Below are 42329 nucleotides of genomic sequence, written 5' to 3'. Positions count from 1 at the left end.
CAAGAAACACTCCTCAGCTGTGGAGGAGCACGTGATGTTCAAGGGCCGCCATTTCGACCAGTCGGTGATCCTGCTGTGCGTGCGCTGGTACCTGGCCTACAATCTGAGCCTGCGCGATCTGGAAGAGATGATGGCCGAACGCGGCTTGAAGGTCGACCACTCCACCGTGCATCGCTGGGTCGCCCACTTCTCGCCGCAGCTGCTGGAGCGCTTCAACCGGCGCAAGCGTGCGGTCGGCAGCAAGTGGCATATGGACGAGACGTACATCAAGGTCCGCGGCCAATGGATGTATCTCTACCGCGCCATCGACAGCCTCGGCGACACGGTCGAGTTCTTCTTCAGCGAAAACCGTGACCTGGTGGCGGCCAAACGCTTNTCCTCCGCAAGGCGCTGACGCGCCATGGCCGGCCGGAGCGCATCGTCATCGACGGCAGCCAGACCAATTACGAGGCGATCCTTTCCTGCGACGCTGAAAGCCGGCTGCGGCAGCGATCGCGGCGACCGCTGAAGCCGATCCGCATCCGCAATAGCCGGTATCTCAACAATCGGATCGAACAGGATCACCGGCGTATCAAGCGCCGCATTCGAGCCATGCTCGGCTTCAAGTCGCAGGCGAGCGCCGTGGTTATCCTCTCCGGCATCGAGATGATCCACATGATGCGCANGNGTCGATCGCTGAGCAATTCGATATCCTCGCTGCCTGACGGACAGGCCGAAATGGCCGTTCACAACCCCATTTCCAGGTTTGCGACAGAACCGCGCGCTTACGGAGCGCTTTGACGACAGCTTGAGGAAGAGGCAACTGGCGAAGCAGAGCGATAGGCTATGAACGACGCCCTTCAAAGTTCAATCAGGTGCCGGGAGCGAGGTCCTCCACTCCATCAGGTCAAAGTTCGCCATGTGCCCGAAGGAGGCCTGGCTCACCGCAAGTGACATCGACCACGCCTGGCCGATGTTCGGGCGACCGCGGTCGCTGGTCACTGATTCCGCGAGTTCAAAGGACATGCCTTCTATGGCGCAATGCCGGCTCCGGCGGTGGCAGGGTTTGGGATCAATGGCATGATCAAAGATACCTGAAGCCGTCGGGCATTGCCGCACAAAACCACGGTTCATGGAATCGATGACAAATCCACTGCACCGCAAGACGTCGACCATCGAATTTTTGTTCCAAGTGCCGCCGATAGGTCAGTCAATTCGGTCCGTATCGCATCCGTGTCTCCTAGGCTCGGCGTCCCCCGACGAGCACGCGGCTTGTCCCGACCAAGATCAATCGGATAGATCAGTATTTTTGTCAAATCTTCCCCTGAGAAATCGCATACTGGTACAAACGATCGCCATACTCCCGGAATTTTTGTAAACCCCTTTGTTTCCATCGCAGTGCGTTTATCGAGAGCTTCTGCGGGCGACGAACCAACCGGCAGATCAAGAAAATCATAAAACTCCTGCGGAAATTCGTCGATGCTAAAATACTCGAACATGAAATTCCCGAGACTGTAGAATATCGGCTTCTGACGGTAGATTTCTATCCCTCTCAGCTCATGCGATCCATGACATACAACTACATGGGCTCCGGCCTCAATCATGGCGTGTGCAGCATCAACCAAAAACTCCGCTGGTCCGCATGGGTCATTCCACTGCAGCTCATGAGAATGCAGTGACACAACAACATAGTCCGCCTGTCGTCTGGCCTCGCACACCGATGCGATAATTCGATTCAAGTCTTCGGGATTGGGAGTCGTCCTTGGACCTGGCTTCGGTGAGGCCGTAAAATTGAGGGGACCAAACGGCAAGATTTCGGGTGCTGACTTTGTCCCGAAACCCTGGTTAGCAAACCATTCCCGTTCAAAATTCACCTTTGAGATTTCCGCGATTTCTCTAAGAGATTCCATCTGGTTCTGTTCAAGGCCGTATACCGTGTTGTAGCGAAGCGGGTTCACACCTGGCCTCCCGACGATTTCTGCTCCGGCAGGGCCAGCCCGATGTGATTCAAAGAATGTGGATGTGGCCGCAATCAGTGCAACTCGTCCATTGCTTGAATCAAGATATCGCGGCCGGCTCGCCTGCCTCAAGTCAGCCCCGACTCCAGCATGAACAACGCCCATTTCATTGAGCAATTCTGCCGTCTCTTCGAGGCCGCGGTAGGAATAGTCCATAGCGTGGTTGTTTGCCCAGGAAACAAGGTTGAACCCAAAATGCTGTATCATAGCTCGGATGGCCTTGCGGCTAGCCTTCATCCAAGTGCCCCCGCTTTCAGCAGATGCGAAGGCATTACGGCTAGCGGCAACAATCTCCAAATTTGTTAGCCGGGCGTCTGCGACTGCAATCACGGCCTGTAGGTTCGTCGGCGCCTCGGATTGCAAGCGGGCCCGAGTGACTATGGCATCACCCGTAGCTGCAAATTTCATCGATCTAGACATGAATGGTATCCAAACCTTGTCTTTAAACTCTTCGATAATGTATACGTCGCTACGAAACCAGCGACCATTACAGAAGTTTTCCGCTTTCGCCTCGATCAACCGGCCATCGCGTTTCTGCGACGCCATGCATACGCAAGGATCCCGGCAGCAGGATTCACTTACGAAAAGCGCCTTGGACGGACTGAATGCGTTCCGGTCAGGATAACGGGGCTGGACGAGTCCGGACGGCCCCTGCTGGAAATGCTCGGTCGCGAGTCGTCGGCAAGCCTGATGGCAATGTCCCTGGCCGACGCCATTGCAATGCTGCCGCCAGATGTTGTTTCGATCGAGGGTGGCCTGCTGCTGAGCTTGGAATCCCTGTCTTCGAACTGATGGGACCAGTCCGGCCTCAGTCTGCGCAGGCCGGCGATCCTCCGGATCGCTGGCAGCGCTATCTGCCGGAAGGTCACGAGCGCCGCGTTGGGATTGCCCGGAAGCCCCGCGAACAGCATCGGCCCGATCATTCCGATCTTGATGGGCTTTCCCGGCCGCATCGCGACCTTCAGCACGTCCAGCGAACCGCCGTGGCACCCAAGAGCGGACACCACGTGATCTTCTTCGCCCGCCGAGACACCGCCTGTCGTGACTAGGACGTCGCACCTGGGGGCCGCTTCCCCGAACGCTTCGGCCAGCGCGTCCCGCCGATCTGGAATGATCCCGTAGTCGACGATCTCCGCCTATGGCAAGCCCGATCATGGTCGGATCATGACGCGGTTGGAATTGTAGATCTGGCCATGCCCTAGCGGCTCGCCGGGCTCACGTAGCTCGGAACCGGTCGAGATCAGGCCGATGCGGACCTTCCGAAGTGCTTCGACTGCGTCCAGGCCCTGTCCCGCCAGAAGCGCCAGCCGCTGCGGCGACAGCCGGTCGCCAGCGCCCATAAGGAGGTTCCCGGCCCGGACATCCTCGCCGGCGTGGCGCACGTTTTCTCCCCGCCTGGGCAGTCTCGTGACGAGATACGGTCGCCCGCACGCTCGCAATGTTCCTGCATGACGACGGCGTCGAACCCGGAAGGCACGGGAGTGCCCGTGAAGATGCGGATTGCTTCATTGGAATGGAGTATTGTCCGCTATGGACCTCGCCTGCTGCGACCCGGCCGCCGACCGACAGCTCCCACGGACCTGCCCCGGTCAGGTGGGCGGTCCTGACCGCATAACCATCCATGGCGGAGTTGTCGAAGGGCGGAAGGTCGATCGCGGCGTTGAGTTCCCCGGCAAGGACGCGTCCGGTGGCGTCCATCAGCGGAACGCGCTCGGTCTCCGCCACGGTCCTGGCAATCGCGACTGCCTTGGCGGCGGCGATGTCGACGGGAATACCCTTTCTCTCCGTAGCTGCGGCGCAGTTTTCGTTCGTGAGTGGTACCGCGTTTTCCATGTCTGCTCTATTTGGGGGATGCTTTTCAGATAGGCAATGACGTTCTTGACGTCGTCAGGATTCTTCAGGCCGGGGTCGGCTAGGTATTCCGCCAGGTTCGTTCCGTCCCAGACGAGGCCGGCGCCCTCAGCCTTCATCGCCTGCGAATAGGAATACCCCGGCGCGGTCCGGTGGTCCGACCAATGCCGCCCTTCAACGTCGGACCGACCTTGTTCGCATCGGTTTCGACGTTGTGACACCGCTGCCGCCACAGGAGCGGTATGGCAGCCAGGGCTGCGGGAGCCAATCGGCCGGGGCAGACTATGACTGTCATACACCACATATTTGCAAATATATATTACAAATATGTTACTCGTATTACGTTTGGTATAATAATTTGTTGCATAAATGTAATTTAATTATACAGGAAAATAACTTCAATTTTTCTATTGATTTTCTTCGAACGGGCGTTCAGCCTCTGTTTAATGAAGGAGGCAATGATGATGCCTGTAGTGAGTGGGTATGTGGAAACGTTCGGGGCCTCAGGCTATAATTACATACGGCTGCCGCCCGTCCCGGCTGATTACGATGTTCCCACTGGCGCACAAAATCCGGCCGAACTTTTAGGCTTACTTGAGAACTCCATCGGTCGAGCAGTTCATATAACCGGACGGGTGGGTGTTTCACTTGGCGGCGGCATCGATTCCAGCTGCAATCACCGCCCCTTCTGCGCCGGTCTCGTCCCGGCTTACCGTTATCGACATTCACGGTTGGATACGGCCCCGGCGACCCGGAAATTGAACGCGGTCGCAGATTACTTTCACACCGACCATCATGAGGTGATCGTTCAGTCAAGCTGTAGCGGCGCAACGGCTTCCCGGGACGAAAGACATCGGTATCCTCGCTCAAAACGTCGAACGAAATTTCCCGAAACGGACCTTCCACTATGCGTGGAACGCCGCTCTTTTTGAAATCTGGAGCCAAATATTCTTGGACGAGGTCAGCGCAAGCGAGCGTCCGATGGCTCATCAAAGAGAAGGTTAGTTTGCTCGCGCGCTGAGTAGCATGATTTGAGGCAGCACGCGGCGATAGGTGCCATTCAGTTCGGCAAATCGAGGTGCCCCCTCTTGCAATACTGAAAATGAGGAAAGCGTCATGAATGATGATGGGCAAATAAAAGACGCTTATAGCGCGTATGGCGAAATATGGAGCGATATTTATGATGAGTATGCGGAGGCGCTCAATAAGTCCGTCGAGATCGATCGAGCGGTGAGTTTTCTTGCTCCATTCACAAAGGACGGCATCGCGTTAGAACTTGGCGTCGGAAATGGTCACATTGCTTTGCCGCTTTCCGAGACAGGAGCTTCTGTTCACGGTCTCGATAATTCGGAAAGGATGCTTGCCTCACTCCGCGCGAAAGGCGGTGGAGATGCAATCACATCACACCTTGGCGACATGGCGCAGTTCGATCTAGGTACGCAATTTGACCTCGTGTACTGCATCAATAACACCTTTTCACATATGGTGACTGTGGAACAACAACTCGGCTGCCTGGCGTCTGTCGCAAACTCTCTGCGGCCGAACGGACGGTTCGTCATACATTTAAACTACCCGTATACTGCTGATTTCTCTGGTGCTGGCATCTATGGTAACCAGCGGACCACGGTCATGCATGTCGATGAGCGGCGCGCCATGGTCCGATTTGCCAGACATGACCGCAATCAGCAGCTTTTTATCTCTCAAGACCTTTGGATTACACCGGCCGGAAGCCGGACGATGCCAGTCAAGATGCGATATTTTTATCCAACTGAGCTCGATCTACTCGCAAGAATTAGCGGACTCGAACTCCTCGAACGCCACGGAGATTGGCAGAAGCGTCCGTTTGACAATGCATCTTGGCGCTACATGTCCGTGTTCCGGAAAGGTGAGTAGATCGGCGCAATGATCCTCGGCTGGTGACCGGGCCGGCGCAGTGTGCGACTGACGAAATGAGCGCTCAGGCGGGCTTCGATCACCTGTTCCACACGCTCCAAATGGGCGGGCAACCGGCCACGGTTGTGCTGGCGAGGACGCGCGCAGGTACCCGACTTGCCCTTGATGATCGCCTCGGCCTTCCTCTTGGGCGCGTCCAGCACGCCTGAGCGATCTCAACGTCTCCAGCGAGCGGCAGATTGTATTGCTCGCGGCTCAGCTTCTCGCTTCTCGGACTTCACGCCGAACTTCTCGCGTCGCAGCCCGCTGACGATCATCTCCAGCCGGTGGCGCGCCTCCTCCGGCTGCGTCAGCGCTTCTCATCCTGATCCTGATCGCTATACGTCGGCATCAATCTCTTCAGCGGCTGGCGCTTGAAACCCCGAACAAGCCGGCAATCAGCCGCTTCTGCCTTGCCTTGCTCATTTCGATGACGGCGCCGATCGTATTATGCTGTTCGAGAGCGGTAGGGGCCGCGGCATGGCGCGCCTCACTCGGCTGAGAGTTGGTTGTAACTCGGTGGACCAGGCCAAGCGTTCAAGGTTACAATGCTGGAGATAAGGGTCGCCATCGACCACGGCCCTCCAGCAAGGTCAAAGCATAGCGCTCTACCCCATGCATACTGTCGGGTTTGTCGGGTCCACGACACAGGCTGTTTAGCCAATCTAATGCTTGCCTCGGGCTTAAGTGGCTGAAAAGAAGTCACAAAGGCTTATGTTCGGCTCGACCAGCCAATTTGGCACGATTGTTGAAGTTCTGCGCTTTAAGGCGGCGGGAGCCGTGACCTGCATTCATGTCGCGGTAAACCGCTCATGGCGAAGTATGGAGCAACGTCTGTCATGAATGTGCGGAAGCGCTTAATGAGTTCGTCGAGGGCGCGCCGGCAGTCGGGTTTCTGGCGCCATTTGCATAATAATGGTCAAACCACAATTTAGTAAGAATGCTCGTTCAGGTGTCCCCGGAGCACGACAAAAACTGCGCAGAACGGTCCATCGGACCATCAGTTATGCCGTGCTCTTGCTTTACCCCAATAAGGACCGCTCGCGCAAAGCAGTGGACGTTTACTGCCGGTCAGGTCATCGCGGTTGTTCCTGCGCCTTTCTGTAAAGAGAAGGTTACAGATGCGAGTCGAAGAAAGTGCTCAGCAATGAAGCGTTGGGAAGTGGTTCGCTCGGCGATCCTCAGTGATATCGATGCGGGTGCGTTCGAGGACGGGCGCTTGCCTGGCGATCTTGTTTTGGCAGAACGATTTGGCGTCAATCGTCACACGGTGCGCAATGCCATCAAGGTGCTGGAATCCGAGGGTGCTTTGCGCGTTCAACATGGTGTGGGAACATTTGTTGCCGATGATTTGGTTGCAGACAGATTCAACAGTGATCGCAGGTTCACTTATAAACTACTTGGTCAGAACAAATCCCTGAAGTCGGAAATACTTTCGATCAGCGAAACTTCTGTCGAAGCAGATATCGCAAAGCATTTGAACATCGCTCCAATGGCACTGGTCACTGAGCTCAGATCGGTCTCGTTCATGAACGACTCGCCCTTAACGACCGGAACGAGCTACTTCCCAATCGACCGAATTCCGGGTCTTGCCGCTGCGTTCGAGGCGGAAGACTCCGTCGCTGCAGCCTTAAAGCGCTGCGGGATTGCCAAATACAACAGAAGATGGACCCGGATAACCGCCCGGAGGCCCACCCCACAAGAAGCACAGCGGCTGCGAATATCTTCATCCAGCCCGGTACTCGTTGAAACCAGTGTCGATGTAATCCCGGATGGGTTACCGATTAAATGTTCTTCCAGCGCCATACGAAGCGACCGATATGAGTATCTTATTGAAGGCAACAAGGATGATCCCGATCGGAGTGATCTAACATAGGCCGCCAGCCGTGCTTCGGCCGAAACGAGCTGGGTATAAGCCTACCGACGGCGGGCAATCTCACTTGCCGATCATTATCTCTTATCGCTGCGGTCACCTTTGAAGAGGTAAGATCGGGATCGCTGCGCATCCCGCTCGTCGGTTTGCATCAAAAGCAATGGCCGACTTGGACTTGACGATATGGCAGTACCAGAACAACATCGCGAAAGTCGAGGCGATCGATCCTCTCGCCGTGCGCATTACCACAAGGGTTCCTGACCCGGCGACCGAGAAAAAGCTAGTTGCGTGGAGCGCCCAGATCGTCAGTCGTGCTGCCTTCAACGAGGCAGGCAGCTGGGACAATTGGTTCGCCGCGCCCATCGGGGCTGGTGCGTACAGGATTGCGTCCAACAAGAAGGACGTTGGTCTCGCTCTCGAATCCCACGACGAATACTGGGGAGGCCTGCCCCCCGTTCGCGCGCATCGAGTTTCGCGTGACCGCCAGCACAGCCTCGGCCTCAGGAGGCGAGATCATCTTGGAATCCGGGCGCGCAATCATATAGGACCAAAGGGGCGGCTTCGTCGGAAACGGCAGTATAGAGGACGTGATTTAACGCACCTGATGATACGATCTGCGATCCCGTCGAGGCTAGCAGGGTTCGTAACACTCCGGGTAAGGCGCGGGCTGGCATATGCCCAGATGCTCTCCGAGGAGATTAGCATTTTGCGCCGCAAGCTTTTGCACTATTTTGGATCGAAAGAAGAATGCGGGTCAGCGCTTCGCCACCGTCTTCGAGCGATCCGGAATTGTCGATATGCAGCACATCGCCACCTTGGACGCTTTGCTGCTCGTTTCGGATCAGACGCTGTTTGATGCTCATCAGATTTTCGCGTCCCCGTTCGACCAAGCGCTTCGCCAATACGTCCATAGGCGCGGTGACGTTGACCACGAGCAGTTGCGGGTAGCGCTCTCGCGCTTCGGACAGAATGGCCCGGGAGCCGTTGACGACGACGACATCGCCACGCTTCAGCCACTCGTCGATATCCGAGGGTATCCCATAGGATAGGCCGTTTGCCTGCCAATGCAGCGCAAAGGCGCCTTCGAGAACGCGCCGCTGGAATTCGTCATTGTCGACAGGTTCATGGTTCTCTCCGACCGCGATCTGCCGGCTGATGACACGGCGCACGAAATGAACGCGCAGATCCGATCGAAGCCGGCTTCGCGCGTAATCGATCAGCGTGTCCTTGCCAACGCCGCTTGGTCCGACGACAAGGATCAGCCTCCCCTGCCGCGACATCATCGAGCCCAGACCGCCGCTTTGAGCACCGCTCCGCCGTCGACTGTGAACTGCGAGCGGACAACGAAATCGCCCCCGTTGCGCTCCTGCACGAACAGTGACAGTCTATCGATGCGATAATCCTCGGAGAGATAATCCTCAAAGATCGCTTCCAGACGCTTTCTCGTTCGTGCTCGATCCTCTTCGGGAATGCGGTCGGTCAGCGTGATATGAAACTGGAAACGATCGAGCACATAGGGGTAACCCCATTGCACAAGATGGGCGGTCTCGATCTCATCGAGCGGACTTAGCAGCCGCCGTTGGAGTTCCGGCGTGTTCATCGGTGCCCGGAAGCAATCGAATTCATCAACGATCTGCGCAGCAAAACCGCGCAAGGCCGGGGTGGGACTGACGGGAACGAGCGCAAAGAAGCCACCGAGGAGATCGATTTTCAAAGCCCCAATCGGACAAGGGTACCGTGATGCGGCAAACCTACTGAGCGCCTCTTCCAGGTCCTCGACCGAAGTGCCTTCTCTCAGCCGGAACGGTGCCTTGAGCGTGGCATGAAAACCATATCGGCGCGGCTCCGAGGTCAGAAGGGCGTCCGCCTCCGGTCGGGCATCGTCGGCAGCATCAGCCCGGAAGGCATCGCGACCAAGCCATGAACTCGCCGCTACGGTGAGCGGATGTTCCCGAGCCGGTGTGTAATAGATGGCGTAGCGACTGCATGGCTCGGGCATCAGTCGCACGTCCCCGCCACGGCAGCAGCCGGCACAGCCATTGCGGTCGATTGATTGCCGATCTCAAACAGCCTATCGGCAACGGCTTCTTCAACTTCCTCGTCATGGAAGATGGCGACGATGGCGCCGCCGCGAGTGGCCTCTTTGATAAGATCAACGGCGGTCGCGTGGTTCTCAGCAGCGCCCGTCGGTCCACCCTGTTGTTTTCCTACATCATTGCGCATTGTGTTCGTCGTTTCAAATAGTAGGCTCGAGGTCTTCCCTATAATGATCAGTTCGGGCCGAGCAGGTCAGCCCGAACAAAACGTCGGGCACCGTCCATCGCCCATTGCGCCGCCTGCTACGCAGTCGAAAGCGATGCACCTGGTGCAGATACTCCAGGAATCTATTGGGCTTCGAAGAGGGAGGCGGCCGAAAAATCCTTCGGGAGTTTCAGCAATTCGCCGATAGTTGATGCGAATTGCGTCTCATCGGCGATCTCGCATGAGCCCTGCGGGACATGCTTCCCGGAAAATATGCAAATCCGATCGTCGAATGGCGCTCCCGCCCAAAAACCGTGCGTGGAGAGATGCTTCGACTTGCCGAGGAACTGGTCAGATGGCGTGCTCGATGGCGCCGCCTCAAAATCGTGACCAGGAGGAGCAGTAAACGTGCAAATGTTTGTCCGATCATCTTCAGAGACATGGATCGAATCGCAGGGCTCGACGCCAAATTCCGACAACCGCGCTGTAACCGACTGCACATCGGCCTTGCTTGACACCCGAACATGGAGGACCGCGCCTTCGGTCGCCCATGCCGCGTCTGGGATAACGCGATCGGGATAGATTGCCGTGTGCACGGGACCATGGCCGTGATCACTCGTGATTGCGATGGCATATTCAGACAATCGGCCTGCACGCGCTAGCTGCGAAGTGATTTGACCGACGAGCAGATCTGCGAAAGCTACCGAGAAATGCGCCTCCCGGCTCTCATAGCCGAATTCATGTTGATACGTGTCCGTCAGATTCACCTCGGTCAGAATCAGATCGGGCGCGTCGCTGGAGCAGGCAAGTGCGGTCGCGGCAGCAATCATCGACTGATCGCCCCACAGGAAATTTGTTATCCTATAAACGCCGTCTGGCTTACTCGCGGCAGTCGCCTCCAATCCGAGTGGAACGCCTGCCAGGCGAGACTGCGGATCCTTCACGTTGAGTAGACGCGCACCCTGGTCACCTTGCTTCGTGAAGCCGCAGCTTCGGAGCCAGCAAGGGGGTACATAGACCGATGTATGCTCTGGGTCTACGAGAGCATGGCCGATACAGGCGACGTCGAGGCCTGCCTCGTGCGCGCGCAGCGCGATCGTCCGAGTCTTAACGTCCTCGGCTTGCGGCGGTACGAACTCGCCGTTTACAAGAATTCGGTTGCCATAGATGCCGTGGCGCACTGTGCTGTCGCCTGTCAGGATCGAAGCACGCCCGGGCATCGACGTGGCCGGAAACGGCGAGCGCATCCTCTTTACAAGGAATCCGTTCTCAGCGAGCGCGGACAAGTTCGGATATCTGTTGCGATGATTGGCGAAATAGTCGGCGCTCACACCGTCGATCATCACCATAAAGACTTTTGCGCGTTGCATATTTTCTCACCTAGCTGGGGTTTAACTCTTCAGGTTCCGTTCAGGGTAGTTCCCGCTGTTTCATTTCAATCGGAAGCCACAATCTCGCTAGCGCTGCAGGAACCTTCCAAGCCTGACGCCGCCAAACTTCCGGTCGTATTGTGCTAGAAGACTTTTCGTCCCTCAGACCAAACCTCGCGCACGACAGGCGTGCCTTCACTAACAGTCACACGGACCAGATCGCCTCGGCGGCCGACTTCCACTGCGCCGCGATCGTTCATACCAAGCGCTGCGGCCGGATTTGCAGAGATGATTCGCACCGCAGTCGGCAGGTTGAGCCCGATGTGTTCCGCGGTCAGTAGGAATGCGGCTTGGAGGAGGCTGCTTGGGATATAGTCCGATGCCAGAATATCCAGCAGTCCTTCCCGGGCGAGTTCCCCTGCTGCGATGTTCCCGGAATGGGATCCGCCTCTCACGACGTTTGGGCCACCCATCAATATCGACAGGCCCGCCTTTCTCGCCGCCTTGGCCGCAGTCATGGTCGTCGGGAATTCGGAAATGGAAATTCCGAGGTCTATCGCCTCTTCTATGTGCGCATCGGTTTCGTCATCGTGACTGGCACATGCGATCGATCGCGCCGATGCACTCTCTGCGATATGAGTTCGATGCTTCGGCCCGAGTTCTTCAGATGCCGCTCGCCATTCATCAATTTGTTGCTCAAGGTTCTCAGATGACAGACCATAGTCCGCGTATTGGTCTTCACGGAACTTCTTCAAATCGGCCGCCTGCCTGTGGCCCGGAGCATGGTCCATGATCGATATCAGCTTTACCAGCGGGTCATCGACAAATTGGGAGAAGAGCGGAAGAACACCCTTGTCTGTTATTTCACAGCGCAAATGCAGGAAGTGGTCCGCTCTGAGGAGCTGTCGCTCCTTCGCGCTTTTGATGCCCGCAATATTCGGCTCGAGATACTTGTTCCGTTCGGGTTTTCGGATGGTTGAGCCGACACATAACGCATCGAAAACAGTCGTCACACCGCCCGCGACGACCAAAGCATCGTGAGCCATGAGGGCAAGCTTTACATCCCACCGGACGCCGGGGCGAGGTGAAACATGTTTCTCCAAATTGTCGGTGTGGAGATCAACAATGCCTGGCAACAAATAGTCACCCTGTAGATCAATTGTGCTGGGTGCGGAAACCGAACCGGCCGAGATGTCGGATATCATTCCTTCCTTCAGGCACACCCCGCCAGATACGATCTCGTTGGGCAGAACGACATTTGCGTTCGTGAATGAAACTTCATGAGTCATGGTATCTCACCAAGCGTTAAATTGAATTCGTTGTGAACGAAGGCCAAGTACAGCTACAGCCGTCGCGTTACCTAGCTAGGTGTGTGATCGCGTTTCGTGCTGATGCGCTCATTGGATGTCTTCCCGCCATCAGCGTGGTGAAGCGCATGGTTACCGGTGCGCTATCCCGATCATCCACATGTCTCCGCTACCGCAGCAGGTGCCCCAGCTTTGGCTCCTGAAGGACTTCCGACCTCGAAGAGCCTATCCGCAACGGCTTCGCGTACCTCTGCGTCATGAAAGATGCCGACAATCGCTGCACCGCGAAATTTGGCCTCGTTGATCAGGTCGACGACCGTGGCTCGGTTGGCGGCGTCGAGCGAGGCGGTCGGTTCGTCGAGAAGCAAGATCGGATAGGTGACGACGAAGCTGCGGGCGATATTGACGCGCTGCTGCTCGCCACCGGAAAAGGTGGCCGGCGCCAGCGACCAAAGACGCTCGGGAATGCGAAGCCGGGTCAGCAGGGTTATGGCGAGGGCCTTCGCTTCTCCGGCCGGCATGCCATTGGCGATGGCCGGCTCGGCGACGACGTCAAGGGTGGCGACGCGCGGAATGACGCGCAGGAACTGACTGACATAGCCTATCGTCCCGCGGCGGATTTCGACCACTTCCCAGGGCTCGGCGGCCAGCAGGTCGACGGTCTCGCCCATGTGCTCGACGAAAATCCTGCCTGCACTCGGTTTGTAGTTGGCATAAAGCGAGCGCAGCAATGTTGACTTTCCCGATCCAGACGGTCCGTGCAGACAAACGCATTCGCCGGCTTTCACGGTGAGCTCGATATTGTCGAAGACAGGAAGGATGGTTCCGCCCTGAGTGTGCAAATGGAAGATTTTGGCGAGGCCTTTGACGTGAATGCGCGTAGTCATCTGAACTGTCCTTACTGCCTCAGACCTGTAAAACGGAGGAAACGAGCAATTGCGTATAGGGGTGATGCGGATCGTCAAGCACCTGGTCGGTCAGGCCTCTCTCGATGACGCGCCCGCGCTGCATGACCATCAGCCGGTCGGCGAGCAGGCGCACGACGGCTAGGTCATGGGTGACGACGATGGCGGCGATACCGAGCTCGCGCACAAGCCCACGCAAGAGATCAAGCAAACGCGCCTGCACGGAGACGTCGAGACCACCGGTCGGCTCATCCATAAAGACGAGCCGGGGACGGGTGACGAGATTCCGCGCGATCTGCAGGCGCTGCTGCATGCCGCCGGAGAAGACCTTCGGTTTATCATCGGTGCGGGAAAGGTCGATCTCCACCTTCTGGAGCCAATCTTGCGCCTCAGCACGGATGTTGCCGTAATGGCGGGCACCGAGCGCCATCTGTCGCTCACCGATATTACCACCGGCGGTAACCTCCATTCTAAGGCCATCCCGCGGGTTCTGCTGGACGAGGCCCCAGTCCGTCCGCATCAGCCTGCGTCGTTCCGGCTCCGACAGGCTGAGAATATCGGTTGGCCCTTTGTCGCGCAGGTCGTAAACCACGGAGCCTGTGTCCGGTGTCAAACGTCCCGAGAGGCAGTTGAGCAAAGTCGACTTGCCTGATCCGGATTCGCCGACGATGGCGAGGATCTCGCCTGGAAAGACATCGAAGGAAATGTTCTGACAGCCGATCGTCTTTCCATAGCCCTTCGTAAGATCGTGTACAGAGAGCAGTGGTTGACGGCGAGCGGACTGGACCTGCATTGCAGCTCTCATAGTTGTTCTGATCCTCTTTTCGAGGTCGAGAGCGACCCAATGGCGGCCGGTCTCTCACCATCCGGCCCAACGTGGCCCTGGTCTCGTCTAGTCGCGCAATAGTCGGTGTCCGAGCAAATGAACATTCGCTGCCCCCTGTCATTCACCACGATCTCGTCGAGATAACTGTCGGTTGCTTCACAAAGCGAGCAACATTGAGTCCATTTCTGCACCCGAAAAGGATGGTCTTCGAAATCGAGATTATGCACCTGCGTGTAGGGTGGGACGGCATAGATTCGCTTTTCGCGGCCTGCCCCGTAAAGCTGGATAGCCGGACTGTTTGCTATCTTCGGATTGTCGAATTTGGGAATGGGCGAGGGCGACATCAAATATCGGCCATTGGTCATAACCGGATAGCTGTTCGTCATGGCAATGTGGCCAAAGCGCGCGATATCTTCGTAAAGCTGAACGCTCATCAGGCCGTATTCCGCATACGCATGCATCTTCCGGGTCTCGGATTCCCTGGGCTCGAGACGACGCAGTGGATCGGGCGACGGCACCTGATAGACTATAATCTGCCCCTCTTTGAGAGGCTTCTCGGGCACGCGATGACGCGTCTGAATGATTGTGGCAGCTTCGGTTTTCTCGGTAGTTGCGATTCCGGCCACGCGTTTGAACAAGCGGCGGATGGACACCGCGTTCGTGGCATCATCCGCGCCCTGGTCGATCACCTTGAGCGTGTCGCTGGGCCCGATGACGCTGGCTGTCACCTGTATACCGCCGGTGCCCCATCCATAGGCCAGTGGCATCTCGCGGCTTCCAAACGGAACCTGAAGGCCGGGCACGGCCATCGCCTTCAAGATGCAGCGACGGATCATCCGCTTGGACTGCTCGTCGAGATAGGCAAAGTTGTAGGCTTGGCGGCGGCCCCGCTTGGACGAACCTTCCTGCGCGCCGGTCATTCCGCGGCCTCCTTGGTTGAACGGCTATCGACCTGCTCGCGGCGCAACTGTCGTATGAACTGCAGGTCACCCTGGAAATCGACATAGTGCGGCAAGGTCAGATGCGAGACGAACCCGGCCGCCTCGAGATTGTCGGTATGAGAAAGCACGAACTCTTCGTCTTGAACAGGATATTTTGGTTCCTCACGGTATTCGTGGCAACGCAATGAGCGATCAACGATCGCCATCCCCATCGCCTTGCGCTCACTCCTTCCAAAGGCGAGACCATATCCCCGCGTGAAGCGCGCAGGCTCGTCGGCGGACCCAGCGAACAAGTCCAACATCTGGCATTCCGTGACAGTGATGTCTCCGACAGAGACCGAAAAGCCCAGTTCCTCAGGAACAATCTCGAGCGCGACGTCTCCGACCCGAGTTTCCCCGACGTAGGGGTGGCCAGCACTGTAGCCGCGCAGGGCGGAATAGGCCAATCCTACGACGAAACCCTCATCGCCACGCGAAAGATTCTGCAGACGCTGATCACGACCGGCCGGCAGGGTCAAAGGCTCTCGCGTCAGATCGAAGACCGATGTCTGGTCAGGCGCAGGCAATTCGGCTTCAATCAGGCCTTCGTCGGAGATGCTGTCGAAAGCACGCGGAAGATTGGGATCAAGGGGGGCGTCCGCAATCTTGGCTTTTGACTCCTCGACGTCAGCAGCATCGAGGAGATCGAAATCAAGCAGTCGATGCGTGTATTCATAGGTTGAACCGAGGACCTGCCCTCCGGGAATGTCCTTGAAGGTCGCAGAAATCCGTCGCTCGATGGCCATCTGGTCTGTATCGATCGCGTTCGACACTGCCAAACGCGCCAGCGTCGTTCGAAAAGCCCGAAGAAGGAAGATCGCCTCGACGGCGTCGCCCTGGGCCTGCTTCAATGCGAGGGCAGCAAGCTCTCTGTCGTAGATAGAGCCCTCGCACATCACCCGGTCGACAGCGAGACCGAGTTGCTCCGAGATCTGCGAAACGGTAAGTTCGGGAACTTCGGGATCGCCCCGCCTATCCTCTGCAATCAACCGATGCGAGTTGAGGATTGCCTGCTCGCCTCCCTTTACAGCCACATAAGCCATTCAGATCTCCACCGATATGCTGCGAGGAAGCGCAATGACTGCATTTCCGGAGGTAAAGAGGACATCGACTCCGATCGGGTAATCGGCCTGATTAAGCTGCCAGTCTTCCCAAAACCACGACGGAAGGCCCTCAATGGCCGCCGAAATCTCATGCTGGATCCCCGGCCCGCGCCATCGTGCAAGTAGCCCTCCTGTAAAGGAGGGCACCTGGACGACAATGGTCGTCGAGGCCTGGGGCTCCAACTCAGTGCCGAGGCAGAACTTTGGCAGGCGTGGCATCGCCATCGGATCCGCCACAATGGCAAATGCCGATCGTTCGGGGCCGTCCACGACAGGCACCCTACAGTGAAACCCAAGATAATTGCGGACGGACGTCAAGTTCGATCGGAGATCGAGCCAGATTGGCGTTTCGAAGTCTGCAAGGGTGAGACAGACCGAGACGGTCGCCGGATCGAGAGGGCCAACTGCCGTGGCTGCGGGGACCAGCGTTTGCGGACGGCCGACATAGGCATAGGCATCCAAGATGCGGCGGAATGTATCCTGGCTACCAAAAACAGGACTCGCGAAGCCAGGTTCGATCGTTGAAGTATCCATAACCCTGCTCATTCGGGGCTCGAATCTCGCGCCATTGCGAAAAATTCGACCTTTGTCGAAGCCGCTCTGCGGCTCCGAAGCTCACGGCGGTCCAATTGCGTTGCCTCAAATTGTGCAACAAACCGGCGGCTCGCGGTCGCGATATCGTCCGCCCTTTGCAAAAGCGCGTCGAAGACGGCCGCCAGTTCTGCATGGCGCTCGTCGCATCCGAGGACGAAAGCGAAGCCCGTCGTACCATCAGTCAACCTGAGAGCACACTGAGTCATCGTAACCTCGCCGAGGTTGAAGAGGTCGCCGGTACCACCGGCGCGCCCCCGCACCAGCACAAGGCCGGTCTCGGGTCGGCGGAGCCACTCAAATTGCGGGGAAGTGCCAAGCTTATTCCGTGCTCGCTCGAGTTCGTCGCATTTGGCCCGGGCAAGGACAGCCATCCATCGCTGCCTGTATTCAACGTCATTCCGCACTTGTGTTCGCCGTTTTGATTGTAGGTCCAGTTCAGAACCGGACCGTTGATAACTAGATGTCTAGGTATCTTCTAAGCGCTGATTGCAACACTTTGATGACAGGAGAAGGGCTCGGCCGATAAATTTGATCTGATCAATCAGGGCAGGGGAGCCAGTGGTGGGAACTGCCGAGCTTCTGACGTCTCGTCGCCGAAGTGCCTTCAGTCGTTACTTTCAATCAGATATTCGTATCGGTCGCTTCGTATAACGCTGAAGGCATATTTGATTGGCAACCCATCCGGCGTCACATCGACATTCGTCTCGAAGAGTACCGGGCTGGAGGAAGATATTCGCAATAGCTGCGCTTCCTGCTGGGTGGGTCTCCGGGCGGTTATCCGCGTCCATTTTCGTTTATATTCAGGGATGCCGCAGCGCTTCAAGGCCGTGGTCGGGGAGTTCAGCCCTTCGAAGGCCGTGGCGAGACCAGGAACTCGCTCCACGGGATAATAGGCCGTCCCGGTCGCCAAAGGCCAATCGTTGATGAACGAAATCGACCGGACCTCCGTGACCAACGCTGGCGGCGCAATCTTCAGATGTTCTATTATTTCAGGTTCGACGGAAGCGTCGGTGATCGAAATTATCTGGCGCTTCACCGACTTGTTTTGGCCAAGGAGTCTAAAAGTGAATCTGGGATCGCTGTCCAGCTTGTGCGAAACGAAATCATCGGCCACGAATGTTCCAACACCATGTTGAACCCGCAGAGCGCCCTCAGATTCCAGTGCCTTGATCGCGTTGCGCACGGTGTGGCGATTGACCCCAAATCGCTCTGCCAAGACAAAATCGCCGGGCAGGCGACCATTCTCGAAGGCTCTCGCCTGGATGTCATTGAGTATACCGGAGCGAACCACTTCCCAACGTTTCATCGAGCACCACTTTCAACTTCGATTCGTTTGAATAGCATTTTACCGGAACCGGCGAAAAAAATCCTTATTGGAACGGCAGTCGATGCAAATTGTGTGAACCGGAATGGTAAGCTAAGGAGAAGTACAAGAGAATCTGTTGCAACCTTTTCCTTACCAGCGCTGTGGCAAGGAGCCTTCGATCATTTCGGAGGGTTGCAATGTTCAAAGGCCGTCAGTTCGACCAATCCATGATCCTGCTTTGCGTGCGCTGGTAGCTGGCCTACAATCTCAGCCTGCGTGATCTTGAGGAGATGATGGCTGAGCGGGGGATCGCCGTCGACCACACGACCATTCACCGCTGGACCGTTCGTTTCGCACCGCTACTGCCGGATCATTTCTACTGCTGGAGCATTTCAACCGGCGCAAGCGTAGCGTGACCGGGAAGTGGCATGTCGACGAGACTTACATCAAGGTCCGCGGGGATCCGCAAGAGTAAATACCTGAATAACCGGATCGAACGGGACCATCGGCGCATCAAGCGCCGCATCCGGTCAATGCTCGGCTTCAGACCACCAGCATCAGCCCCGATCATCCTAAACGGCATCGAAATGGTTCACATGATGCGTAAGCAACGGGCGAGGTNACCACCAGCATCAGCCCCGATCATCCTAAACGGCATCGAAATGGTTCACATGATGCGTAAGCAACGGGCGAGGTTCGCCTTCAATCCGAATCCATCCTTGGCCGAGCAGTTCCAAATCCTTGCCGCGTGATTGGGCTCGTGCCAGACCTCTCTGCACTCCCATTCAGCCGTTGCAACAAAACCAGTTCGCGACAGAGCCCAACGCCACATGCGGCATCAGGGTCTCCTTTGCCCCCAATGCGTATTTCGCCGTCTCAGACTGTGAGGCTTACATTATAGTCGGTCAGGAAATCGTCCAGAGTAAGGATATGCTCCACCCACCTGGTGCTGTCGGTCGCGTTGAGCAACGTGCGGGAGCCATCGACGGAGAGCAGTGGTGCCACTGCCGCATTACGGTCATTCAGGAGCTCGGTGAACCGGTCGCGCAGCATTATGTCGTAGATCGGATCCTGGATAGCCGGATACCCGCTCTTGACGCGCTGGACCACCGACTGCGGTAGCAGGTCCGCGGTTGCGGCCCGCAGCAGACTCTTCTCACGCTTGTCGAAAGTCTTGTGCGACCATGGGCAGCCGAACACGTACTCAACGAGGCGGTGGTCGCAGTAGGGGACCCGCACCTCCACACCCAACGCCATGCTCATCCGGTCCTTGCGGTCGAGCAGCCTCGGCAGGTAACGCGTGAGGAAAAGATAGCAGACCTCACGCATGCGACGCTCGTGCGGATCGGCCGAGGCCGGCCCGGTCAGGGTGGGTACTTCCGCAAGTGCCCTGCGGTACTGCTCGTCGATGTAGCCGGGAAGGTCCAGTTTCTCGAGCAGGTCGGGATCTAGGTACTGCCAGCCGGTATCGACGTCCAACCAGGGAAACGTGTCGGCCTGAACGTGCACCGGATCGTGGAAGTACGAGTAGCCGCCGAAAACCTCGTCGGCCGACTCTCCGGACAGTACCAACGTCGCGTGTTGCCGGATCTCCCGGAACAGCAGATAGAGCGAGCTGTCTTTGTCGCACAAAGTGAACGGCAGGTCGCGGGCGTGGAGGGTGCTGGCCCGCACGCCAGGCTCCATGAGCTCGTGCGCGGACAAAGTGATGTTCATGTGGTCCGTAGTAACGAACTTCGCAACCTCCTGCACGTACGGACCGTCCGGTGTGGCGTACCCCGGGCCGGGGGTAAAGTTGTCGGTATAGCCGACGAAGTCGAGGGCGAAGGACCGGATCCGTTCGTCGCTGAAGCGCGCGGCAAGTGCGGTCAAAGCCGAGGAGTCAAGCCCGCCCGACAACAGCGTGCCTAGCGGCACGTCGGCGATGAGCTGCCGCTGGATCGTGTCCTCAAGCAGCTCCCGGACGCGCCGAACGGTGGTAGGCACGTCATCGGTGTGCCCGCTGTCGGCGAGCTGCCAATAGCTCATCTGCTGGATGCCTTCGCGGGTCACGCGGACGATGTGGCCGGGCCGTACCTCACGCATGCCACGGAACACGGAGTTGTGTGGGTCGGCGACGGAACAGAGGGTGCGACGAAGCCCGTCGGCGTCCAAGGCCCGCTCCGCGAGACTATTGGCGAGGATCGCCTTTGGCTCCGAGCCGAACAACACTCCATGCTGGGTGGGATAGTAGTAAAGCGGCTTGATGCCGAGCCGGTCGCGTACGAGAAGCAGTTCGCGCTTGGCGGTGTCCCAGAGTGCGTAGGCGAACATCCCGTTTAGTTCGCTCACCCCAGTGCAGGGGTCGCGTCGGCCCCACTCGCGGTGGGCGTGCAGCACCACCTCGGTGTCACTACTCGTCTCGAACCGATGGCCCAGGGCGACGAGCCGTTGACGCAGCTCGCGGTAGTTGTAAGTCTCGCCGCCGTAGACGAGCACCAAGGCGGGTTCGCCGTCCTCGTCGAGCGTCATCGGCTGGCGACCGCCCTGGATATCGATGATCGCCAGGCGGCGGTGTCCCAGTGCCGCAGGCCCGTCGATCCAAGTCCCCTCGTCGTCCGGACCACGATAGGCCATGGTGGCCGTCATATCGGCAAGCTCCCGTCGCGCGTCGGGACTTCCTAGGTCACGAGCGAAATCAATCCATCCACAGATGCCGCACATATTTTGACTCCTTGCTTGGGTAACTGTCGCGCAACTTCGGGCATCCGGGACACCGCACCCCGCGAACACGCGACATCCTTTATGGCCACCTCATCGGCTCAACTCGAGTAAGCTCGATCGATTGTGACGGGTTTCCAACACGCTGCCCCTAGCTGCACACTCCACGCAATTGCACCGACCCTTTCTAGTAGCTATTCCAGAGATCGTGGCCCCATTGCTTTCAGTTGGAGGCGGGAGCAAGCCCGGCACCTTCTCTGCGGCCACGCCGAGACCCAGGATATTCGCGTCGTCCCTTGGCAGGCCTCGCAGAGAAGCATACGGGCAGACCGGCGCTCATGCGGGCCGGTAGGCTCAAGTCCAGCGCGCCCAACCGCGACCCAAGCTTCATGTTGAAGACGGTCGCGGAGTATTCGTGCTGCGACTTCCCGTTGAGCATGATCTTTTGGCCGGGCGTGTCGCCGTTAACGTTGATCATCATCCAGGCATGACCGTTCTTATCGGCGCGAAGATCGAGTTCGACACCATGGAACCGTACTTGAGCGCGTTGTCGGCCGCTGAAATGGTGTTTTCGAGAATGCACTTGGAATTATCGAACAGGCCGCGGTGCGGCGTACCTGCTTCCGATGCGGATCGATGCTGCGGGTCTCAGTCTCGGTTCTGGTCAGGAAAAGATCCTTCCCGTAACCAGCGTTGTCGGTTTCGTTCTTAGGCGTCGCCGAGAGCGGGACTGTCTAGACCGAAGTTGGATTTCCAATCGGCCTTGTTACCGGCCGCCAACCACTCGGTGATGGTTTTGTTGACGGTGCCGTCGACTGGATCGTTCGGATCACTGGAGCCAAACTTTTGGTCGTCTCCCGACAGGTGGGAATCTGTAGAGCAACGGGTTCGCCGCCCGGCTGCACCCCGCCGATTTGGGTTTGCTCGCCAGCCTTCGCCTTGTCCCATGCGATAGCATTGGTGGCACCTAGCCCTCCAGCAGGCGTTGAGGCGAGAATCATGGTCATAATGAACTCTAGCCGGGCCGACCGCTTGCACCGGTGGCGTGCAATGAAGGCGAAAACGTTGCGAAAGGCGCCGCCACGCAGATCAGTCATTGTGTTACCTTTCTACATTTCATTCATTGCGGTTCGTGCTACAGGAAAGCCGTTCGGCAGCTGTCGCCGCTTCGTACCCAGGCACCGCAAAACCCGTGCCACTTCGGCCGCCTGGGATAATTTGCAGTTTCTTTCCAAGAGATTGGCCGAAGCGATTTAAGAGATGGCCAAGCAAGTCCGTGTCGCGGACCCGACAAAGGCGCCCTTACTCGACCCGGACGCTGCCGATGAAGCACCAAGTGCCCCACTGCGCGCTGTGGCTGAAGATGCGGATTCGCGCGAGGGTGGCCAGGATCGTCCCGCATATCGATCCAGCGAAGAAGCCGGAGCGCGCTTACCGCGCGTGGAAGCCCCATCTGGTTTTGTTGCAACGGCTGAATGGGAACGCAGAGAGGTCTGACACGAGCCCAATCACGCGGCAAGGATTTGGAACGGATCTGTTGCAACCTTTTCCTTACCAGCGCTGTGGCAAGGAGCCCTCGATCATTTCGGAGGGTTGCAATGTTCAAAGGCCGTCAGTTCGACCAATCCGTGACCCTGCTTTGCGTGCGCTGGTAGCTGGCCTACAATCTCAGCCTGCGTGATCTTGAGGAGATGATGGCCAAGCGCGGCATTACGGTCGATCACACGACCATCCACCGCTGGACCGTTCGTTTCGCACCGCTACCTGCTGGAGCATTTCAACCGGCGCAAGCGTAGCGTGACCGGGAAGTGGCATGTCGACGAGACGTACATCAAGGTCCGCGGCCAGTGGATGTATCTTTACCGCGCCATCGACAGTGTCGGCGACACAGTCGAATTCTGGTTGCCCTCGGCCAAGCGGTTCTTCAGAAAGGCGCTGGCACGTCATGGCCGGCCCGAGCGCGCCGTCATCGATGGTAGCCAAACCAACCAGGAGGCTATCGTTTCCTGTGACATCACAAATCGCTTTCAGGATCGTTCCCGGCGTCGGCTGAAGCCGATCCGGATCCGCAAGAGCAAATACCTGAATAACCGGATCGAAGATCGAACGGGACCATCGGCGCATCAAGCGCCGCATCCGGTCAATGCTCGGCTTCAAACCACCAGCATCAGCCCCGATCATCCTAAACGGCATCGAAATGGTTCACATGATGCGTAAGCAACGGGCGAGGTNACCACCAGCATCAGCCCCGATCATCCTAAACGGCATCGAAATGGTTCACATGATGCGTAAGCAACGGGCGAGGTTCGCCTCAATCCGAATCCATCCTTGGCCGAGCAGTTCCAAATCCTTGCCGCGTGATTGGGCTCGTGTCAGACCTCTCTGCACTCCCATTCAGCCGTTGCAACAAAACCGTACAAGAACCGGAGCCAAGCTCGTCGCTGCAGGCCATTCCGTGCCGGCATTTGCAAGCTCTGCCCTAGAGATTGGGTAAACACGATTATCCTCGCCCGATACCTCTGGAGGCATCCAGCGCTCACGCCGTGGATGATGTTCCAAAGAAAGTCTGCGACGCAGCAATTCAAAATTGCCCCTTCAAATCGAAAGGTACACGTTTGATGCATGCCGTCCAATGTCCCGGCGCAACCTGCCGCAGTGCCGTTGAAGCCGTTGCACATTCAGGGCTGGCGATCGGGCACCTGGTTCTAAAGACGCAGCCGGATGGCGGTGAAAGGGCACTCGGCACTTCACCTTTCAGGAACACCCGGTTTCGTCGTCGAAGGCTTGGATGTTCGACCGGCAGTGCGGCCAGCAAGGCTTCGGTATAGGGATGCGCAGGCGCATCCCAGAACATTGCCGAAGGGGCGATTTCCATGATCCGACCGAGATACATGACGATCACCCGGTCGGCGATATGGCTGACCGCGCGCAGATCATGCGAGATGAAAAGCATCGTCAGGGACAACTTGTCCTTCAGATCCAGGAGCAGGTTGAGGATCTGCGCCTGAACCGAAACATCGAGAGCCGAAATGGGCTCATCGGCGACGATAAAATCGGGCTCGGTCGACAATGCCCTGGCGATGGCAATCCGCTGGCGCTGGCCACCGCTGAAGCTGTGCGGATAACGGGAGCCATGCGTGGAGGACATTCCGACCTGGGAGAGGACTTCGGTCACGCGCTCGATCCGTGCTCTCGACGTCAGATGAGCATGATGTATCGACAGCGGTTCACCGACGATTTCCCCGACGTTCATGCGTGGGCTGAGGCTGCTATAGGGATCCTGGAACACCATCTGCATATGCCGCCGAAAGGAGCGCATTTCCTTTGGCGTCAAGGTCGTCAGATCGATCCCTTTGAACCGAACCCGACCCGAACTCGGCGGGGTCAGCCGCAGCAAGCTGCGCCCCAATGTCGTCTTGCCTGAACCGGATTCGCCGACCAGAGCGACGATCTCACCAGGAAATATCGAAAACGATGCCCCGTCGACGGCTTTGATGAATCTCTTGGAACGGAACGGCGACATTCTGCGGAGCGGCAGATGGACGCGAAGATCCTCGACCTCGAGCAGAGACGGAGCGCTGAACGCCGGGACCGCACCGCCATCGGGCGTGTCGAAATGGGCAAAGGACGCATTCATGCTACTGCCTCCGGCTGCGCATCCGCAGAGGTGATTTCACGCCAACGCCAACAACGAACGCTGTGTCCGTCAGCCATGTCGAGTTCCGGCATGTGGCGTGCGCAGTCCGCCACCGCATGGCTGCAGCGCGGACGAAAGGAACAGCCGGTTGCCAGATGAGCAAGTTCGGGAGGGCTGCCGGGAATAGCGGAAAGCCGGCGCGGAAATGCACGGCCGGACTGCAATTGCGGCCGCGCTTTCAGCAGCCCGCGTGTGTAAGGCATCCGTGGCGTGTCGAAGATCTGCATGACTGCGCCCTCCTCGACAATCCGGCCGGCGTACATCACAACGACCCGGTCAGCGATCTCGGCAACGACACTAAGATCATGCGTGATGAACAGCATGGCCATGCCGGTCTCCTGCTGTAGTTCGTGAAGAAGAGCGAGAATTTGCGATTGGACCGTGGCATCGAGAGCCGTCGTGGGCTCGTCGGCGATAAGCAATTTCGGCCGACATGATAGAGCAATCGCGATCATTGCTCGCTGGCGCATACCGCCGGAAAGCTGATGAGGATAGTCATCGAGTCGCCGCTCGGCATCGGCAATGCCGACGCGGTCAAGCAGTTCTCTGGCCTGCCTTCGAGCGTCGCGAAGAGTGCATCGTTGATGGGTCAGCAGAACCTCCATCAACTGGTTGCCGATCGTGTAGACCGGATTGAGCGCCGCGGCAGGCTCCTGAAAGATCATGGCGATGTCGTTGCCAAGAATGCTGCGCAGGCGGCGCGCCGGAATATGGAGAAGGTCCTCTCCTTGATAGAGGACCTTCCCCGCAACGATCCGCCCCAGCGACTTCGGTATAAGGTTCAGGATGGAAAACGCGGTTGCCGATTTGCCTGAGCCGGATTCTCCAACAAGGCAGACCGTACTCCTTTGTCGAACCGAGAATGAGACCCCTTCGACTGCTTTGACAGTTCGGTCATGGGCATAGAAATGGGTGCGCAAATTTTCGACGCGCAGGAGCTCGCTCTCATTCATCCTGGATTCACCTGATTGCTGCGGCTCTGACGGTTCACTTCGTGAAGTGAATGTTGTCTGGGCGGAAATCCATCGTGTACTCCGTGTTCGGAAGCCACTGGATACCGGACTTCACGCCATAGAAATCCGGCGCGCGATAGAGGTAAGTTCCGGGGGCATCTTCTTCGAAGATATCGATCATCTTCTGGTAGATGTTGTAACGACGCTTTACATCGAGGGTGGTCTCGCCCTGCTCGGCCAGCTCGTCAAATTCGGCCTCGTCTTTCCACAGCTGCTTAGACCAGGTCATATAGAGGGTGACCGCGGGATCTGTCGGTACGACCCAGTCCGAGGCGTTTTTGACGGTCAGGATCGGAGCGTCCTTCTTAAGTTTGCTCCACCCTTCATCAACTCTTACACTGGCGTTCACGCCAATCGCTTTCCACATCTCTACGACAGCTTCGGCAACAACAACGCCATTGGTGTAATAGACGGGATGTGTCACGTAGAAGATCGGTTCGCCTTTGTACGACGACTCCTTCAGTAGCTGTCTGGCACGGTCGGGGTCGTAGGCCAAGGCCGGGCGATCGGGATTGTAAAGCTCGGGTCCCCATGCCTCATACTGCGCGGAATGCGGGATGGTGGCCTTGCCATCCCAGAGGGCGTTCGCGAGCAGTTGGCGATCGATTGCAAGGTTCAGGGCTTGACGCAGTTTCTTGTCGGCCATCACCGGGTTGTAGGTGTTGTATTGAATGAAGTGATGGTTTGCCATGGTGCGGCGGATTTCGCAGCAACCAAGATTTTGGACAGCAGCCAATTGGTCCGGCGGCAGGCTGTTGATGATGTCCACTTCGCCATTCGCGAGCGCCGTTATTCGCGCCGAAACCTCAGGGATGGCCTTGAAGGTCAATGTGGAGACTGTCGGCCGTCCGCGGAAATAGGAGTCGTTTGCCTTGAGTTCCATGCTTTCATCAGTCTGGAGTTTGACAAAAGCGAACGGTCCTGTTCCGACCGGCTTCTGTCCGAATCCCGCCTCTCCGACCGACTCGAAATAAGCCTTCGGCACGATGTCGCTGGTGTGATACGCCAACAAATGAAGCAGAACAGGGCTAGGTTCCTTGGTAGTGATCCGCACGGTCAGGTCATCAACGGCGTCGACCCGTTCGATGACCTTCAGAAGGTTTCTGGCACTGACGTAGTCGGACGCCGGATCGAGGATGCGATCGAAAGTGAACTTGACGTCAGCACTCTTGAGTGGCTGACCGTTGTGGAAATGGACATTTGGCCGAAGAGAAAACTCCATCGTGCGGTCGTCGATCCGCTTCCAGCTTTGTGCGAGGCCCGGAACGAGCTCATAGGCCGTCTGGTCCTTGCTTTTGGAGAAGTCTCTCGCAACAAGTGTGTCGAACATGTTGTAGGTGATCGGTATGTCAACATTACCGAGCGCCTGGGCGGGATCGAAGTTCGCACGAACCGTGTTGACGCCGACGGTCAGTGGTGGCCTCGTGTCGTCCTGCGCGACCGCGAAGGTCGGCAACAGCATAGCAACTGCTAGAACTAGATATCGCATTAGGGTCTCCCAAAAAAGGTGGATGATCAGGCATTCCTGCAGGAATAGAGTGAGGGCTGCACCATTTACGTGCGGCTCCGGGGATCGAATCTGTCGCGCAACCAATCGCCGACCATCGATGCTGCCAGCGTGATTGCGACGATGACGACACAGGGAAATGCCGCCAGCCACGGTGTGGTGATCAGGTAGTTCCTCGACTCGCCGAGCAACGAACCGAGAGAAACATTTGGAGGCTGAATACCCACGCCAAGGAACGAGAGCGACGATTCCAGCACGACGAGCTCGGCGAAGCTCAGGCTGGCCAATACGATGACGGGCGACAACGTGTTGGGAAGCACATGACGCATGGCGATGCGCCAGGGGGAAGCGCCCGAGGATCGAGCCGCTTCCACGAAACTGCGTCCGCGCAGGGCATGCACCTGGCCCCGGACCACCCGAGCATATTTGTAGTAGTCCGCGAACCCGATAATGAGCACCAGAACAAGCGGACTAGGTCCGATGAGGGCGACCGCAGTCAATGCCACTAAAGTGACCGGCACCGACGCCTGCGCATCGACCACAGCCATGAAACAATCGTCGATCCATCCTCCGGTGCTTCCTGAGACCAGCCCGCTGAGCGTGCCGGTGATGACCCCGACGAGGACTCCGGCACCAGCAATGAGCAAGGTGGTTTGGGTCGCGAACAGAAGCCGAGAAAACAGATCTCGTCCGAGATGATCCGTTCCAAGGAGGTATTCGGTCGTTCCCCCGGCAAACACCGGTGGCCGAAGTCGGTGTAGGAGGCTCTGGTCGGCCATATCATGCGGTGCGATCACCGGAGCGATTGCGGCGAGCAATGCTATCACCGCAAGGATGAGGCATGAGACGATCGCCACGGTCGGCGGCCGACGACGCCTTCCAATATTGGTGGGGACGATACCTTCGTCGGTTTGGGAAGGGATCAATCCCGGCGCGCTGGTCTCGATGCTCATCATGAGCTCCCCCGCACCCGCGGATCCAGCAAGCCGTAACCCACGTCAACGAGAAGATTGGTGAGTATGATTGCTGCCGAAAACACGAGAATTCCGAATTGCAGCATGGCGAAATCGCGGTTCATGACCGCGTCGATCACAAGGCGTCCTGCTCCAGGCCAGGAAAACACGGATTCCGTCACCACGGCGCCGGCGATCAGGCCGCCAAGTTGCAGGCCCAGAACTGTCAATACCGGGAGAATCGCGTTTCTCAGTCCGTGCTTCACCACGACACGGAACGGGCTCAAGCCTTTGCTGCGCGCATAGCGCATATAGTCCTGCGACAGGACCTCCAGCATGCTGCTTCGAACGAGCCTTGCAATGTTGGCTGAGGTAGCAAGAGCGAGGGTTACCACGGGAAGGACTAGATGTTTCCACGTGCCCATGCCGCCGCTCGGTAGAAGCTTCAGGGACAAGCTGAAGATCAGGATAGCGGCAATGCCGAGAACGAAGTTCGGGATGGCTTGCCCGACGATTGTTCCGGTCGTGAGGAAGCGATCAAAGACCGTGTTGTGATGCAATGCCGCCCAGAGGCCTGCGGACATGCCGATGGCGACGGACAACACGAAAGCTGGAATGGTCAGGAGGAGCGTGTTGGGAACGCGTTCCACGAACAGTTCGACCACGGGTCGGTTCGAGAAGAAACTCTGCCCGAAATCTCCGCGCAGCAGTGCGGCGCTGTACCGGACGTATTGCGTCCCCACATCATCATCGAGTCCGAGCTTTGCCCTCAGCTCAATCCGTTGTTCCTCGGGAAGTTCGGGCGAAATGAGGAAGGACGTGGGATCTCCGGTCATGCGTGTCGCAAAAAACACAATGGTGAGGATCGCCCACAAAGTGATAGCACTGCGCAAGGCTCTCAAGATGAAAAACACCAACTCTCTCCACCACACAGCAACAAGCTAAATTTCATGATATTTCGGCATTCGACAGAGGAGGTAACCAGATGTCTAGGTTTCTTTAGTTTGCCCGTGTTACGTTTTGATGACAGTAGCGATGCGAAGTGGGGGCATAACCTGTCCCTCCAGACACAGGCCGAACGGACCGTGAGCCTTCATCCCGGACACGCATGAGCGTCTGCCGGCTGGTCGCGAACTTTTTGGCGACGGCCGAAACACTCATTCCCGTTGCGAGATTGTCGCGCACGTCCTGCTTCTATTTTTCGTTGATCGTCGACGGGCGCCCGAGAGCCTTGTTGAGGATGGTGGAGGCGATGGCAACTTCTGGGCGGGAAAGGAGAGCTGGCCCCCGCAGACGCTTTCCGATGACGGCCCTGAATCGCCCGATGGGCTGTCTCGACCAGAGACCGCTTGCCGCGGCCGGTGGAGGCTTGCCATTTCATCCGTATCTCTTTGGATCGCTGCAATGTGGTTGTCCCGTCGGTACGGCATTTCAGCATCTGCCAGTTCGACCGCGTTGGCACGCGGCGGAATGACGATTGCGGCAGCAGCGCTGTGGTTGATGACGGAATCGTAGGTTGGCTTCCGTCATAGGCGCCGTCGACAGTGAACTGTCTGATCGGACCGTCAATCTGGTCGAGCAGTGGGCCCACCTGAGAAGCATCGCCGGTGTCCTGGTCGGTCAGGGTATGGGCGATGGTCTCACCGCTATCGGCATCCAGCGCCAGATGCAGCTTGGGCCAGCAACGGCGGGATTTGGCACCATGCATCTTCTTTAGCCATTGTCCCGCGCCATAGACCTAGCCCGCATTATGCAGCCCTTTGACCCGTTCAGCGCGGGCGCCCGGATTTTTGCCGGGAATTTCGGATTTCATAGTCTTCTTGACACACTTCCGCATGCCCCGACTGATTCCGGAGGTTGGATGAAGATGTTTGCGGGTTGACGGGCGGGGTTCGGAGTTTCGGAGGCATTGTGGAGCCCCGCTGCTCAGGTAACGAGGCGGTGGATTCGGGCGAGCGCGATCGGCATGATCGTTTGCACCGGGCACGATGTTGGCAGGTGGATCTTGATCATGGTCTTCAGCTCGACGATGCGGGCCGCGATCTTGACCAGTTTCAGGCGCAGGGCGTCGAACTGCGCCACACGCCATATCGAACGCTTGGGCATGGACATGCGCAGCCCCCACATGACCCAATAGGCGCTGGCGTGCAGAAACAGCCGGACCTGATTGGCCGTCGCCTTCGTGCAGACGTTCGGTCGGCGGCCAGATGCGTCTTCCAGGATTTGATGTGGTTCTCCGCCTGACCGCGCCGACAATAGACATCCTGATAGAGAGTGCGGGGAGTGCCGCGTTTCAGATTGGTGACGATGGAACGCGTGTCCGATCCGTCCGCGCCGACCTCGACGCGGGCGATGATCCGCTCGACACGGTTCCAACTCTTGGCCCCGTCTTAGAAAGACCTGAAGCGGCGGGCTTTCCCTTTCTCCGTTGCTGCCTCGAAGACTTTCTTCGTGCCGGCTTCGAGGTCCAGGATATGACGACGCAGGGGCGCCGTCGGCGCGATGCCCAGGATGTAGTCGATGTGGTTGGCGTGGCACCAGTCGAGCACCTCCGGCCCGCAATAATGACTGTCGCCGCGCAACAGGATTTCCGTCTTCGGCCAATGGCTCCGGATCGCGCGCAGCAGACGGCGAAGAAGGGGCTTGATCTCCTTGCCGCTCGGACGCTTGGCCGGCCGAAGGACGCAGGTGATGAACCGGCCTTCGCCATCGAAGACGACGATGGGCTGAAAGCCATACTCGTCATAATGCGCATTGAACACGCGCAACTGCTGGCCGCCATGGACGGCGTCGAACGTGTCGTCGACGTCGAGCACGATCCGCTTGGGCACCTGATGGAACGAGCCACAGTACAGATCGACCATGGCGCGGGCCATCCGCAGCAGAGCCCGCGTGTCCGGCAAATTTTCCAGCCGCGAAATCGTCGATTGAGAGCACAGTTCCCGGTCGGACGGCGCCAGGGCGAGCGCCATCTTGAACATCGGATCGCTCCGCAAGCCGGAGGCATCGTTGCCATCCTCAGAACCGGCCGCGATCATCAGCAGGCGAAAGCGGATGATGTCGGCCAGACTGTGAGTGATCTGGTCTGGCGCACGCGGATCCTTGATGCAGGCGGCCAGACGCTCGGCCACCTACAAACGTTGCTCGGTCTCACGCAAAAGCAACAAGCCGCCGTCGGACGACAGTTGCCCGCCGTCGAACTTAGCCACAACGGATTTGCCGGCGATGGGTGACAGGCCGGGCAGCATAGGGGTAAGATCGGACATGGCGGATGTGGCCTTGAGAAAATCGTACGAACCGGTCTGGACAACAGATTTTACGATATTTCAATGACTTGTGCCACATCCGCCTACCAGCGCTACCAGCGCTGCATAATCCGGGCTAGAAGGCCAGTGCTGTCGATCAGCACGTGCAATGGTCCGTCCGGTGACGGCTTATGGGCTGGCGTCTGGTGCAAGATTGCCATGTCCGTGCCCGCTGGCTCAGCGTCGCGTGATCGTGAACAGCAAAGTCCAGGTTCATCAACTGCAGAAACCATACCAATAGGCTTTCGACCTGGGGCAGTCGCAGACCAAACACTAGCCCCAGCGTCAGGTCTCGATCGCCAGATCGGAATAGCGATGCTGGCCGCCAATGTCTTGCGCCTCGGCGCTTGCCGTTTGGACAGGGCTTCCGATGTCACCCACAGGGTGAGGCTGCCACGTCGACGTAACCCCGCTTCATATTCCGGCCAGTTTCTCACTTTGAACTTCGTCTTGCCGATACGGTGACGGCGGCCGGAATTGTATTTGAAAGGCATGACAGCGGCACAACTGTCATTAAGGTTGCAGCCTACATATACGTCCAGCACCTAAACGATCCGTGCACCAAAGCCCGAGATTAGCGAACGTCACCACGCCGATAAGATACTCATCGGTCATGCCGATTCGCTCCAAGTCGGGTCTTCCCTGATGTCTTCCTTAGATAGGCTTTGACTGGGACGGTGCATTCGCAAAGGCATCCGTCCAAATCTCAAATATCAGCATGTTCCAAAGGGTCTGGAACCGCGCCTCGGTGAAGTTGTCTTTGCTTTCGGATATACACGCCTGCACATCGTCAGGTGATACGATCGCATGTCGTTCAACACGGTCCTTCGTCAGGTACCGTCGCGAGAGTTCCAATAGGGTGTCGCGCATGTCGGCATCATAGCGCAGTTGTTGAATCCCCTTCGGCCGATGAAGAATTTCAGGAGGAAGCAGACTGCTGATGCTCTCCCGGAAGAAAGACTTGACATGACATTCCGTCACCTTTTGTCGAGCGGGGAGGCGTAGGGACAAGTCGAGCAAGGATCGTCTCGATAGTGGCATAACCAACTGAAGGTCCGCGCGTGAAGCGAGTAAGGTCTGCGCACCGATACGTTCGTCCCAGTCGGTGAGGGATTGGCGAAGATTTTCGAAAAGGAGGTCTTTGGGACCTTTTCCTGATTGGTCCTTGCGCGAAACGTCATCGCGCACGTCGTTCATCCTAAGCCAAAGATCCCTATGGTAAGGCATGCCGCCAAAAAGCGTGTCGCTGAGATTGCCCGAAAAAAGGGTTTGCACGGACCTCGACGCGTCTCGCCACAAGGCGAAAAGGCAGGGAAATTCATCATAGCCGCCCGGATTACCCAGAACTCGTACGACTTGCTGCATGAGGGAAGCCAAGTCTTGCGCGCCGACGATAATTTCGTGATGCTCCAAGCCAAGATGGGAGGCGGTCGCGCGACCTCCTTGGATCTCCGGGTCCTCCTCGCCGTAACCAACGGTGAAGCTCCGTATGACACGGCGCGGATCGGCTTTTTGCAGCAGCGCTGCGATCGCGGCGGAGTCGATACCGCCGCTGAGTGAAACGCCAATATCGCCTTGCGAACGTTGAAGTGATTCCGCCACAGTCCGACGAAGAAGCGACAACAATTCGTCGGACGACAGTGGGTCTCTGGGCTGAGTATACTCAATCGCCTGAGGCTGCAGGCGACGAAAACAGTGCAACTCATGACCGAATATCTCGACGAAGCCAGCTCGCGCTGGCCGTATATCGCGATGGAAGGTCAATCCAGCCGGCGCCCAACCACGCTCGATGAATGCACGAACGGCAGCGACATCGAAGGCGGGATGAAGTTCCGGCAGCTTGCATAGTGGTGCGTAGGTCGTGGAAAATGCAATGCCAGACGGGAGATGTGCGATGAATAGCGGGCGGGTCCCGAAGGTATCCCGTGCAATGTGCAATCTGCCACTCGCGGCGTCGTGCAGGGCGATGGCAAATTGACCATCAAGGTCGTCGAACGCGTCTTGTCCGCGTGATCGATATTCCTGCACGAAACGATCAGGATCGAATGCGATGCGCTGACGCTCTTTCGTCGCAATATAAGCCACTTCATCGAACAACAGACTCACACTACCACGCCGGAATTGCGAAAGTTCATTTGGCAGATGGTCACCGTCGTAACGAGCTTTACCTTTTTCGCTGAGCTCGCGGCTGCCGAACTCGCTGGTCACGGAGAACTCGCCGTGCTCGTACCTCCCTACGATCGCTATCATTGCATTCAGCCCCCAAACTATGATTCCGCGGCGCGCGGCAAAGGCCAGAAGGACGCCAAAAAGCTGGCGTAAGGGAATGTCCGTTCGCGAATCGGGGCCCGGACGCCGTCCATGTCGGAAACGTTCAAAACCGGCAAGGTAGCGACCCTCTTAAATACGTTTACGTAGGCTCGGCAAAGAGTTCGCAAGGGTCTGGCAGCCTACAGCCGGCTACCGGGCATGCGAACATATTGGCTGTGCTGTGATAATGGGAACCCCGGTCCCGATCAGTGCGATCTCGTTCATCCCATTTCCCCACTTGCTCATCTCGCGAAACTCAGTTTGCCGGAACCGAAGCTCCGATTTCTTGCAGGGCAACCAAGGCCATAGATGCAGCGATAGCGCAGGCGGTGGCTATCGGGACCGCCCTTCCCCGGATCGACGGGACACGAATAATTGTCGTGACGTGGAGCACTGCCAACGCGATGAACAGCATCGCCACCGTTGCTGCGAAAGAGGTCGGCGAGAGAAAAGGTCTAAGGAACAGCAGTAAAGCAAGGAGCGGAGTGTCGTAAGAGACTGGAATGCCGGTGAAGCGCGCGTCAGCCGTCAATCCAACGTTCTCGAAATAGCTGAGCCTGATGGCGCCCGCCAACACAAGAATCAAACTCGCTATCAACGATAGGACACTCCCCTCGCCGATGAGAATTATCACGGCCGCCGGGAAGACCACTCCATGAAGGAAGTCGCCGAACCCGTCGAAGCTCTTTCCGAAATCCGCCACCCCCGGACGGCGAAGGTGGCTCGTCTTGCGCGCAACGTGCCCGTCCCAATGGTCCAAAAACCAGGTCCAGAGCATGGCTGCGACACCGAGCTCGATCCTTCCATTGAGGGCGAGGTACAGCCCCACGACCGCGAACAAGAAGGCGAGCGCCGTGATGGCATTCGCGTAATCACGCAGGTAGCCGATCATCTCCTTGCTCCTGCCGCGAGTTTGGCTGAGGATGCACCGGGTAATGCAAGTGCCGGCGGCAACCTGAAAATCTCCTCTGCCAGCCGCAGATCGACTTCGCTGTCGATCTCGAACCAGCGGGTGTCGCTGCAGTCAGCCGCCGAAAGCAGCAGATCGCGGTTATCCACCAGAAGGGCCAGAATCTGTTCGACATAGGCGGTCCGTTGCCCGCTTTCGACTGCGCGATGTAGCGCCGGCACCAGCTGCTCATGCAGTGCCGCCGCAGAGAAATGGACCAGATTGATCGTCTTGAAGAGACTGTTTGCCTGCGCCTGGGCCGGCGTCTGGTTCATCACGAACGTTGTCACAGAGTGATCTCCGGCCAATTCGACCGCCGACCCACTCATAGCTTCGGTGAAGACGGCTACCGCCGCCACATTCTTTCTCGTCGCCGAGACAGTCCGAAGCGTCCGTTCCAGCACCTCGCGCTCAAAGAACACGTCGCCTTCGAGGAGGACAGTGTCGCCGGCAAGCATTGTGTTCCGCGCCAGCCAGAGCGAATAGGCGCTGCCGGTCCGGTCAAAAATCGGATTGTTGACATACTCGATTTCCACCTCCTCGAACCGTCGGCCGCACGACTGCTCGATGGCTTCCTTGCGGTAGCCCACGACAATGGTCGCTTCGCAAATCCCGAGCTCGGAGAGCTGATGCAGCGCGTTGTGCAGCATAGGAGTGCCGTTTACCTCCACCAGAGGCTTCGGAACGGCTTCCGTGTACGGGCGCAGTCTCGATCCCACGCCTGCGGCGAGAATGACGGCCCGAGTACGGTTGCTCATATCAAATGTCCTTCTGATGGGAGGCTCAGCCAGCCACTTGTCTGGTCTTGAGGCTGTTCAACGTCTCGACGACCCTCTTCAGTCCCTGCCCCAGCTGGCTTGGGGGCACCCCAAATGACAGACGCAGACCATTCGGATCACCGAAGGCGCCGCCAGCGACGGAGCCCACGTCGGCTTCCTCAAGGAGCAACCGGGCAACGTCGTCCGTGGTCCGCACGTGCCCCGCCTGCGGCAGCGAAGTGATCAACGTGCTCAGGTCGAGATAGAAGAAAAACGAACCCTCGGCGGGCGGCGCATCGACATCGCGCAGGCCGGACAGAATGCGCAGCCCCATGATGCGAGCATCCGTCAATCGCCGGTGCATCTCCCGTTCAAAACGGCCATCACCAACCTGTAGGTGATGCAGAATGGCATGTTGCGCAATCACGTTGGGGTTTGAAGTCGTGTGACTCTGCAATTTCTTAGCTGCGGAAACGATCTCCGGCGGCGCCGCAAGATAGCCCAGGCGCCATCCAGTGATCGCCAACTCCTTAGAGAAGGCATTTACCAGGATTGTCCGCGACCGAACCCTGGGATGGGCCATGACAATGGACTCATGGCGTCCGCCGGTGAAGACAAAGCTGGAATAGCATTCGTCGGAAACGATCCAGAGCTGGTAGTTGATTGCTAGGTCGCCAATGTCCTGGAGCGTCGTTCGATCGTAGACAGCGCCTGTGGGATTGTTCGGCGAGTTGATGATGATGGCTTTCGTGCGCGGTGTGACGGCGGCGCGGATTGCGACAATGTCGGGAACGTAGGTTGGCGGCCGGGCATCAACGAATACGGGCTTTGCGCCGGCAAGAAGAACTTGGGACGGGAATGTCGGCCAGCACGGGCGAAAGATGATGACCTCGTCGCCTGGGTCGAGCACAGCCAAAGCAGCATCGAGCAATCCTTGCTTTGCGCCCGCCGTGATGACGATATCGCGGGTATTCCAGCCAAAGCCTGTTTCGATCGTCAGTTTTTGCGCGACGGCTTCCCGGAGCGGTGCCAGGCCGATTGAGTCCGTATAGCGGTTGGTGCCGGCATTGATTGCGGCGATCGCTCCGTTGCGAACTGACGTAGGCGGCTCGATGATCACCTCGCCGGCCGCCAGATCGATGATCTGACGGCCGGCCGCAGCAGCAATCTTGGCTGCCTCACGGGCGGCGGCAGTGCCCGGACCTGAAAGCAAAGACATCCGTTGCGCAAGCATGTGCGCCCTTCTTGAGCTAATTGTCGATTGTTTGAAATTGGTCCGAGTCGCTCTGACGCCGCTCTACTGTCCGCTGCGGCAGATACTGTTCTTCCGCCTGAGACAGTTCGTCGTAGCCGATTAGCCTGAACAGCTCGTCGAGGCCGGCAATTTGGTCCTCGATCCCGGCGACGCTTTCTTCCGACCGAATGCGGCCGCAGATGTCGCGCATGCCAGCGATCGCCGCCCGCATCGAATGGTTGGCCCAGATGACGGTCGAAATGCCGGCATCACGATAGACCGAAGCCGACGTTTTGTAGTATTTGGTGGGGACGATGACGACCGGCAGCTTGTTGTTCCATTCCTTCGCGAAGCTCAGGATCTCGTCTGCAACGGCCTCGCGGGAGTGGATGAGGATTGCGTCGGCGCCGGCCTCTGAATAAGCGTCGGCCCGGCATAGCGCCTCATCGAGACTGTGACCGGCGATCAGCGCCTCGATGCGCGCGACGACGACGAAATCCGGTCCCGTCGTGTCTTTCACAGCCTCGAGACGGCCGCAGAACTCGTCAATGTCAGCGAGCAGATGCCGATCGCCGACGAAGGAGTTCATTTTCGGGAACCTCTTGTCTTCAAGGCAGATGCCGCTGGCGCCGCGTTGCTCCAGCTTCCGCGCGACCAACCGAGCATTGTTGAAATTTCCGAAGCCGCTGTCACCGTCGACAAAAACAGGGATGTTCGTCGCATCGACTATGTGCTCGACGACGTCGACGACTTGCGTCCAACTCGCTTCGTTGGCGTCCCGATAGCCAAGCGCCGAGGCGATGCAAAGACCAGAGGCCCAGAGCCCTCGAAAGCCGGCACGCTCGGCAATCGCTGCCGAAAGCCCGTCATGCGCTTCCATCAAAAACGTCAGTTCGTTCGAAACAATGAGCTCGCGAAGGGACGTCAATGATGCGGTCACCGGCAAGACTTCCGCCCCGAACGAAATCGCCTTGCTCATTGTATGACCGCCTCCATAAACTCAGGTCCAATGAACTCGGTGAAACGGGACGAATACTCATCGACGCCCTGACCTCGCTGGAGAAAAGTCCTTGGACCTATAGATGCGCAACGAATCTCTGGAAGCGGCTCCGGAGCGCATGCTACAGTTCAGGCAGCAAGAGCCATGCCAGCTAAAAGGCCGTCGTTATTGCAATAGGTTGGCTTTGCGCGGCTGGTTCCGTTTGTTAGCCACGATACAATTCTGTCGGGATCGCGACAGAGGGAAGCTAGATCACAGTGCCAGGGTAGCAGATGCCTCGTAGGCGTATGTCCAGGGCCAGGCGAGTTCTTCGCCGGCAACACCAGCCAGCGTCCCCCAGATCAAGCAGCAGATCGAGGAGACCACCTCGGACTACGACAAGGAGAAGCTACAGGAACGTCTCGCCAAGCTGGCGGGCGGCGTTGCGGTGATCCGCGTCGGCGGTGCGACCGAGATCGAAGTCAAGGAAAAGAAGGACCGCGTCAATGACGCCCTCAACGCGACCCGCGCGGCCGTCGAAGAAGGCATCGTTCCCGGCGGCGGCGTCGCCCTGCTGCGCGCTTCGCTGAACATCAAGGCTGTCGGCGCCAACTCCGACCAGACCGCTGGCATCAACATCATGCGTCGCGCGCTGCAGGCTCCGGCCCGTCAGATCGTGGCCAACGCCGGTGCGGAAGCATCGATCGTTGCCGGCAAGATCCTCGCGTGGCCATGGTTCTCGCCTCTACGTTGGCGGGCGGGCTGAATGCCACAAATGCTATTGCATCAGACAAGGCGAAGACTGGCCTCCAAACTCGGAACAACCCGCTTCAGCCGGGCGACGAGGTCGTCGCTTTATCAATTTCGGCCCGTTGCGAGACGACCGCAAGATTTGGTTCCAATGATCCGAATGATCCGGTCGACGGCACCGTCAACAAGACCATCACCGAGTGGTTGGCGGCCGGCAATAAGGCCGAGTGGAAAGTCGACTTCGGTCTGGACGGCCCCGCTCTCGGCGACGCAGAAGACGAAATTGACGATTCCGGCTATGGCACGAATCTCTTCCTGACCCGGCCGGAGACCAAGACAGCGGCATTGATCCACACCGAACGCAGGTACTGCCCCACCGCGGCCTGTTCGATAATTCCGAGGGCATTCTCGAGAACACCATTTCAGCTGCCGACAACGCCCTCAAGCATGGGTTCCATGGTGTCGAATTCGACCTGCGTGCTGACAAGAACAGCCATCCCTGGATGATGCACGACGCGACGCTCGGGCGCGTCACCGGCGATCCGAACAATTGCCAGATCTCGGAGGTCTCTTCCGAGGAAATCAAGAATATGAGCCTCTCGATATGGAATCCCATCACGAACGAACACACGCCGGCACTCGATCGCAACGGCAATCCGCAAAAGACAGAAGACCTCCAGAGTATTATCGATTATGTTCGCGCGACAAAAAAAGGCGGCGACGAATTCAACGTCCTCATTGACCCAAAGGACGAAGGATCGACGATCGCCGCAATCAAGTCGGTCTCGGCACCTGGAAATGCTGGACGTGCGCAGCCACCTAGGCATCAAGATCTATTCGACCTATGTCCCCACTACCGATCGCGTCATTGCGAACTGGGACAAGAAGACCACGAATGTACTTAATGCGCTGGAGCTGGCCAACGTCGCCGTCCAGGACAACAAGCTAAACCTGATCCCGGTCCTCATCACGACCGAAGACGTCCGGTCTTCTCACATCATAGACGACTCAGTCACCCAGGCCGTCAATTGGCTGACCTCCTTCGACAAGCTGGGCGACCTCGCCATGGTAGAAATCTCCCGCTTCAAGGGAATCGCTACCTCAGAGGAGATGAATCAGGTGCCCAAGAGAATCAGGCGGCGGGCGAGAAGTTCGCCAGCACGCCTCTCACAATGTCCTATATCTCAGAAGCTTTCTCCGTGAACGGCCGGAAGTTTTACTACGGCCGTCAGGGAGTGCCGATCACGCTGCCCGGCCGTCCCGACATGGATTTGCGTGCCACTTTCGGCGCGCTCGAGCGTTATGCAGACGTGCTAGTGAGCGACAATCCCTATCTAGAGACGCTCTATGCGGGTGGCTTTATCAGCGAAGGCAATCACGCGGATTATACCTTCCCGACGGACCCCCACTACAATCCGGCCTCTATCCTTGACGCGCCCAAGGATATCGTTGGCAAGCCAAGCTGGAAAGCGCCGGCGACTGGTCGATAGCCACGCCAACTCAATTGGCTGCCGTTGAGCCGGCGCCAAACCTGCCTTGAATCGGGCTGCCGGCCGTTTACAAGTACGGCCGATCCGACGGGGAGATCCTGCGAACCGAAATGATGACGAAGGAGAGTTGTCGGTAATGACCACTACGGCCGCCCGCTCCCCCAGACGGGTGCCGTAAACCGCCAGCAACAGAAGGCCCTGGAGCCGTCAGGCAGTCTTGAGTGAAGGTTCTGCCAAACTCCTCGATCTCAGCGGGAGGCCTCTGCGCATTGGAGAGAGTGGCGAGCCCGAAAAGATCGTCGCGATGCCTTGGCGGTCTTCAAATCGACCGCGACCTTCGGCTACAACGCCCAGACCGGCGAATATGGCGACATGATCGCCATGGGTATCGTCGATCCGGTCAAGGTCGTGCGCACGGCTCTCCAGGACGCGGCCTCGGTCGCCGGCCTGCTGGTCACCACCGAAGCCATGATCGCGGAGGCTCCGAAGAAGGAGTCGGCTGGCGGCGGCATGCCTGGCGGTATGGGCGGCGGCGGCATGGGCGGCATGGGCGGCATGGGCGGCATGGATTTCTAATCCACGCATCTCAACAATTTCGGAAGGGCGGCAAGCAATGCCGCCCTTTCTTCGTGCCCATTCCGCCGGTTGTCGGCGACCCGCAAGCCGGGGTATATGCCCGCCAAGGGTGTGCTTATGTTTGAACGGATTCTGCCTTTTTTCCTGGGGCTGGCTTTACTGTTGGGTAGCGGCTGCGCGCGCAGCGACGATGGTACGGTGATTATTCCGAGATCGCTTGATGCCAGACGATTCTTTGACAAAGAGCCGCCACGCCTGCAGCAGCCACAGATCGAAACCAGCGTGTTTCCGGTTGCGCCACAGCCGGAGAGGCGCGAACCGCGCCGTTCGGCAAGTCAAAAGACATCAAAGAGAGGCGTTTGGCGGGCCGCAAGTCCTCCGCTCTCCTCTTCCGAACCACACAAGCCGCTTGTCTGCAAGAACGTCAGCGAGCCCGGCAAGCGCTACCGTGTGGTTTGCGAATAAGACACTTGGTTTGGCCAGCATTCTACCCTCAGAGCGTCGCGGTGCCTTTCCGGATCAGGTTGTCCTGAGCGACGTCTCCCTTCTTTCCCCATGATCCAGTCATTCATCAATCCCAGCTTCACGAAACGGAACGAGTTTTGCCGGCGGCTTCCCGCGAAGCGCTTGGCTACCGATCAGAACAGTCTTTGAAAGAAAAGGCCGCGCTCTGCCGCGATCGCAACCGCATGGGCCAAGCTCTTGGCACCCAGCTTGGCCCGTGCCAGATCAAGATGAAATCGGACCGTGCGAGGGGATAGCGACAGTATCTCTGCGGTCCGTTTGACCTTCTTCGGGCTTTATATCGCCGCCTGCGCGTCAGGTACGGCCACTGGCGACAAAAAGCCCAACACCGTTTCAACCATTGAGCGCCGCCTTTCGTCACTCTCCTGGAATTTTGCCCAGCGCGGCGAACCGCTGAACCGCAAGGATCGGCATATCGCCACGGTGATGGCTGGCATTCGCAACACCCACGCCTCCCCTCCCCGGCAGAAGGAAGCGATCCTGCCCGAGGATCTGATCGCCATGCTGGAAACCCTCGACCGCGGCACGCTGCGCGGGCTGCGCGACTGCGCCATGCTGCTTCTGGGTTTTGCCGGTGGGCTGCGGCGCTCGGAAATCGTCGGGCTCGACATTGGTCGCGACCAGACCGAGATTCTTCTGGCTGGATTGAGTTTTTTCCTGACAAGGGCGTGCTGGTGACCCTGCGCGGCAAAACCGGTTGGCGCGAGGTCGAGGTCGGCCGCGGCTCCTCCGACGCCACCTGCCCGGTGGTCGCGCTGCAAACCTGGCTGAAGCTGGCGCGGATCGGCCATGGCCCTTTGTTCCGAAGGGTAATAGGGCAAGGCAAAAAAGTCGGCGCCGATCGGCTTAACGACCAGGAAGTTGCGCGGCTGGTCAAGCGCACGGCGCTCGCAGCCGGCGTGCGTGGCGATCTGTCGGAGGGCGAACGCGGTCAAAAGTNGCTGGTCAAGCGCACGGCGCTCGCAGCCGGCGTGCGTGGCGATCTGTCGGAGGGCGAACGCGGTCAAAAGTTTGCTGGCCATTCGCTGCGCGCCGGCCTCGCGTCCTCGGCCGAGGTCGACGAGCGCTATGTGCAAAAGCAGCTCGGTCACGCCTCGGCCGAGATGACGCGAAAGTATCAGCGCCGGCGCGATCGTTTCCGCGTCAATCTCACCAAGGCGTCCGGGCTCTGAAAAGCCCCCTCCCCTGCCCCGTTTTGTCCGCTGGGATGAGGCGGTCAGATCTCAGGCGATAACAATACCTCATCGAGCACAGCGAGCGCTGTATCCAGACTATCGGCGGCCGACGCTTCCGTCAGG

Annotated in this window: 34 protein-coding genes and 13 pseudogenes; 15 read left to right on the top strand and 32 right to left on the bottom strand. The window is 58.2% G+C overall.

What is annotated here, in order from left to right:
- The first annotated feature begins 34 nt into the window (after positions 1-34).
- Positions 35-704: pseudogene (locus X738_RS77370) on the top strand (IS6 family transposase).
- Positions 705-1109: 405 nt separating this feature from the next.
- Here X738_RS77370 and X738_RS77365 read toward each other — a convergent pair.
- Entirely contained in the window at positions 1110-2543 is a 1434-nt protein-coding gene (locus tag X738_RS77365) for a CapA family protein (RefSeq protein WP_023803518.1), read from the bottom strand.
- Here X738_RS77365 and X738_RS83870 point away from each other — a divergent pair.
- Positions 2484-2789, top strand: a complete 306-nt coding sequence (locus X738_RS83870; protein ID WP_245277855.1) for a hypothetical protein — start codon at positions 2484-2486, stop codon at positions 2787-2789. The genes X738_RS77365 and X738_RS83870 overlap by 60 nt on opposite strands.
- 101 nt (positions 2790-2890) lie before the next feature.
- Here X738_RS83870 and X738_RS85530 read toward each other — a convergent pair.
- The 3 genes and pseudogenes from X738_RS85530 to X738_RS89455 form a co-directional block, all read right to left on the bottom strand.
- Positions 2891-3088, bottom strand: a pseudogene (locus tag X738_RS85530) (molybdopterin-binding protein); the annotation flags it as partial.
- A gap of 60 nt (positions 3089-3148) precedes the next feature.
- Entirely contained in the window at positions 3149-3379 is a 231-nt protein-coding gene (locus tag X738_RS88560) for a hypothetical protein (RefSeq protein WP_023803516.1), read from the bottom strand.
- A gap of 214 nt (positions 3380-3593) precedes the next feature.
- Positions 3594-3695, bottom strand: a pseudogene (locus X738_RS89455) (hypothetical protein); the annotation flags it as partial.
- A 1269-nt stretch (positions 3696-4964) separates the two neighbouring features.
- On the opposite strand from X738_RS89455, the gene X738_RS77355 reads away from it, so the two are divergent.
- From X738_RS77355 to X738_RS89450, 3 genes and pseudogenes are all read left to right on the top strand, one after another.
- Positions 4965-5741, top strand: coding sequence for a class I SAM-dependent methyltransferase (locus X738_RS77355; RefSeq protein WP_023803515.1), 777 nt, complete (start codon positions 4965-4967; stop codon positions 5739-5741).
- A gap of 1186 nt (positions 5742-6927) precedes the next feature.
- Positions 6928-7656: a phosphonate metabolism transcriptional regulator PhnF gene (phnF, locus tag X738_RS0144400; protein WP_031256906.1), complete on the top strand. Its 729-nt coding sequence runs from the start codon at positions 6928-6930 to the stop codon at positions 7654-7656.
- Between the two features lie 157 nt (positions 7657-7813).
- Positions 7814-8098 (top strand): annotated as a pseudogene (locus tag X738_RS89450) (ABC transporter substrate-binding protein); the annotation flags it as partial.
- 253 nt (positions 8099-8351) lie between these two features.
- On the opposite strand, the gene phnN reads toward X738_RS89450, so the two are convergent.
- From phnN to phnF (X738_RS77295), 12 genes are all read right to left on the bottom strand, one after another.
- On the bottom strand, positions 8352-8936 hold the full coding sequence (gene phnN / locus X738_RS77350) for a phosphonate metabolism protein/1,5-bisphosphokinase (PRPP-forming) PhnN (protein WP_023803511.1): 585 nt from the start codon (positions 8934-8936) through the stop codon (positions 8352-8354).
- A complete protein-coding gene (locus tag X738_RS81890; protein WP_023803510.1) occupies positions 8933-9652 on the bottom strand; it encodes a DUF1045 domain-containing protein in 720 nt (239 codons plus the stop codon). The genes phnN and X738_RS81890 overlap by 4 nt, the downstream gene beginning before the upstream one ends.
- On the bottom strand, positions 9652-9876 hold the full coding sequence (locus X738_RS77340; RefSeq protein WP_023803509.1) for a hypothetical protein: 225 nt from the start codon (positions 9874-9876) through the stop codon (positions 9652-9654). Before X738_RS77340 ends, X738_RS81890 begins: the two co-directional genes overlap by 1 nt.
- 161 nt (positions 9877-10037) lie before the next feature.
- Positions 10038-11264, bottom strand: coding sequence for an alkaline phosphatase family protein (locus tag X738_RS77335; protein WP_023803508.1), 1227 nt, complete (start codon positions 11262-11264; stop codon positions 10038-10040).
- A gap of 143 nt (positions 11265-11407) precedes the next feature.
- Complete coding sequence (locus X738_RS77330) at positions 11408-12553, bottom strand: alpha-D-ribose 1-methylphosphonate 5-triphosphate diphosphatase (protein ID WP_023803507.1); 1146 nt, start codon at positions 12551-12553, stop codon at positions 11408-11410.
- A 170-nt stretch (positions 12554-12723) separates the two neighbouring features.
- Positions 12724-13458, bottom strand: a complete 735-nt coding sequence (gene phnL, locus X738_RS77325; protein ID WP_023803506.1) for a phosphonate C-P lyase system protein PhnL — start codon at positions 13456-13458, stop codon at positions 12724-12726.
- Positions 13459-13477: 19 nt separating this feature from the next.
- On the bottom strand, positions 13478-14269 hold the full coding sequence (gene phnK / locus X738_RS77320; RefSeq protein WP_023803505.1) for a phosphonate C-P lyase system protein PhnK: 792 nt from the start codon (positions 14267-14269) through the stop codon (positions 13478-13480).
- An 8-nt stretch (positions 14270-14277) separates the two neighbouring features.
- A complete protein-coding gene (locus tag X738_RS77315) occupies positions 14278-15222 on the bottom strand; it encodes an alpha-D-ribose 1-methylphosphonate 5-phosphate C-P-lyase PhnJ (RefSeq protein ID WP_023803504.1) in 945 nt (314 codons plus the stop codon).
- A complete protein-coding gene (locus tag X738_RS77310) occupies positions 15219-16325 on the bottom strand; it encodes a carbon-phosphorus lyase complex subunit PhnI (RefSeq protein ID WP_023803503.1) in 1107 nt (368 codons plus the stop codon). Before X738_RS77310 ends, X738_RS77315 begins: the two co-directional genes overlap by 4 nt.
- A complete protein-coding gene (gene phnH / locus X738_RS77305; protein ID WP_031256902.1) occupies positions 16326-16931 on the bottom strand; it encodes a phosphonate C-P lyase system protein PhnH in 606 nt (201 codons plus the stop codon). It abuts the gene before it with no gap.
- On the bottom strand, positions 16928-17350 hold the full coding sequence (phnG, locus tag X738_RS77300; RefSeq protein ID WP_036270458.1) for a phosphonate C-P lyase system protein PhnG: 423 nt from the start codon (positions 17348-17350) through the stop codon (positions 16928-16930). Before phnG ends, phnH begins: the two co-directional genes overlap by 4 nt.
- Before the next feature lie 233 nt (positions 17351-17583).
- Positions 17584-18285: a phosphonate metabolism transcriptional regulator PhnF gene (gene phnF, locus X738_RS77295; RefSeq protein ID WP_023803500.1), complete on the bottom strand. Its 702-nt coding sequence runs from the start codon at positions 18283-18285 to the stop codon at positions 17584-17586.
- A 254-nt stretch (positions 18286-18539) separates the two neighbouring features.
- Between phnF (X738_RS77295) and X738_RS81885 the strand changes: the two are divergent.
- Positions 18540-19037: pseudogene (locus X738_RS81885) on the top strand (IS6 family transposase).
- A 124-nt stretch (positions 19038-19161) separates the two neighbouring features.
- Here the strand turns inward: X738_RS81885 and asnB are convergent.
- Positions 19162-20988 carry an asparagine synthase (glutamine-hydrolyzing) gene (asnB, locus tag X738_RS77285; RefSeq protein WP_031256900.1) on the bottom strand — a complete coding sequence of 609 codons (1827 nt, stop codon included), beginning with the start codon at positions 20986-20988 and terminating at the stop codon, positions 19162-19164.
- A gap of 1652 nt (positions 20989-22640) precedes the next feature.
- Between asnB and X738_RS89445 the strand changes: the two are divergent.
- A pseudogene (locus tag X738_RS89445) lies at positions 22641-23346 on the top strand (IS6 family transposase).
- A 220-nt stretch (positions 23347-23566) separates the two neighbouring features.
- Here X738_RS89445 and X738_RS77275 read toward each other — a convergent pair.
- From X738_RS77275 to aepX, 14 genes and pseudogenes are all read right to left on the bottom strand, one after another.
- Positions 23567-24508 (bottom strand): ABC transporter ATP-binding protein, encoded by a 942-nt coding sequence (locus X738_RS77275; protein WP_198032934.1) that lies wholly within the window; start codon positions 24506-24508, stop codon positions 23567-23569.
- Between the two features lie 110 nt (positions 24509-24618).
- Positions 24619-25635, bottom strand: a complete 1017-nt coding sequence (locus tag X738_RS88900; RefSeq protein ID WP_023803494.1) for an ABC transporter ATP-binding protein — start codon at positions 25633-25635, stop codon at positions 24619-24621.
- Between the two features lie 34 nt (positions 25636-25669).
- Positions 25670-27157 carry an ABC transporter substrate-binding protein gene (locus X738_RS77265; RefSeq protein ID WP_023803493.1) on the bottom strand — a complete coding sequence of 496 codons (1488 nt, stop codon included), beginning with the start codon at positions 27155-27157 and terminating at the stop codon, positions 25670-25672.
- A 92-nt stretch (positions 27158-27249) separates the two neighbouring features.
- On the bottom strand, positions 27250-28155 hold the full coding sequence (locus tag X738_RS77260; protein WP_023803492.1) for an ABC transporter permease: 906 nt from the start codon (positions 28153-28155) through the stop codon (positions 27250-27252).
- Positions 28155-29069 (bottom strand): ABC transporter permease, encoded by a 915-nt coding sequence (locus tag X738_RS77255; protein ID WP_023803491.1) that lies wholly within the window; start codon positions 29067-29069, stop codon positions 28155-28157. The genes X738_RS77260 and X738_RS77255 overlap by 1 nt, the downstream gene beginning before the upstream one ends.
- A 157-nt stretch (positions 29070-29226) precedes the next feature.
- Positions 29227-29388: pseudogene (locus X738_RS88895) on the bottom strand (helix-turn-helix domain-containing protein); the annotation flags it as partial.
- 139 nt (positions 29389-29527) lie between these two features.
- Positions 29528-29863 (bottom strand): annotated as a pseudogene (locus X738_RS85525) (transposase); the annotation flags it as partial.
- Between the two features lie 218 nt (positions 29864-30081).
- Positions 30082-31421, bottom strand: a pseudogene (locus X738_RS77245) (IS1380 family transposase).
- Positions 31422-31540: 119 nt separating this feature from the next.
- Positions 31541-31954: pseudogene (locus tag X738_RS83845) on the bottom strand (transposase); the annotation flags it as partial.
- 160 nt (positions 31955-32114) lie between these two features.
- Positions 32115-33668 (bottom strand): asparagine synthase-related protein, encoded by a 1554-nt coding sequence (locus X738_RS0144370; protein ID WP_198032932.1) that lies wholly within the window; start codon positions 33666-33668, stop codon positions 32115-32117.
- Positions 33669-34026: 358 nt separating this feature from the next.
- Positions 34027-34662 (bottom strand): CDP-alcohol phosphatidyltransferase family protein, encoded by a 636-nt coding sequence (locus X738_RS77235; RefSeq protein ID WP_023803482.1) that lies wholly within the window; start codon positions 34660-34662, stop codon positions 34027-34029.
- Positions 34659-35477, bottom strand: coding sequence for a phosphocholine cytidylyltransferase family protein (locus X738_RS77230; protein WP_031256887.1), 819 nt, complete (start codon positions 35475-35477; stop codon positions 34659-34661). Before X738_RS77230 ends, X738_RS77235 begins: the two co-directional genes overlap by 4 nt.
- A 25-nt stretch (positions 35478-35502) precedes the next feature.
- Entirely contained in the window at positions 35503-36711 is a 1209-nt protein-coding gene (locus X738_RS77225) for a pyridoxal phosphate-dependent aminotransferase (protein ID WP_023803480.1), read from the bottom strand.
- Positions 36712-36727: 16 nt separating this feature from the next.
- Entirely contained in the window at positions 36728-37690 is a 963-nt protein-coding gene (gene aepX, locus X738_RS77220; RefSeq protein ID WP_023803479.1) for a phosphoenolpyruvate mutase, read from the bottom strand.
- A gap of 346 nt (positions 37691-38036) precedes the next feature.
- On the opposite strand from aepX, the pseudogene X738_RS77215 reads away from it, so the two are divergent.
- The 7 genes and pseudogenes from X738_RS77215 to X738_RS77190 all read left to right on the top strand — a co-directional run.
- Positions 38037-38414 (top strand): annotated as a pseudogene (locus X738_RS77215) (TCP-1/cpn60 chaperonin family protein); the annotation flags it as partial.
- A gap of 2 nt (positions 38415-38416) precedes the next feature.
- Positions 38417-38947, top strand: a complete 531-nt coding sequence (locus X738_RS87870) for a hypothetical protein (RefSeq protein ID WP_245277851.1) — start codon at positions 38417-38419, stop codon at positions 38945-38947.
- Positions 38845-39345: a glycerophosphodiester phosphodiesterase family protein gene (locus X738_RS89440; protein ID WP_352909103.1), complete on the top strand. Its 501-nt coding sequence runs from the start codon at positions 38845-38847 to the stop codon at positions 39343-39345. The genes X738_RS87870 and X738_RS89440 overlap by 103 nt, the downstream gene beginning before the upstream one ends.
- Positions 39239-39643 carry a hypothetical protein gene (locus tag X738_RS85520; RefSeq protein ID WP_023803476.1) on the top strand — a complete coding sequence of 135 codons (405 nt, stop codon included), beginning with the start codon at positions 39239-39241 and terminating at the stop codon, positions 39641-39643. Before X738_RS89440 ends, X738_RS85520 begins: the two co-directional genes overlap by 107 nt.
- Positions 39640-39930 carry a hypothetical protein gene (locus X738_RS77200; RefSeq protein WP_023803475.1) on the top strand — a complete coding sequence of 97 codons (291 nt, stop codon included), beginning with the start codon at positions 39640-39642 and terminating at the stop codon, positions 39928-39930. Before X738_RS85520 ends, X738_RS77200 begins: the two co-directional genes overlap by 4 nt.
- Positions 39931-40260: 330 nt before the next feature.
- Positions 40261-40506: pseudogene (gene groEL / locus X738_RS77195) on the top strand (chaperonin GroEL); the annotation flags it as partial.
- 117 nt (positions 40507-40623) lie between these two features.
- Positions 40624-40971 carry a hypothetical protein gene (locus X738_RS77190; protein ID WP_031256886.1) on the top strand — a complete coding sequence of 116 codons (348 nt, stop codon included), beginning with the start codon at positions 40624-40626 and terminating at the stop codon, positions 40969-40971.
- Positions 40972-41144: 173 nt separating this feature from the next.
- Here X738_RS77190 and X738_RS83835 read toward each other — a convergent pair whose 3' ends face one another.
- Entirely contained in the window at positions 41145-41273 is a 129-nt protein-coding gene (locus X738_RS83835) for a LuxR C-terminal-related transcriptional regulator (RefSeq protein WP_245277853.1), read from the bottom strand.
- Positions 41274-41301: 28 nt separating this feature from the next.
- Between X738_RS83835 and X738_RS77185 the strand changes: the two are divergent.
- A pseudogene (locus X738_RS77185) lies at positions 41302-42203 on the top strand (site-specific integrase); the annotation flags it as partial.
- Positions 42204-42329 lie beyond the last annotated feature (126 nt).

The organism is Mesorhizobium sp. L48C026A00, assembly GCF_000502375.1.
Lineage (GTDB): Bacteria > Pseudomonadota > Alphaproteobacteria > Rhizobiales > Rhizobiaceae > Mesorhizobium > Mesorhizobium muleiense.
This window is presented reverse-complemented; position numbering and strand designations above follow the sequence as displayed.

Coding starts and splice junctions, on each gene's coding strand:
- phnK (WP_023803505.1), bottom strand. CDS start 14,269: ATGCAGGTCCAGTCCGCTCGCCGTCAACCACTGCTCTCTGTACACGAT.
- X738_RS77235 (WP_023803482.1), bottom strand. CDS start 34,662: ATGATCGGCTACCTGCGTGATTACGCGAATGCCATCACGGCGCTCGCC.
- X738_RS88900 (WP_023803494.1), bottom strand. CDS start 25,635: ATGAATGAGAGCGAGCTCCTGCGCGTCGAAAATTTGCGCACCCATTTC.
- asnB (WP_031256900.1), bottom strand. CDS start 20,988: ATGTGCGGCATCTGTGGATGGATTGATTTCGCTCGTGACCTAGGAAGT.
- X738_RS77365 (WP_023803518.1), bottom strand. CDS start 2,543: ATGGCGTCGCAGAAACGCGATGGCCGGTTGATCGAGGCGAAAGCGGAA.
- X738_RS81890 (WP_023803510.1), bottom strand. CDS start 9,652: ATGCCCGAGCCATGCAGTCGCTACGCCATCTATTACACACCGGCTCGG.
- phnG (WP_036270458.1), bottom strand. CDS start 17,350: ATGGCTGTCCTTGCCCGGGCCAAATGCGACGAACTCGAGCGAGCACGG.
- X738_RS77340 (WP_023803509.1), bottom strand. CDS start 9,876: ATGCGCAATGATGTAGGAAAACAACAGGGTGGACCGACGGGCGCTGCT.
- X738_RS77330 (WP_023803507.1), bottom strand. CDS start 12,553: ATGACTCATGAAGTTTCATTCACGAACGCAAATGTCGTTCTGCCCAAC.
- X738_RS77310 (WP_023803503.1), bottom strand. CDS start 16,325: ATGGCTTATGTGGCTGTAAAGGGAGGCGAGCAGGCAATCCTCAACTCG.
- X738_RS77260 (WP_023803492.1), bottom strand. CDS start 28,155: ATGAGCATCGAGACCAGCGCGCCGGGATTGATCCCTTCCCAAACCGAC.
- X738_RS77230 (WP_031256887.1), bottom strand. CDS start 35,477: ATGAGCAACCGTACTCGGGCCGTCATTCTCGCCGCAGGCGTGGGATCG.
- X738_RS77190 (WP_031256886.1), top strand. CDS start 40,624: ATGTTTGAACGGATTCTGCCTTTTTTCCTGGGGCTGGCTTTACTGTTG.
- phnF (WP_023803500.1), bottom strand. CDS start 18,285: ATGAAACGTTGGGAAGTGGTTCGCTCCGGTATACTCAATGACATCCAG.
- X738_RS77355 (WP_023803515.1), top strand. CDS start 4,965: ATGAATGATGATGGGCAAATAAAAGACGCTTATAGCGCGTATGGCGAA.
- phnH (WP_031256902.1), bottom strand. CDS start 16,931: ATGAGCAGGGTTATGGATACTTCAACGATCGAACCTGGCTTCGCGAGT.
- phnN (WP_023803511.1), bottom strand. CDS start 8,936: ATGATGTCGCGGCAGGGGAGGCTGATCCTTGTCGTCGGACCAAGCGGC.
- phnF (WP_031256906.1), top strand. CDS start 6,928: ATGAAGCGTTGGGAAGTGGTTCGCTCGGCGATCCTCAGTGATATCGAT.
- X738_RS77335 (WP_023803508.1), bottom strand. CDS start 11,264: ATGCAACGCGCAAAAGTCTTTATGGTGATGATCGACGGTGTGAGCGCC.
- X738_RS77225 (WP_023803480.1), bottom strand. CDS start 36,711: ATGCTTGCGCAACGGATGTCTTTGCTTTCAGGTCCGGGCACTGCCGCC.
- X738_RS77265 (WP_023803493.1), bottom strand. CDS start 27,157: ATGCTGTTGCCGACCTTCGCGGTCGCGCAGGACGACACGAGGCCACCA.
- X738_RS77275 (WP_198032934.1), bottom strand. CDS start 24,508: ATGTCGCCGTTCCGTTCCAAGAGATTCATCAAAGCCGTCGACGGGGCA.
- phnL (WP_023803506.1), bottom strand. CDS start 13,458: ATGACTACGCGCATTCACGTCAAAGGCCTCGCCAAAATCTTCCATTTG.
- aepX (WP_023803479.1), bottom strand. CDS start 37,690: ATGAGCAAGGCGATTTCGTTCGGGGCGGAAGTCTTGCCGGTGACCGCA.
- X738_RS85520 (WP_023803476.1), top strand. CDS start 39,239: ATGCTGGACGTGCGCAGCCACCTAGGCATCAAGATCTATTCGACCTAT.
- X738_RS77315 (WP_023803504.1), bottom strand. CDS start 15,222: ATGACCGGCGCGCAGGAAGGTTCGTCCAAGCGGGGCCGCCGCCAAGCC.